The sequence below is a fragment of the Nocardioides sediminis genome, from assembly GCF_003047295.1.
Classification (GTDB): domain Bacteria; phylum Actinomycetota; class Actinomycetes; order Propionibacteriales; family Nocardioidaceae; genus Nocardioides; species Nocardioides sediminis.
The window spans coordinates 168163-224105 of record NZ_PZYZ01000008.1 but is presented as its reverse complement, the minus strand read 5'-3'; the positions used below and the strand labels follow the sequence as shown (position 1 = coordinate 224105).

General features: G+C 70.4%; 57 protein-coding genes and 1 riboswitch (2 of these 58 only partly in view). Of the genes, 27 read left to right on the top strand and 30 right to left on the bottom strand.

Annotated features, from left to right (window positions below; translation table 11 throughout):
* Positions 1–104, bottom strand: the 5' end (the start) of a protein-coding gene (locus tag DAI17_RS18320) for a sulfurtransferase TusA family protein (protein WP_107774652.1). 157 nt of this gene lie to the left of the window's left edge; the window shows 104 of its 261 coding nt (coding positions 1–104); the start codon lies at positions 102–104; the stop codon falls past the left edge of the window.
* The gene (locus DAI17_RS18315; RefSeq protein WP_107774651.1) at positions 101–1255 is read right to left on the bottom strand and encodes a cysteine desulfurase family protein; all 1155 of its coding nucleotides are present in this window, start codon (positions 1253–1255) and stop codon (positions 101–103) included. Before DAI17_RS18315 ends, DAI17_RS18320 begins: the two co-directional genes overlap by 4 nt.
* Positions 1256–1412: 157 nt before the next feature.
* Here DAI17_RS18315 and ctaC point away from each other — a divergent pair, with 157 nt between their 5' ends.
* The 5 genes from ctaC (at position 1413) to DAI17_RS21100 (ending at position 6075) form a co-directional block, all read left to right on the top strand.
* The gene (ctaC, locus tag DAI17_RS18310; protein ID WP_234412592.1) at positions 1413–2270 is read left to right on the top strand and encodes an aa3-type cytochrome oxidase subunit II; all 858 of its coding nucleotides are present in this window, start codon (positions 1413–1415) and stop codon (positions 2268–2270) included.
* Positions 2267–4036 carry an aa3-type cytochrome oxidase subunit I gene (ctaD, locus tag DAI17_RS18305; RefSeq protein WP_107774649.1) on the top strand — a complete coding sequence of 590 codons (1770 nt, stop codon included), beginning with the start codon at positions 2267–2269 and terminating at the stop codon, positions 4034–4036. Before ctaC ends, ctaD begins: the two co-directional genes overlap by 4 nt.
* On the top strand, positions 4033–4431 hold the full coding sequence (locus DAI17_RS18300; RefSeq protein ID WP_107774648.1) for a cytochrome c oxidase subunit 4: 399 nt from the start codon (positions 4033–4035) through the stop codon (positions 4429–4431). The genes ctaD and DAI17_RS18300 overlap by 4 nt, the downstream gene beginning before the upstream one ends.
* A 72-nt stretch (positions 4432–4503) precedes the next feature.
* On the top strand, positions 4504–5715 hold the full coding sequence (locus DAI17_RS18295) for a L,D-transpeptidase (protein ID WP_107774647.1): 1212 nt from the start codon (positions 4504–4506) through the stop codon (positions 5713–5715).
* 84 nt (positions 5716–5799) lie between these two features.
* On the top strand, positions 5800–6075 hold the full coding sequence (locus DAI17_RS21100) for a hypothetical protein (RefSeq protein ID WP_159081632.1): 276 nt from the start codon (positions 5800–5802) through the stop codon (positions 6073–6075).
* Positions 6076–6121: 46 nt separating this feature from the next.
* Here DAI17_RS21100 and qcrB read toward each other — a convergent pair whose 3' ends face one another.
* Genes qcrB through ctaE form a run of 4 tightly spaced genes read right to left on the bottom strand, consistent with a single transcriptional unit; the run spans position 6122 to position 10490 of the window.
* On the bottom strand, positions 6122–7876 hold the full coding sequence (gene qcrB, locus DAI17_RS18290; RefSeq protein ID WP_107774646.1) for a cytochrome bc1 complex cytochrome b subunit: 1755 nt from the start codon (positions 7874–7876) through the stop codon (positions 6122–6124).
* Complete coding sequence (qcrA, locus tag DAI17_RS18285) at positions 7873–8940, bottom strand: cytochrome bc1 complex Rieske iron-sulfur subunit (RefSeq protein WP_107774645.1); 1068 nt, start codon at positions 8938–8940, stop codon at positions 7873–7875. The genes qcrB and qcrA overlap by 4 nt, the downstream gene beginning before the upstream one ends.
* Entirely contained in the window at positions 8937–9812 is an 876-nt protein-coding gene (gene qcrC / locus DAI17_RS18280; protein WP_107774644.1) for a cytochrome bc1 complex diheme cytochrome c subunit, read from the bottom strand. The genes qcrA and qcrC overlap by 4 nt, the downstream gene beginning before the upstream one ends.
* Positions 9813–9842: 30 nt before the next feature.
* On the bottom strand, positions 9843–10490 hold the full coding sequence (gene ctaE / locus DAI17_RS18275) for an aa3-type cytochrome oxidase subunit III (protein WP_107774643.1): 648 nt from the start codon (positions 10488–10490) through the stop codon (positions 9843–9845).
* 65 nt (positions 10491–10555) lie between these two features.
* On the opposite strand from ctaE, the gene DAI17_RS18270 reads away from it, so the two are divergent.
* Genes DAI17_RS18270 through trpD form a run of 3 tightly spaced genes read left to right on the top strand, consistent with a single transcriptional unit; the run spans position 10556 to position 12990 of the window.
* On the top strand, positions 10556–11494 hold the full coding sequence (locus DAI17_RS18270) for a cytochrome c oxidase assembly protein (RefSeq protein WP_234412589.1): 939 nt from the start codon (positions 10556–10558) through the stop codon (positions 11492–11494).
* A gap of 10 nt (positions 11495–11504) precedes the next feature.
* A complete protein-coding gene (locus tag DAI17_RS18265) occupies positions 11505–11924 on the top strand; it encodes an Rv3143 family two-component system response regulator (protein ID WP_107774694.1) in 420 nt (139 codons plus the stop codon).
* A 19-nt stretch (positions 11925–11943) separates the two neighbouring features.
* On the top strand, positions 11944–12990 hold the full coding sequence (trpD, locus tag DAI17_RS18260; RefSeq protein WP_107774693.1) for an anthranilate phosphoribosyltransferase: 1047 nt from the start codon (positions 11944–11946) through the stop codon (positions 12988–12990).
* 173 nt (positions 12991–13163) lie between these two features.
* Here the strand turns inward: trpD and DAI17_RS18255 are convergent, their stop codons facing one another.
* Complete coding sequence (locus DAI17_RS18255; protein ID WP_107774641.1) at positions 13164–13790, bottom strand: GNAT family N-acetyltransferase; 627 nt, start codon at positions 13788–13790, stop codon at positions 13164–13166.
* A gap of 45 nt (positions 13791–13835) precedes the next feature.
* The gene (locus DAI17_RS18250; RefSeq protein WP_159081631.1) at positions 13836–17834 is read right to left on the bottom strand and encodes an Ig-like domain repeat protein; all 3999 of its coding nucleotides are present in this window, start codon (positions 17832–17834) and stop codon (positions 13836–13838) included.
* Positions 17835–18060: 226 nt separating this feature from the next.
* Between DAI17_RS18250 and DAI17_RS18245 the strand changes: the two genes are divergently transcribed.
* Complete coding sequence (locus DAI17_RS18245; RefSeq protein WP_107774639.1) at positions 18061–18339, top strand: Lrp/AsnC family transcriptional regulator; 279 nt, start codon at positions 18061–18063, stop codon at positions 18337–18339.
* Between the two features lie 5 nt (positions 18340–18344).
* On the opposite strand, the gene DAI17_RS18240 is transcribed toward DAI17_RS18245, so the two are convergent.
* The gene (locus tag DAI17_RS18240) at positions 18345–20123 is read right to left on the bottom strand and encodes a DEDD exonuclease domain-containing protein (RefSeq protein ID WP_107774638.1); all 1779 of its coding nucleotides are present in this window, start codon (positions 20121–20123) and stop codon (positions 18345–18347) included.
* A 110-nt stretch (positions 20124–20233) separates the two neighbouring features.
* On the opposite strand from DAI17_RS18240, the gene DAI17_RS18235 reads away from it, so the two are divergent.
* From DAI17_RS18235 to DAI17_RS18215, 4 genes are all read left to right on the top strand, one after another.
* Positions 20234–20491: a hypothetical protein gene (locus DAI17_RS18235; RefSeq protein ID WP_107774637.1), complete on the top strand. Its 258-nt coding sequence runs from the start codon at positions 20234–20236 to the stop codon at positions 20489–20491.
* Positions 20492–20563: 72 nt separating this feature from the next.
* On the top strand, positions 20564–20770 hold the full coding sequence (locus DAI17_RS18230) for a hypothetical protein (protein WP_107774636.1): 207 nt from the start codon (positions 20564–20566) through the stop codon (positions 20768–20770).
* A gap of 136 nt (positions 20771–20906) precedes the next feature.
* Positions 20907–21069, top strand: a riboswitch (cyclic di-AMP (ydaO/yuaA leader).
* Between the two features lie 10 nt (positions 21070–21079).
* Positions 21080–22087: a C40 family peptidase gene (locus DAI17_RS18225; RefSeq protein WP_107774635.1), complete on the top strand. Its 1008-nt coding sequence runs from the start codon at positions 21080–21082 to the stop codon at positions 22085–22087.
* A gap of 37 nt (positions 22088–22124) precedes the next feature.
* Entirely contained in the window at positions 22125–23342 is a 1218-nt protein-coding gene (locus tag DAI17_RS18215) for a hypothetical protein (RefSeq protein WP_159081630.1), read from the top strand.
* A gap of 314 nt (positions 23343–23656) precedes the next feature.
* Here DAI17_RS18215 and DAI17_RS21375 read toward each other — a convergent pair whose 3' ends face one another.
* The 10 genes from DAI17_RS21375 to DAI17_RS18165 all read right to left on the bottom strand — a co-directional run bounded on the left by DAI17_RS21375 (position 23657) and on the right by DAI17_RS18165 (position 34922).
* On the bottom strand, positions 23657–23887 hold the full coding sequence (locus DAI17_RS21375) for a Flp family type IVb pilin (RefSeq protein WP_199905197.1): 231 nt from the start codon (positions 23885–23887) through the stop codon (positions 23657–23659).
* Positions 23884–24060, bottom strand: a complete 177-nt coding sequence (locus tag DAI17_RS18205) for a Flp family type IVb pilin (protein WP_199905196.1) — start codon at positions 24058–24060, stop codon at positions 23884–23886. Before DAI17_RS18205 ends, DAI17_RS21375 begins: the two co-directional genes overlap by 4 nt.
* A 274-nt stretch (positions 24061–24334) precedes the next feature.
* Positions 24335–24982, bottom strand: a complete 648-nt coding sequence (locus DAI17_RS18200; protein ID WP_107774632.1) for a response regulator transcription factor — start codon at positions 24980–24982, stop codon at positions 24335–24337.
* Complete coding sequence (locus tag DAI17_RS18195; protein ID WP_159081629.1) at positions 24957–26534, bottom strand: sensor histidine kinase; 1578 nt, start codon at positions 26532–26534, stop codon at positions 24957–24959. Before DAI17_RS18195 ends, DAI17_RS18200 begins: the two co-directional genes overlap by 26 nt.
* Positions 26534–27394 (bottom strand): type II secretion system F family protein, encoded by an 861-nt coding sequence (locus DAI17_RS18190; RefSeq protein ID WP_159081628.1) that lies wholly within the window; start codon positions 27392–27394, stop codon positions 26534–26536. Before DAI17_RS18190 ends, DAI17_RS18195 begins: the two co-directional genes overlap by 1 nt.
* 80 nt (positions 27395–27474) lie before the next feature.
* On the bottom strand, positions 27475–29391 hold the full coding sequence (locus DAI17_RS18185) for a type II secretion system F family protein (RefSeq protein WP_107774629.1): 1917 nt from the start codon (positions 29389–29391) through the stop codon (positions 27475–27477).
* Entirely contained in the window at positions 29388–30881 is a 1494-nt protein-coding gene (locus tag DAI17_RS18180; protein ID WP_107774628.1) for a CpaF family protein, read from the bottom strand. The genes DAI17_RS18185 and DAI17_RS18180 overlap by 4 nt, the downstream gene beginning before the upstream one ends.
* A 1-nt stretch (position 30882) precedes the next feature.
* Positions 30883–32103, bottom strand: coding sequence for an AAA family ATPase (locus DAI17_RS18175; RefSeq protein ID WP_107774627.1), 1221 nt, complete (start codon positions 32101–32103; stop codon positions 30883–30885).
* The gene (gene cpaB / locus DAI17_RS18170) at positions 32100–32873 is read right to left on the bottom strand and encodes a Flp pilus assembly protein CpaB (protein ID WP_107774626.1); all 774 of its coding nucleotides are present in this window, start codon (positions 32871–32873) and stop codon (positions 32100–32102) included. The genes DAI17_RS18175 and cpaB overlap by 4 nt, the downstream gene beginning before the upstream one ends.
* A 252-nt stretch (positions 32874–33125) precedes the next feature.
* Positions 33126–34922, bottom strand: coding sequence for an AMP-dependent synthetase/ligase (locus tag DAI17_RS18165; protein WP_107774625.1), 1797 nt, complete (start codon positions 34920–34922; stop codon positions 33126–33128).
* A 99-nt stretch (positions 34923–35021) separates the two neighbouring features.
* Between DAI17_RS18165 and DAI17_RS18160 the strand changes: the two genes are divergently transcribed.
* From DAI17_RS18160 to DAI17_RS18150, 4 genes are read left to right on the top strand one after another with little or no spacing between them, the layout of a single operon-like run.
* The gene (locus DAI17_RS18160) at positions 35022–35465 is read left to right on the top strand and encodes an SRPBCC family protein (RefSeq protein ID WP_107774624.1); all 444 of its coding nucleotides are present in this window, start codon (positions 35022–35024) and stop codon (positions 35463–35465) included.
* 26 nt (positions 35466–35491) lie between these two features.
* Positions 35492–36661 carry an ArsA family ATPase gene (locus DAI17_RS18155; RefSeq protein WP_107774623.1) on the top strand — a complete coding sequence of 390 codons (1170 nt, stop codon included), beginning with the start codon at positions 35492–35494 and terminating at the stop codon, positions 36659–36661.
* Positions 36658–37122, top strand: a complete 465-nt coding sequence (locus DAI17_RS21095) for a hypothetical protein (RefSeq protein WP_159081627.1) — start codon at positions 36658–36660, stop codon at positions 37120–37122. The genes DAI17_RS18155 and DAI17_RS21095 overlap by 4 nt, the downstream gene beginning before the upstream one ends.
* A complete protein-coding gene (locus DAI17_RS18150) occupies positions 37119–38069 on the top strand; it encodes an ROK family glucokinase (RefSeq protein ID WP_234412588.1) in 951 nt (316 codons plus the stop codon). Before DAI17_RS21095 ends, DAI17_RS18150 begins: the two co-directional genes overlap by 4 nt.
* Before the next feature lie 8 nt (positions 38070–38077).
* Here DAI17_RS18150 and DAI17_RS18145 read toward each other — a convergent pair whose 3' ends face one another.
* Entirely contained in the window at positions 38078–39274 is a 1197-nt protein-coding gene (locus DAI17_RS18145; RefSeq protein WP_159081626.1) for a TadE/TadG family type IV pilus assembly protein, read from the bottom strand.
* A gap of 14 nt (positions 39275–39288) precedes the next feature.
* Positions 39289–39735: a TadE/TadG family type IV pilus assembly protein gene (locus tag DAI17_RS18140; RefSeq protein ID WP_107774621.1), complete on the bottom strand. Its 447-nt coding sequence runs from the start codon at positions 39733–39735 to the stop codon at positions 39289–39291.
* A 174-nt stretch (positions 39736–39909) separates the two neighbouring features.
* Between DAI17_RS18140 and DAI17_RS18135 the strand changes: the two genes are divergently transcribed.
* Positions 39910–40875, top strand: a complete 966-nt coding sequence (locus tag DAI17_RS18135) for an ROK family protein (protein ID WP_234412587.1) — start codon at positions 39910–39912, stop codon at positions 40873–40875.
* Here the strand turns inward: DAI17_RS18135 and DAI17_RS18130 are convergent.
* The 3 genes from DAI17_RS18130 to DAI17_RS18120 are packed head-to-tail and all read right to left on the bottom strand — an operon-like array spanning position 40860 to position 43362.
* Complete coding sequence (locus tag DAI17_RS18130; RefSeq protein WP_107774619.1) at positions 40860–42086, bottom strand: ornithine cyclodeaminase, nickel-pincer nucleotide-dependent; 1227 nt, start codon at positions 42084–42086, stop codon at positions 40860–40862. The two genes, DAI17_RS18135 and DAI17_RS18130, sit on opposite strands and share 16 nt — an antisense overlap.
* Before the next feature lie 29 nt (positions 42087–42115).
* Positions 42116–42544 carry a hypothetical protein gene (locus tag DAI17_RS18125; protein ID WP_107774618.1) on the bottom strand — a complete coding sequence of 143 codons (429 nt, stop codon included), beginning with the start codon at positions 42542–42544 and terminating at the stop codon, positions 42116–42118.
* Positions 42541–43362, bottom strand: a complete 822-nt coding sequence (locus DAI17_RS18120; protein WP_234412586.1) for an alpha/beta hydrolase — start codon at positions 43360–43362, stop codon at positions 42541–42543. Before DAI17_RS18120 ends, DAI17_RS18125 begins: the two co-directional genes overlap by 4 nt.
* A 62-nt stretch (positions 43363–43424) precedes the next feature.
* Here DAI17_RS18120 and DAI17_RS18115 point away from each other — a divergent pair, with 62 nt between their 5' ends.
* Genes DAI17_RS18115 through DAI17_RS18105 form a run of 3 tightly spaced genes read left to right on the top strand, consistent with a single transcriptional unit; the run spans position 43425 to position 45873 of the window.
* Positions 43425–44201, top strand: coding sequence for a lysophospholipid acyltransferase family protein (locus DAI17_RS18115; RefSeq protein ID WP_107774617.1), 777 nt, complete (start codon positions 43425–43427; stop codon positions 44199–44201).
* Positions 44198–45358: a MacS family sensor histidine kinase gene (macS, locus tag DAI17_RS18110; protein WP_199905208.1), complete on the top strand. Its 1161-nt coding sequence runs from the start codon at positions 44198–44200 to the stop codon at positions 45356–45358. Before DAI17_RS18115 ends, macS begins: the two co-directional genes overlap by 4 nt.
* Complete coding sequence (locus DAI17_RS18105) at positions 45355–45873, top strand: flavin reductase family protein (RefSeq protein WP_107774615.1); 519 nt, start codon at positions 45355–45357, stop codon at positions 45871–45873. The genes macS and DAI17_RS18105 overlap by 4 nt, the downstream gene beginning before the upstream one ends.
* A gap of 13 nt (positions 45874–45886) precedes the next feature.
* On the opposite strand, the gene DAI17_RS18100 is transcribed toward DAI17_RS18105, so the two are convergent.
* Genes DAI17_RS18100 through DAI17_RS18090 form a run of 3 tightly spaced genes read right to left on the bottom strand, consistent with a single transcriptional unit; the run spans position 45887 to position 47963 of the window.
* Positions 45887–46573 (bottom strand): hypothetical protein, encoded by a 687-nt coding sequence (locus DAI17_RS18100; protein WP_107774614.1) that lies wholly within the window; start codon positions 46571–46573, stop codon positions 45887–45889.
* Positions 46570–47196 (bottom strand): class F sortase, encoded by a 627-nt coding sequence (locus DAI17_RS18095; RefSeq protein ID WP_107774613.1) that lies wholly within the window; start codon positions 47194–47196, stop codon positions 46570–46572. The genes DAI17_RS18100 and DAI17_RS18095 overlap by 4 nt, the downstream gene beginning before the upstream one ends.
* Positions 47193–47963: a DUF4397 domain-containing protein gene (locus tag DAI17_RS18090; RefSeq protein WP_159081625.1), complete on the bottom strand. Its 771-nt coding sequence runs from the start codon at positions 47961–47963 to the stop codon at positions 47193–47195. Before DAI17_RS18090 ends, DAI17_RS18095 begins: the two co-directional genes overlap by 4 nt.
* 127 nt (positions 47964–48090) lie before the next feature.
* Between DAI17_RS18090 and DAI17_RS18085 the strand changes: the two genes are divergently transcribed.
* The 3 genes from DAI17_RS18085 to DAI17_RS18075 are packed head-to-tail and all read left to right on the top strand — an operon-like array spanning position 48091 to position 50091.
* Positions 48091–48744, top strand: a complete 654-nt coding sequence (locus DAI17_RS18085) for a response regulator (protein WP_199905195.1) — start codon at positions 48091–48093, stop codon at positions 48742–48744.
* Entirely contained in the window at positions 48728–49204 is a 477-nt protein-coding gene (locus tag DAI17_RS18080) for a GNAT family N-acetyltransferase (RefSeq protein ID WP_107774610.1), read from the top strand. The genes DAI17_RS18085 and DAI17_RS18080 overlap by 17 nt, the downstream gene beginning before the upstream one ends.
* The gene (locus DAI17_RS18075; RefSeq protein WP_107774609.1) at positions 49201–50091 is read left to right on the top strand and encodes a hypothetical protein; all 891 of its coding nucleotides are present in this window, start codon (positions 49201–49203) and stop codon (positions 50089–50091) included. The genes DAI17_RS18080 and DAI17_RS18075 overlap by 4 nt, the downstream gene beginning before the upstream one ends.
* Here the strand turns inward: DAI17_RS18075 and glpK are convergent.
* Positions 50081–51553, bottom strand: coding sequence for a glycerol kinase GlpK (gene glpK / locus DAI17_RS18070; RefSeq protein WP_107774608.1), 1473 nt, complete (start codon positions 51551–51553; stop codon positions 50081–50083). The two genes, DAI17_RS18075 and glpK, sit on opposite strands and share 11 nt — an antisense overlap.
* A gap of 109 nt (positions 51554–51662) precedes the next feature.
* Here glpK and DAI17_RS18065 point away from each other — a divergent pair, with 109 nt between their 5' ends.
* Positions 51663–52421, top strand: a complete 759-nt coding sequence (locus DAI17_RS18065; protein WP_107774607.1) for a class I SAM-dependent methyltransferase — start codon at positions 51663–51665, stop codon at positions 52419–52421.
* A 12-nt stretch (positions 52422–52433) separates the two neighbouring features.
* Here DAI17_RS18065 and DAI17_RS18060 read toward each other — a convergent pair whose 3' ends face one another.
* Positions 52434–53246, bottom strand: a complete 813-nt coding sequence (locus DAI17_RS18060; RefSeq protein ID WP_107774606.1) for a DUF1028 domain-containing protein — start codon at positions 53244–53246, stop codon at positions 52434–52436.
* A 55-nt stretch (positions 53247–53301) separates the two neighbouring features.
* Here DAI17_RS18060 and DAI17_RS18055 point away from each other — a divergent pair, with 55 nt between their 5' ends.
* The gene (locus DAI17_RS18055; protein ID WP_199905194.1) at positions 53302–54114 is read left to right on the top strand and encodes an HAD-IIA family hydrolase; all 813 of its coding nucleotides are present in this window, start codon (positions 53302–53304) and stop codon (positions 54112–54114) included.
* A 45-nt stretch (positions 54115–54159) separates the two neighbouring features.
* Positions 54160–55188 (top strand): 6-phosphofructokinase, encoded by a 1029-nt coding sequence (locus DAI17_RS18050; RefSeq protein ID WP_107774605.1) that lies wholly within the window; start codon positions 54160–54162, stop codon positions 55186–55188.
* A 15-nt stretch (positions 55189–55203) separates the two neighbouring features.
* Here the strand turns inward: DAI17_RS18050 and DAI17_RS18045 are convergent, their stop codons facing one another.
* Positions 55204–55943, bottom strand: partial view of a hypothetical protein gene (locus DAI17_RS18045; protein WP_107774604.1) — the 3' portion only. It continues 268 nt past the right edge of the window; only the last 740 of its 1008 coding nucleotides appear in the window; the start codon falls outside the window, past its right edge; it ends in the stop codon at positions 55204–55206.

Below are 55943 nucleotides of genomic sequence, written 5' to 3'. Positions count from 1 at the left end.
GGCTCGACGTCGGCCAGGTGCCGGGCCAGCTCGATGATCGGCATCGGGCAGCGCAGGTCGCGGCAGTCGAGCTCCAGGTCCACCGAGGTCCCGCGGCCGCTCACAGGCCCACCCGGGCCCGGAGCTCCCGCACCACGTCCGGGAGTGCGTCGCAGAAGGCGTCGACCTGGGCACGCGTGGCGTCCCGCTGCAGGGAGAGCCGCACGTTGCCGTGGGTGAGCACGCCCATGGCCTCCAGCACGTGGCTCGGCGCCAGCGTGGAGGAGGTGCAGGCCGACCCGCTGGCGATCCCGAAGCCGCGACGGTCGAGCTCGTGCACGAGCGCCTCGCCGTCGAGGTAGAGGCAGGAGAAGGTCACGAGGTGGGGGAGCCGGACGTCGGGGTCGCCGACCACCTCCACGTCCGGGACCTCGGCGGCGACCCTGCGGCGTACGACGTCGACGAGCGCGTGGTGGCGCGGGTTGACCTCGTCGCGCTCGGCCACCACCGCCTGCAGGGCCGCGGCGGCGGCCAGCGCCGCGGGCACGTTCTCGAAGCCGGCGGTGCGCTCGTCGACCCGGTCGTCGCCGGGGAAGGGGTTGCGCCAGCGGGCGCCCTTGCGGACCAGCAGCACGCCGACCCCCGCCGGGCCGCCCCACTTGTGGGCCGAGCCGGCCGCCACCGCCCACCCGTCGGGGAGGGGGAGCCTGCCCATCGAGGCGCAGGCGTCGGTGAACAGGGGTACGCCGTCCGACAGCTCGAGGGCGCCGACGTCCTGCAGCGTGCCGACCTCGTGGTTGGCGGTCTGGAGCGCGACGACGGCGACGTCGTGGCCCGTCGCGGCCCCGACGACGTCGTGGGCGTCGGCCCGTCCCTGGCCGTCGACCGGGACGGACAGCCCTCGGGCTCCCCACTCGACGGCGTGCAGCACCGCCGAGTGCTCGACGGCGGAGTGCACCACCAGGTCGCCGCGGCGGGAGCCGCGCACCAGGCCCAGGAGGCCGCGGTGGACCGCGTCGGTGCCGCTGGAGGTGAAGGTGACCTCGTCGGGGCGTACGCCGAGGGCGGCGGCCGTGGCCTCGCGGGCGTTGTCGAGGAGCAGGCGGGCGTTGCGCGCGTTGCCGTGCAGCCGCCGCGGGTCGGCGTACCCCCGGTCCAGGGCCGCCAGGAGCACCTCGCGCGCAGCCGGGTGCAGCGTGGTGGAGGACGCCGCGTCGAGGTCGACGGGCCGGTCGCCGGCCGGCCCACCGGGGCCGGCGGTGGACGCGTTGCTCACGCACCGAACCTAGACCATGGCGACGGAGGGGCAGGTGTGCGCGTCGACACCCCACCCGCCCCACCCATGTGCACGGATTGGCGATAGGGTTCGTCCAGTCGAGACTGACCGAAAGAGAGGCTCGTTCGTGGGTCTGCAACTTCCCAAGCGTGCAGCCGTGCCCGTGCGTCGGGTCGCGTCCGGTGTGCTCGTGGTCGCCACGCTGATGTTCCTCAGCGCGTGCGGCGGCGACGCCGCCGACGCCGACCAGATCGCCCGGCTGGCGATGCCGGAGCCGATCACCGAGACCGGCACCGCGACCTACGACCTCTGGCGCTGGTCGTGGCTCGCCGCCATGGTCACCGGCGTCATCGTCTGGGGCCTCATCCTCTGGGTGGTCGTGCGCTACCGCCGCCGCAACGACGACGAGATCCCCGTGCAGACGCGCTACAACCTGCCGCTCGAGATCTTCTACACGATCGCCCCGATCATGATGGTGATCGTCTTCTTCTACTGGACCGTCAAGGTGCAGGACGAGGCGATCGCGCTCGAGCCCGAGCCCGACACCGTCATCGACGTGGTCGGCCAGCAGTGGTCGTGGACCTTCAACTACACCGAGCAGGGCGAGGGCGGCGCGACGCCGTACACCTCCGGCACCGCGTCCCAGATCCCCACGCTGGTGCTCCCCGTCGACCGGTCGGTCCAGTTCAACCTCCACTCGCCGGACGTGATCCACAACTTCGGCGTCCCCGCGTTCCTGATGAAGATGGACGTCATCCCGGGCCGGGTCAACAAGTTCCAGGTCACCCCGACCACCGAGGGTGACTACATGGGCAAGTGCTTCGAGCTCTGCGGCACCTACCACTCGCGGATGCTCTTCAACGTCAAGGTGGTCAGCCAGGCCGACTACGACGCCTACCTTGCCGACCTGGCCGACCAGGGCTGGGTCGCCGACGAGCCCCTCCTGGGCGGTTCGGACGCCACCACGCAGGCCGGCCTCGACGAGGACGACGACCAGGAAGGGAGCCAGGAGTGACCGCCACCGCGACCCCCGGCACCGCCACCACCACGCCCGGCCCCAAGCGGACACTCGGCCAGCAGCTGGTCCGGATCATGACCACGACCGATCACAAGCTGATCGGCAAGATGTACCTGATCACCTCGTTCGCGTGGTTCATGATCGGCGGCCTGATGGCCATGCTGATCCGCTCGGAGCTCGCGTTCCCGGGCCAGCAGGTCGTCAACGACGAGCTCTACAACCAGCTCTTCACGATGCACGGCACGATCATGCTGCTGCTGTTCGCGACGCCGCTGTTCTTCGGCTTCGCCAACGTGATCATGCCGCTGCAGATCGGTGCGCCCGACGTGGCGTTCCCGCGCCTCAACATGTTCAGCTACTGGCTGTTCCTCTTCGGCGGCCTGATCGCCGCCTCCGGCTTCCTGACCCCGTCGGGTGCCGCGAGCTTCGGCTGGTTCGCCTACACGCCGCTCTCCGACGGCGTCCGCTCGCCGGGCGTCGGTGGCGACCTGTGGATCATGGGCCTGTGGATGGCCGGTCTCGGCACCATCCTCGGTGCGGTCAACTTCATCACCACCATCATCTGCATGCGCGCCCCCGGCATGACGATGTTCCGGATGCCCATCTTCGTGTGGAACGCCCTGATCACGTCGCTGCTCGTGCTGATCGCCTTCCCGATCCTGGCCGGTGCGCTGCTCTCGCTCGAGGCCGACCGCCTCCTCGGGGCGCACGTGTTCGACCCGTCCCACGGCGGACCGATCCTGTGGCAGCACCTGTTCTGGTTCTTCGGCCACCCGGAGGTCTACATCATCGCGCTGCCGTTCTTCGGCATCGTGTCGGAGATCCTGCCGGTCTTCAGCCGCAAGCCGCTGTTCGGCTACGTCGGCCTGGTCGGCGCCACGCTCGGCATCGCGATCCTCTCGGTCGCCGTCTGGGCGCACCACATGTTCGTCACCGGCGCGGTGGACCTGCCGTTCTTCTCCGGCATGACCTTCCTGATCGCGGTGCCCACCGGAGTGAAGTTCTTCAACTGGATCGGCACGATGTGGGGCGGATCCCTGTCCTTCGACACCCCGATGCTGTGGTCGATCGGCTTCCTCACCACCTTCCTCTTCGGTGGCCTCACGGGCGTCATCCTGGCCAGCCCGCCGCTGGACTTCCACGTGTCCGACTCCTACTTCGTGGTGGCGCACTTCCACTACGTGGTCTTCGGCACCGTGGTGTTCGCGATGTTCGCCGGCTTCTACTTCTGGTGGCCCAAGATGACCGGCCGGATGCTCGACGAGCGGCTCGGCAAGGCGCACTTCTGGCTGCTGTTCGTCGGCTTCCACACCACCTTCCTCGTCCAGCACTGGCTGGGTGTCGAGGGCATGCCGCGCCGCTACGCCGACTACCTCCCCGAGGACGGCTTCACCACCCTCAACCAGGTGTCGACCATCGGCGCCTTCCTGCTGGGTGCCTCGACGCTGCCGTTCCTCTACAACGTCTACGTCTCGGCCCGCGGGCCGAAGGTCGAGGTGGACGACCCGTGGGGCTGGGGCCGCTCGCTCGAGTGGGCCACCAGCAGCCCGCCGCCGCGCCACAACTTCCACACCCTCCCGCGGATCCGCTCGGAGTCCCCGGCCTTCGACCTGCACCACCCCGAGATCGCGATGCTCGAGCTCGCCGAGAACGAGGCCGAGCGCCGCGGTGAGCCGGCGGACGCCCCCGAGGTGGACGGCCGCGAGGAGATGCTGCGCCAGCGCGTCAGCGACGACGACACCACCGAAGGAGACGCCCGGTGAAGGCTGAGTCCTGGATCTTCATCATCACCACGATCTTCTTCGTGCTGGTGACGCCGGCCTACTGGTTCATCACCGGTGACTGGACGGGCACGTCCGCGCTGACGATGACCACGCTGCTGACGCTGATGGTCGCCCTCTACCTCGGCTTCCACGCGGCCCGGATGGACCCGCGTCCCGAGGACCGCAAGGACGGCGAGATCGCCGACGGCGCCGGCGAGCTGGGCTTCTTCCCGCCCTACTCGTGGTGGCCGCTGTGGACCGCGCTGACCCTGGCGGTCTGTGTCTACGGCATCGCGATGGGCGCCTGGTGGCTCTTCATCATCGGCGGGGCGGCGGGAGCCATCACCCTGTGCGGCTTCGTCTTCGAGTACTACCGCGGCGAGCACGCTCACTGATTCTCCCCGTCCGGGCGGGCGCGGTTACTCTGGAGAAGACCTGGCACCACGTCTCTGGGGGAAAGCACGCGCATGCCTGCTCAGGCCCGATCCACCACGCCGTCCGTACGTCGCCTCGGCACCGCGCTGTCCGCGGTGCTGCTGAGCGGGTCCCTGGCGGCCTGCAGCGCCACTTCCGGCGAGCCCGAGGCGGCGCCGGGGGAGCGGTCCACCACGGTGGCCGAGAAGGCCGTCCCGGTGCGCTTCGACCTCGACGCCCGCGACCGCTCCTCGGTCCCCATCGGTGAGCCCGTGGAGCTGACGGTCGAGGACGGCGACCTCGAGGACGTGGTGGTCGCGGCCGCCGACGGCACCCGGCTCGAGGGCCGGGTCAAGGGCGGCTCGTGGCAGTCCACGGGGCGGCTGGAGCCGGGCACCGACTACGTCGCTCGTGCCCGCGCCACCCGGTCCGACGGCGAGACCGTCAACCGGTCCGTGCGCTTCCACACCCAGGACCTGACCCTGGACGAGCAGACCTACGCCTCCGTCGCCCCGCTCGCGGGCGAGACCGTCGGGGTGGGCATGCCGGTCGTGGTGAGCTTCGACCTGCCCGTGACCGACAAGGCCGCCTTCGAGCGGCACATGAAGGTCACCAGCACGCCCGCCCAGCCCGGCTCGTGGCACTGGATCAGTGACACCGAGGTGCACTTCCGCCCGCGCACCTACTGGCAGGCCGGCACCGAGGTGTCGGTGGACATCGACGTCAACTCGATCCCCGCCGGCAACGGCATCTACGGCCAGGAGAGCCGCACCGTCGACTTCCAGGTCGGTGACGCGCACGTCTACAAGGTCAACGCGGCCACGCACCAGATGCAGGTCTTCTCCAACGGCACGCTGCTGCGGACCATCCCGGTGACGACGGGCAAGCCCGGCTTCACCACCCGGTCGGGCACCAAGGTCATCATGGAGAAGTTCGCGGAGAAGCGGATGAACTCCGAGACCGTCGGCATCGCCAGCGACGACCCGGAGGCCTACGACATCGACGACGTGCAGTGGGCCATGCGGCTCACGCACTCCGGCGAGTTCATCCACGCCGCGCCGTGGTCGGTCGGCTCCCAGGGCAGCGCCAACGTCTCGCACGGCTGCACCGGCCTCTCCACCGCCGACGCCGGGTGGCTCTACGCCATGACGCGTCGTGGCGACGTCGTGGAGTACACCGGCACCGACCGCTGGATGACCCTCACCAACGGGTACGGCGACTGGAACGCCTCCTTCGCCGACTACAAGGCCGGCTCCGCGCTGTAGGGCGGGAACCTCGTCGAGGTGGCTGTCCGCAACTGAGTACGCGCCTCCATGTCGGGAACGACAGGCTCCGGACACCCTGGGAGCATGACGTCGACCACGCCCTCGGATCCTTCTCCCGGCATTGGCAAGTGCGCTGCCCCACGGCCGGTACGCGAGGTCGGCGCCGCCGTCCTCGGGAGCGTCGCGGGAGTGCTCTGCGGAGTCACGACACTGCTCTTCGGCGTCCAGGCCGACGTCGTCGGGGTCGTGTTCTACCGCCCCGAGGACTACCCGTACGAGGGTGCCTGGTACATCCTGAGCGTGCTGGTCGGAGTGGTTGCGGGGTTCGGGTCCTGGTGGGTGCTGCGCCCCCCGAAATGACGAGTGCCCCGGACCCAGTCGGGTCCGGGGCACCTGTCGTGGTGCGTCAGTGGCCGCCGCGGAGCGGGGCCTCCTCGACCGTGTGGTCGCTGTGGCCGTCGAACTGGTGGCCGTCGGCCGGGTGGTCGAGCCCCGCCTCGAGCGCGTGCTCGTGCTCGGCGTGGTGGTGCGCCTCCTCGATCTCGGCCGCGGTGGGCTTCTGCACGTTGTGCTCGTACATCTTCGCCGAGAGCTTGGCGCGCAGCGCCTGGACCCGGGAGCCCGGCGCCGTGACGCCGTTGCTGTCGGTGTCCCCGTCGACCGTGTAGATCTCGTCGCGGTCCCGGGCGGTGAGGGTGTACGCCGCGGTGTCGCTGATCGGCAGGTGGCGCTCGGAGTAGCCGCCGTCGGGAGACCGCATGATGACGCCGGTCTCGTAGCCGTGCAGCAGCTTCTCGTTGTCGTGACGCTGCAGCGAGATGCACCAGCGACGGGTGACGATGAACGCGATGAGCGGGCCCAGGAAGATCATCACCCGCATGAAGTAGGTGATCTGGTTGATGCTCAGGTCGAGCTTGATCGCGATCAGGTCGTTGCCGCCGGCCGCCCAGGCGAGGCCGTAGAAGGTCATCAGGGAGACCATGACCGCCGTGCGGGTCGGCGCGTTGCGCGGACGCTGGAGCAAGTGGTGGTCACGCTTGTCGCCGGTGATCCAGCCCTCGATGAAGGGCAGCAGCATCAGGATGACGAGCATCAGCGGCGGCACGATGAGGATCGGGATCATGACGTTCCACGAGATCGTGTAGCCGAAGATCACCGACTCCCAGCCGGGCATGATGCGCAGCAGGCCGTCGGGCCAGCCCATGTACCAGTCGGGCTGCGACCCGGCCGTGACCTTGGTCGGGTCGTAGGGGCCGAACTTCCACACCGGGTTGATCGTCAGGAGGCCACCCATGATGGCGGTGACGCCGAAGACGATGAAGAAGAACCCGCCGGCCTTGGCGGCGTACACGGGGAGCATCGGGAAGCCGACCACGTTGTCGTTGGTGCGGCCGGGGCCGGGCCACTGCGTGTGCTTGTGGTAGACGAGCAGCAGCATGTGCGCGGCGATGAGGCCGAGGAGCAGGCCGGGGATCAGCAGCACGTGGACGATGTAGAGCCGCGGGATGATCGAGTCCCCGGGGAACTCGCCGCCGAAGAGGAAGAACGACATGTAGCTGCCCACGACCGGGGTGGCCTTGAGGAAGCCGTCGGCGGCCCGGACGCCGGTGCCCGAGAGCAGGTCGTCGGGGAGCGAGTAGCCGGTGAAGCCCTCGAGCGTGCCCAGGAGCAGCAGCAGGCAGCCGATGACCCAGTTGAGCTCGCGCGGCTTCCGGTAGGCGCCGGTGAAGGCGACGCGGAGCAGGTGCACCATCATCGAGGCGATGAAGAGCATCGCCGCCCAGTGGTGCATCTGGCGCATCAGGAGGCCGCCGCGGACGTCGAAGGAGATGTTGAGCGTCGACGCCATCGCCTCGGACATGGTGATGCCGCGGAGCTGGTCGTAGGAGCCCTCGTAGTGGATCTCGCCCATGCTCGGGTTGAACCACAGGGTCAGGAAGACGCCGGTGAGGAGCAGGACCACGAAGCTCCACAGCGCGATCTCGCCCAGCATGAAGGACCAGTGATCGGGGAAGACCTTGCGCAGGTTCTTGCGCATCGCCCCGGCCAGGCCCAGGCGGTCGTCGGCCCACGTGGCGACCCCGCCGATCTTCGACGGCTTGCTCGCAGTGGCAGCGGTCGTGCCGTTGGTGCTGGCGACCTTGCTTGTGTCGAGGCTCATTGCTTCTCACGCTCCCAGTAGCTGGCCCCGATGGGCTCAGTGAAGTCGCTCTGTGCGATCAGGTAGCCCTCCTCGTCGACTGCCAGGGGCAGCTGGGGGAGGGGACGGTGAGCGGGTCCGAAGACGACCTTGGCCGAGTCGGCCAGGTCGAACGTGGACTGGTGGCACGGGCAGAGCACGTGGTGCGTGGTCCGCTCGTACAGCGAGATCGGGCAGCCCACGTGGGTGCAGATCTTGGAGTAGCAGAGGATCCCGTTGACCGACCAGTTCTCCCGGCCCTCGCCGGGGGTGATGTCCTGGGGCTCCATCTTGACGACGATGATCGCGCCCTTGGCCTTCTGGACCTGGAGCGGAATGCCCTCGATCTCGGGGTAGCCGTTCTCCTCGGTCGGGAAGAGCGCCTCGGGGGCTGCGTTGACCAGGTCGCCGATCTCGAGCTCGGAGGCCCTGATCGGGGTACCGACGACGTCGCGAACCAGGCGCATGCCCTGCTTCCAGATGGTGTGCTGGAGGCCCAGGCCCTCCTCGGCGTTGGCGATCTCGGCGTTGGTGGGGCCGAGGTCGCGCAGCAGCACGACGGCCGGCAGGCCCGTCATCGCCACGGCGCCGAGCAGCGTGTTGCGCACCAGCGGGCGACGGCCGATGCCGGACTCCTCGGTGCCGATCGAGAGCGCCTCGAGCGTGGCCGCGCGGTCCTCGTCGCTGGACGCGGCGGGGTGGCGCATCTCGATGATCTCGTGGTCACCCATGAGCTTGCGCGCCCACTGGATGATGCCGAGGCCGATCAGGAGCAGGGCGCCGCCGAGGCTGAGTCCGAGCGCGACCGTGGAGGCGCCGAGCCCTGCGAAGGTGTCGAAGTTGTCACCGATCTCCAAGGTGAAGTAGGCGACCACGAAGAGGACCGCGCACACCATCGAGAGCCCGAAGAACGCGGCGACCTGGCGCTCGGCACGCTTCTCCGCACGCTCGTCGACGTCCGTGGGACGCCAGTGGTGGGCGGGCAGGCCGGGGTTGGGAATGGGCTCCTCCACCACGGCCGGAGTGTTGTGGTGCGAGTCGCTCACGCCTCGGCCCCTTCCTTGATCTTCGAGCTGCGCGTGCTGTGGGCAGCGATCCAGACGGCGAAGCCGACCAGGCCGCCGATTCCGACGATCCAGGCGAACAGGCCCTCCGAGACAGGGCCCAGGCCGCCGAGGCCGAAGCCGCCGTACTCAGGGGTCTCCTCGAGACTACCCAGGTAGGCAATGACGTCGCGCTTCTCCTCGGGGGAGAGGTTGCCGTTGCTGAAGGTCGGCATGGTCTGCGGGCCGGTGAGCATGGCCTCGTAGATGTACTTGGGCTCGACGCCGTGCAGGGTGGGGGCATAGCCACCGCGCGGCATGGCGCCGCCGGCACCGTTGAAGTTGTGGCAGGCCGTGCAGTTGGTGAGGAAGATCTGGCCGCCGCGGGAGATGGCCTCCTCGCGCTCCTCCTCCGACAGCCCGTCGATCGAGTAGTCCTCGGGGCTGGGGATGGCGGGGCCGGGGGCCAGCGAGGCGACGTACGCCGCGAGCGCAGCGATCTCCTCCTCGTTGTAGACCGGCTTCTTGCGCGGGGCCTGCTGGCCCGGGTTGGCCATCGGCATGCGGCCGGTGCCGACCTGGAAGTCGACGGCGGCGGCGCCGACGCCGACGAGCGACGGGCCGACCTGGTAGCCGTCGCGGGCGGTCGAGATGCCCTCGCCGTTCTGGCCGTGGCAGAACGAGCAGCCCACGAGGAAGAGCTCGCGGCCCTGGGCGATGAGCTCCTCGTCGCTGGTGCTCTCGGCCTGGGCGGGCGAGAAGGCGGTGTAGAGGCCGCCGGTGAGCACGAGGCCGAGGAGGAGCACGACGAGTCCGGCGAGGGGGCCGCGGCGGTGCCGGGAGATCCGACCTGCGGAGCGGTTCAACAAGCGCACAGTGAGTCCTAGCTGTCCGGGTCGGGGGGCTTACTTGATGAGGTAGATCGTGGCGAACAGCCCGATCCAGACGACATCGACGAAGTGCCAGTAGTAGGACACGACGATGGCGCTCACGGCCTGCTCGTGGGTGAACCGGCGCGCGATGTAGGTGCGACCGAGGACGAGGAGGAACGCGATGAGGCCGCCGGTGACGTGGATGCCGTGGAAGCCGGTGGTGAGGTAGAACATCGTGCCGTAGGCCGAGGACGGGATGGTCACGCCCTCGTGGATCAGCTCGGCGTACTCCAGCGCCTGGCCGCCGATGAAGATCGCGCCCATGACGTAGGTCAGGATGAACCACTCGCGCAGGCCCCAGCCGCTGACCTTGAACACCGACCCGCTGCGGCCGACCTGGCCGCGCTCGGCGGCGAAGACGCCCAGCTGGCAGGTGAGCGAGGAGAGCACCAGGATCACGGTGTTGACCGTCGCGAACGGGACGTTGAGGAGCGCGGTCTCCTGGGCCCACAGCTCCGGGCTCACCGCGCGGATCGTGAAGTAGGCCGCGAAGAGTGCCGCGAAGAACATCAGCTCGCTGGAGAGCCAGATGATCGTGCCCACGCTGACCATGCTCGGACGGTCGTGGTGCCCGTGCAGCCGGGATGCCGGAATCGCTGTTGCTGTCGCCACGGGCGCCATTATGTCGGTAGCCGGCGCCGAGGGCACCCCGACCCCCTCACTATCGCCGTCATATTGTTCACATCGTGACAACGACGGCCTGGACGACCGATGAGGTCCTCCCGAGATTCACCATCGGGAGGGTCTTCACCGACTGGGGGATCGATCCCGTCCCGTTCATCCTGGCCGTCTGGGTGGCGGGCGCCTACCTGGTCGGCGTGGCCCTGCTGAGGCGGCGCGGGGACCGTTGGCCGGTCGGCCGGACGGTGTCGTTCGTGGTGCTGGGCATGGGGTCGTTCGTCTTCGCCACCGCCTCCGGACTGGCGCGCTACGACACGACCCTGCTGAGCGTGCACATGGTCCAGCACATGGTGCTGTCGATGGTGGTGCCGCTGTCGCTCGCGCTGGGGGCGCCGATCACGCTGGCCCTGCGGACGCTGCCGGCCGGTCCACGCCGCTGGCTGCTGGTCGTCCTGCACTCCCGGGTCGCCCGGGTGCTGTCCTTCCCGCCGCTGACGTTCGCGCTGTACGTCGTCTCGCCGTGGGCGCTCTACTACACGTCCTGGTACGACGCGTCGCTGTCCTCGACGTACGTGCACGAGATGATGCACATCCACCTCGTGGCCGTCGGTGCTCTCTTCTTCTGGCCCCTGATGGGGATCGACCCGCTGCCGGGCCGGGTGGGCTACCCGTTCCGGGTGCTGCTCACCGTGCTGACGCTGCCGTTCCACGCCTTCCTCGGCGTCACGATCATGGGGCAGACGACGTTGATCGGGGAGTCGCACTACCTCGCGCTGCGTGAGGGGCCGATGGGCGCGTGGCTGCCGCCGGCGATCGACGACCAGCACGTCGCCGGCGGCATCCTGTGGGCCTCCGGTGACCTCATCGGGCTGGTGTTCTTCGGGGTGCTGTTCGTCCAGTGGGTCCGGTCGTCGATGAAGGAGGCCGCCCGGGAGGACCGGCGGCTCGACCTCATGGAGGCGCGCGCCGCCCGCAGTGCCGCGTCGTCCGAACGGCCCGGGTAGCATCCGGCACGTGAGCCAGACCACGTCAGAGCGCAAGCCGCTCAAGGTCCTCGTCTACAGCGACGACGTCGACACCCGGCAGCAGGTCATCCTCGCGCTGGGCCGCCGCCCGCACCCCGACCTGCCCGAGCTGGAGTACGTCGAGGTCGCGACCGAGCCGGTCGTCATCCAGAACATGGACGCCGGCGGCATCGCCCTGGCGATCCTCGACGGCGAAGCCGTCCCGGCCGGAGGCATGGGGATCGCCAAGCAGCTCAAGGACGAGATCTACAACTGCCCGCCGGTGCTGGTGCTGATCGGTCGCCCGCAGGACGCGTGGCTGGCCACGTGGTCGCGCGCCGAGGCGGCCGTGCCGCACCCGATCGACCCGGTGCAGCTCGCCGAGGCGGTCGTCTCACTGCTGCGCCCCCGCGTGCCCGCCACGAGCTGACGCCACCATCATGGTGGGCATGTCCGTGTCCTCTGCTGAGCCGCTCACCTGGCCCGACGTCCTGACCACCCTGGTGGCGGGCACCGACCTGACGGTCGAGCAGGCGCGCTGGGCGATGGACCAGGTCTTCGCCGGCGAGGCGACCCCCGCGCAGGTCGCTGGCTTCGTCGTCGCGCTGCGCGCCAAGGGCGAGACGGTCGAGGAGGTCTCGGGCATCGCCGACGCCATGCTGGCCGCCGCCAACCCGATCTCGGTGCCGGGACGGCTGCTCGACATCGTCGGCACCGGGGGAGACCGCTCGATGTCGGTCAACATCTCCACGATGTCGGCGATCGTCGCCGCGGGCGCTGGCGCGACGGTGGTCAAGCACGGCAACCGGTCGGCGTCCTCCAAGTCCGGCTCCGCCGACGTGCTCGAGGCGCTGGGCATCCGGCTCGACCTTCCGGTCGCCAGGGTGGCGGAGATCGCGAGCGAGGCGGGCATCACCTTTCTGTTCTCGGCGGCCTTCCACCCGGCCATGAGGCACGCCGCCGTCCCGCGCCGCGAGCTCGGGATCGCCACGACCTTCAACATCCTCGGTCCGCTCACCAACCCGGCCCGACCCGACGCCCAGGCCATCGGCTGCGCCGACGCCCGGATGGCCCCGGTCATGGCCGGCGTTCTCGCCGGCCGCGGGGTCGACGCGTGGGTCTTCCGGGGTGACGACGGGCTCGACGAGCTCACCACGACGACGACGTCCACGCTGTGGGCCGTCCACGGTGGCCAGGTCTCTGTCTCGACCGTGGACCCGGCGTCGTACGGGCTGGCGCCGGCGACGACAGAGGACCTGCGCGGCGGCGACGCGGCCCACAACGCCGAGGTCGCGCGGAGGTTGCTGGCGGGGGACAAGGGACCCGTGCGGGACGCGGTGCTGCTCAACGCCGGCGCAGCGCTCGCGGTGTACGACGCCCCGGGGTTGCCGGTGGGCGAGGCGCTGGGCGCCGGGATCGAGCGGGCCGCCGCCGCGATCGACTCGGGCGATGCGCAGGCCGCCCTGGACCGCTGGGTGGAGGCGTCCTCGCACTGAGTCAGCGGTAGAGGCCGCCTGCGATGGCGTAGGCGTTGACCACGATCAGCACGGCGAAGATCGACGCGATCCAGCGGTTGTCGTTGAGCCACTTGATCCGGAACACGGGCCGCACCTCCTGGAGGTCAGGATGGCGGCCTGCCCGGGAGCGTCGAATCCCGCACGTTGGGGAACTACAGCGCGAGCACCCAGGCGTCCCCGGACGGCGTGAACCCGACGCGGTCGTAGTAGGGGTTCACCATGGTGGGCGAGGTGACGACGCGGCGGTAGCCGTGGTCGGCCAGCATCCCGCTCCGGCGCCAGACGAACTCGCCGGGGGAGAAGTCACGGAAGCGCGGCGTGACGTAGTCGAGCAGGACGTGGGCGGTGTCGCCGTCTGCGTGCAGCAGGACCACGCCGACGGTCTCGTCGCCCTTCTGGACCAGGAAGGCGTCCTGGTCCGGAGCCGACGGATCGTGCACGAACTCGGGGTTGTACCGCAGGATGTCCGCGCCGTGGACGCGCAGGACGTGCCGGAAGTACTCGTCGTCCGGTCGGACCTCGAGCACCTCGAAGGCCGCCACGTCGTGGCGGTCGCCGAGAAGCCGCACGATGAACCAGATGTTGATCGCACAGAGCACGATGTTCATGCCGACCATCGGCCAGACGCCGACAAAGGCGTTGAAGGCGACCAGGATGATGCACGCCGCGAGGTTGAGCACCCGGAAGCGCAGCACCCTCGACTGGAGCAGCGAGTACACGAGGAGTGCACTGCCGCCCCAGCCGAGGATGTCGAGCCAGTGGTCTTCGAGCCAGGTCACCCGCGGAGGTTACTGCTCGCCGCGGGCGACCGGGGATTCACCGCCTCAGCGGACGACGTACAGCTTGATCCGCTTGGACTTGGAGCCCGCCGTGGACCCGTTCCCGAGGTAGACGGCCTTGATCTTGTGCTTGCCCTTCTTGAGCTTGGGCAGCTTCCATCCGATCTTGCCGTCCCGCGTGCTCACCAGGGTCAGAGTCTTGAGCTTCTTGGCACCGTCGAAGATCTTGATGCTGCCGGTGGGTCCCTTGACTCCCGGCACGGCGACCGTGATGCCGATCTTGACGCGCTTGCCCACCTTGACCCGGGTCTTGGAGAGCGTTGCTGCTGTCGTGGACTTCATCTTGGGAACACTCACCGCCGGTGCCGAGGCCGAGCCGTCGGTGAAGCCCGCCTTCGACGCGAGCACGGTCACGGCCACGTTCTTGCCGGCGTCCTCCGGGGTGAGCCGGTAGCTGGTACCTGTGGCGCCAGGGATCGGAGCCCCGGTCCTGAGCCACTGGTAGGCCAAGGACGGCGACGGTTGCGACCAGGTTCCGACGGAGGCACGAAGCGTGCTCCCGACAGCCGGAGTCCCGGTGATCGCGGGCTGCGTCACCGCTTGCAGGGCGCCGCCGGCGGTCGCGCCGATGATGTTGCTGATAGTGACGCCGTCGCTGAAGCCGGGCTTCTTGGCGGTCACACGCAGCGAGATCGGCTTCTGGTAGTCCGCCGTGGTCAGCACGTAGGTGGGCTGGGTGGCGCCGGAGATCGTGCTCCCGTCGCGAAGCCACTGATACGTCTCGGTGACGCCGGCTTGGTTCCAGGCAGGCGCGACGCTGGTCAGCGTCTGACCGACGCCCGTGCCGCCCAGGGCCTGGATGACCGGGGCTTGGATCGCGCTGAGCCCAGCATCAACGGAGAAGGTCGCTGAGCTGGCCCCGATCACGTTGTTCCCGGAGTCCTTCGCGGTGACGGTCCACACGTAGGTGCCGGTAGCCACGTTGACCATGGCCGCGTAGGCGGAGGCAGGTGTCGTGGCGTTGATGCTGGTGCCCGAGCCGCTGGCTGAACGGACGGTGAGGTCGTACGTGGTCGCACCCTGCTTCGGGTTCCACTGGAGGACCGGTGCGTTCGGGGCCTGGGACCCACCGTCACCCGGAGCGATGAGCTCGACCCCGCCAGTGCCTACGACGAAGCGACCCGGCGAGGACCAGGGGCCCTTGTTCCCGTCGGCGTCCGTGCGACGCACCCGCCAGACGTAGGGCTGCGAGCTGGCGGGAAGCGGGGTGTTGTGGGCGTACGCCGGGGTCTTCACCCCGGTCTTCGAGATGACCCGGTTGGCGGTGGACATGGTGGCGTCGTTGTTCTTGTACACCTCGATGTCGTAGGAGCTGGCGAAGGCCTGCGCCTGCCACCGGAACGGCGTCGTACCGGTGACGACCTGCTGGTCGACGGGCAACGTCAGCGTCACCTGGGGACTCTGCTTGGTGAAGGTCTTCACCTCCGACCACGTGAGGCCGTTGTCGTCGGAGTCCACCGCCTGCACGCGCCAGTGAAGGGTGCCCTCGGGGTAGAGGCGGTCGAACGCCGTGTAGGTCGTCTGGTCGACCAGACGGTCGTCGATCAGCGTGCCGGCGAACGAGAGGTCGTCGTCTACCTGGATGCGGTACTGCTTGGCCGCCTGGGGGCGGAGCTCCAGGGTCTTGGGCCACGTCGCCTGCCGGTTGGTGTACCAGTAGTCGTCCCAGCTGAAGGTGAGCTCCGTGCCGGCGGGATCGGTGGACTGGAGCCCGGTGACGGCGGGAGACTGCTTGACGAAGCTCTGCTGGGCCTGACCTGTCGTCGACACCGGGTCGGGACCACAGTTGAGCACGGTGCGGCACGGCCGGACGTACCAGTGATAGGCCTGTCCGGCCTGGTTGTCCGCGTAGGTGTGGGCCCGATTGTCGAGCGCCGGGGCGTACATGCTGTTCGTGGTCGCAGGGATGGCGTTGCTGGGCTCCAGGAGGTTGGTGAAGCTGGAGTCCTCGCTCACGTACACCATGTAGAAGGCGGCGCGCGGGTCGGCCTTCCACTTCAGGACCGGGGTTGTCGGCACGACGCACTCGTCGCCGGGCGCGCACGGCGTCTTCGTCCCGGCGAAGTTCGCGTCCAGCTCGCGTCCGTCGATGGCCAGGGCCTGGCCGCTCGACGCGACGAGCGGCTGGACCGTGAAGCGCCCCTCGGGGCCGGTGCCGATCGGCAGGTTGTCCTCGTCGTAGGCGGTGACGCGCCAGTCGTACTGCCCGGGAAGGAGGATCTTCTTGGACGTCTCGGTCATGGCCGGGTAGGGCACGGGCTGGCCGAACAGGTCGCCGGAGCCGTGGCCGAACCACACCTGGCCATCCTCCATGGCCGGTCCGATGTGGACGGTGTAGTGGTCGGCCCCGGGCATCGGTGCCCACGTCAGCGACGGGGCGTCCTGGATGCCGGGTGTCGACGCCGTGGGCGTCAGCGGGGTGAGGGCCGGTTGGCCGCTCGACGGGATGTTGCCGCTGACGTTGAAGCTGTTCGTGTAGGTGACCGACCGGCCGCCCTCGGTCGTGTTGGCCGTGATCTGCCAGCGGTGAGGGTTGTTGGCGGGGTCGAGCCGGGTGGTGCCGTCGGGGGTGTAGGACGTCGACGAGGTCTTGGCCGAGTCGGCAGTCGTCCCGTTGGCCCGCAGGATCTTGATGTCGTAGGTCTCGGCACCCGTTACAGGGGCCCACTTCAGGGTCGGCACGTCGACGGTGGCTCCGCCGGTGGGCGTCATGCTGGTGATGCTGACCGGTTGGTAGAAGAAGGCCTGGGCCTCCGTGAAGATGCCCTGGATGCCCGGGATGTCGCCGCTCTTGGTGAAGGGGCGGTCCAGCGCTCGCACGCGCCAGTAGTTGATCTCGCCCGCCACCGGCTCGCAGTCCTCGTTCTGGCGGGTGGTGGAAAGCTGTCCGGTCGTGTTGATGGCGAACATCCCGGGCGTGTACGTCGTCCCGGCCGTCCGGCACGACTCGAACGTGCCGACGGAGAAGTTCTCCTGGGTGCCGACCTGGACCTCGTACTCGGAGGCATGGCGAACGGATTCCCACTGGAAGTAGAGCGGCGCGGGGACCGTCTCGATGCCGGCCTCGGCCGGGAACACCGGGGTCGGGACGTTGGGCCACGTGCGGTTGAAGCTCGACCGGGCCGCGGTCCACGGGGTCGCCTGGCCCGCCTGGTCGACGGCGCGTACCCGCCAGAAGTACTGGTTGTTGTTGTAGGTGACTGTCGGTGAGTATCGGGTGCCCAGGATGCCGCGCTTGTCCTCGACCAGGGAGCCGCCCACGGTGAAGTCGGTGTTGGTCGCGACCTGCACGTCGTAGGTCTTCGCGCCGGGCACGGGGGCCCAGTCGAGGACGACGTCCTGCAGCTCGAGGTTCGCGTCGTCCCGCGGCGAGATCCGGGTCGGCGTGTCAATGGGCTTGATGATGAAGGACGAGGTCGCGCTCGGGAGGGACGTCAGTCCGCCGCCCTTGCTCGCCGTGACTCGCCAGAACCAGTCGCCGTCCCCCAGCGGGTCCGGGACGACGAGGGAGGTGGTCTGCGTGCTGTAGGAGAAGGCGCCCACGAAGTCGTCATCGCCATCGACCTCGACGGTGTAGGAGACCGCGCCCGGGGACGCCGTCCAGGACAGGAGAGGCGGGTTCTGCGGCTGGGCGAGGGTCGCGCCGTTGGTCGGTGCGACAGGGACCGGGACCGACACCGCGGCGGTGCCGAAGGTGCTGGTGGACCAGGCCGATCGCTCGTTGTCGGAGTTGACGGACCGCACCCGCCAGTGGGTGGTCCCGTTCTTGAGGTTGACGGTCGGCACGTAGGTGCTGTTGACCGTCGTGGCGTTCACCTCGGGACTCATGAACGCGAGGTCGTCATCGACCTGGACCTCGTACTTGGTCGCCGTGGGCACGTGCACCCACGACATCAAGGTCGTTGCGTCGTTGGGCTGGGCGACGGACAGGCCGGCCGGGCTCTCGGGAGGAGCGGCCGAGGCGAAGGGGACGGTGGCGGTCATCGTCGTAAGCAGACCGAGGGCCACCACGATCCCCGCTCGGTTCCGAGCGTCCGACCATCCAAGACTGCGAATCATCCGGGCTTTCCCCCTCGTACGGCGCTACACAGACAGCGGTCACGCTAGGTATGCGGGTCGTGGGTGGGGCAGGAATCGCAATACGTGACCCGAAATGACTAGTCAGGTGTGACCGATCGGTCAGACCGGTGGCCGGCGCTACGGTGTGCACATGATCACCGCCATCGTGTTCGTGAAGGCCGACGTCGCTCGCATCCCTGAGGTGGGCGAAGCGATCGCCGCCCTCGAGGGCGTCAGCGAGGTCTACTCCGTCACCGGTCAGATCGACCTGATCGCCCTGGTGCGCGTCAGCAAGCACGAGGACGTGGCCGCCGTAGTGGCCGACTCGCTCAACAAGGTCGACGGTGTGACCGCGACCGAGACCCACATCGCCTTCCGCACGTTCTCCCGGCACGACCTCGAGTCCGCCTTCTCGCTCGGGCTCGACTGACGGGCTCAGCGAGCGGGTCGGTGCACCGTCGAGGGCAGGCGCTGCTCGTCGAACGGCACGAGCGAGAGGCGTGACTGGTTGACCGCGTCGTAGAGCGAAAGGTGTCGGGTGGCTCCGCCCACCGGGCAGATCCACTCGCCGTCGACGTCGACGAGCCGGATCCCGGGCGACTCGAGCCAGCGGAGCACCTTCTCGGTCTCCTCGGCGGTCGCGGCCGGCACGGGTCCTGGCGCGTTGCGGACGGTCTCGGCGCTGGCGCGCAGCTCGTCGACGTAGCGGTGCGCGTCCGCGCCCGGGGGGATCACCCCGGCTGCAGCGAGCCGGCCGTGCCGGACGATGTGCACGCTCCAGCGGCCGTCGTCCTCGCGTCGGGCGGCGACCACCTCAGGGCAGCGGGTCAGTGCCGAGAGTCGTTGCGTGCGGGCCGCGGCTCGCACGAAGGTGGCGAGCCGGTCGCGATGGACACCGGCCTCCTCGAAGCGCTCGAGCTCGGCGAGGGAGGACATGCGCCGGTTGATCACCTCGACAACCTCGTCGGGACGGTGCAGCAGGGTGTCGCGCAGCTGCCGGACGACGGCGGCGTACGTCGTGGCGTCGACGCTGCCGTCGCACGGGGACAGGCACCGGCCCATCTCGGCGAGCACGCACGGCGACCGGGAGGGCTCGCGCGCGAGCTTGTCGGAGCACTGCCGGACGGGGAAGGTCTCGTGGAGCGCGGCCAGGCATTTCTCGGCCGTCTTCTTCGACGAGAACGGGCCCAGGTAGTCGGCCTCGTCGTCGAGCACCCGCCGCACGAGGGAGAGGCGCGGCCACGCCTCGCGGGTGAGCTTGACGAAGTGGACCTTCTCCGGGAAGCGGGAGCGTCGGTTGTACTTCGGCTTGTGCTCGGCGATCAGCCGAAGCTCGCGGACCTCGGCCTCCAGCGGTGTCGCGCAGGGGATGCCGGTGACCGACTCCGCCAGTCCGACCATCTCGCCGATGCGGGTGCGGGTCTCCGAGGCGGTGAAGTAGGAGCGGACGCGGCTGCGAAGGTCCTTGGACGTGCCGACGTAGAGCACCCGCTTGCGCTCGTCCTTGAAGAGGTAGACCCCCGGGAGGTGGGGGAGATTCTCGGCGAGGTGACGCTTGCGGCGCTGGGTCTGCGACACCCGGGAGGTGAAGGTGGCGAGCTCCTCGAGGGTGTGCACGCCCTGCCCGCCCAGGCGCTCCATGAGCCCGTGGAGGACGTCGACGGTCGCCCTGGCGTCGGACAGCGCGCGGTGGTTGGGCGTGGTCGAGGCGTTGAAGAGCTGGGCGAGGGAGGAGAGCTTGCAGTTGGGCGCGTCGTCGCGGGTCACCACACGGCGGGCCAGCTTGGCCGTGTCGAGGACCTCGAACCCGGGCCAGGGGTGACCGTGCTCGCTCGCGAAGTGCTTGAGGAAGCCGACGTCGAAGGGCGCGTTGTGCGCGACGAGCACACATCCGGCGGCGAACTCCAGGAAGGCCGGCAGGGCGGACTCGATCGACGGGGCATCGCTCACCATCGAGTTGGTGATGCCGGTGAGCACGGCGATGAACGGCGGGATCTCCGAGCGCGGGTTGACCAGGGTCTGGAACTCGCCGAGAACCTCACCACCGCGGACCTTGACCGCACCGATCTCGGTGATCATCGACCCGGCGGCAGCGGACCCGCCGGTGGTCTCGAGGTCGACGACGCAGAACGTGACGTCGCGCAGCGGCCGTCCCAGCTCGTCGAAGCTGCGCTGGGCCTCCCATCGAGGGGTGGTCGTGGCGGCACTGCTCATGGTGCGGACGCTAGATCGCGGCACCGACAACGGACGGGAGGACGCGCCCCGCGCGTCGGTCACTACGCTGCTGCGGACCGATCTCGACCGTCCGACCCGATGGAGGCACCGTGCCCGCACAGATTCCCGACGCTACGCACCGCTGGCGATGCGGGGGCTGCGGCAACCTGACGCGCTTCGACGTCACCCGCACCCGGCGTACGACGGAGTTCTGGCACTTCGACCTCGCCGGCGACCACGTGGTGGAGGAGGAGACCGTGCGCGGCGAGGACGTCGAGTCCGTGTCGTGTCGCTGGTGCGGACGAGACGACGCGATCGAGGTCGTGGCCCGCAACGAGGCCGGCGTGGACCCGCACCAGCACGGCTGATGAGCACGCGCGACACGCGGTCCGACTCGCCGTCGGACCGCGTTGTCGGTGGCGCCTGTCAGCGTGCGCGCCATGACGACACGCATCGACTGTGACTCCTGTGTGGTCCGCGGCCTGGCCTGCCACGACTGCGTGGTGACCGTGCTGCTGGGTCCCCCTCCCGAGCTGACGCTGGACGACGACGAGCGCGAGGCCCTCGACGTGCTCGCCCAGAGCGGCCTGGTGCCGCCGTTGCGCCTGGTCGAGCCCGTGCCGGGACCGGTGGTCGAGTCGGCCTGAGGTGTGACCGGCGTCACTCCCGCGACACGTTTCATCTCTGTGGACCAGGGATTGGTCGACGCTGGTGGCCGGGTCTAGAGTGTCCGCTGGTGTGCGTGGCAGTGGACCACTCGGGTTCATGCGCACACCGCGTCGAATCCACACACCGCCGGTGCGAGCCGGGGGTGGCAGGAGCCGGGGAACCACTTCCCCACCTGGGGTGAATCGGCCTCGAGGCAGCCACGGCTGTGGAGGGGTCGTAGGGCATGTCGTTGCCCGAACCCGTCAGCTCACCCGGTAGACGTGACGACAACGGAGGACCCCCGCCTCGTGACGCACGACCGGAAGCGACTCGGCAGCGCCCTGCTCGGAATCACGGCGATCGCCGCCATCGGATTCGTCCCCGCCTCCCCGGCCAACGCCGATCCCGACATCTCCGATGTCGAGGAGCGCGTCGACCGTCTCTACCACGAGGCCGAGCAGGCGCAGGAGCGCTACAACGACGCCAAGCTCGACCTCACGGCACTGCGTGACGAGCTCAAGTCCCTGCGCGCCGACGAGCGTCGTCAGGACGTCCGTCTCGAGGCCGTGCGCGAGCAGGTCACCGACTCGGTCCGCCGCCAGTACGAGGGGGAGAGCATCTCCACCGTCGGGCAGGTCGTCGTCGCCGACGACCCGGCCGCGTTCCTCGGCCAGCTGACCACGATGTCGTCCTTCAGCCAGCTGCAGGACACCCTCTTCGCCGACTACTCGACCGAGGTCGAGGCCCTCACCTTGCGTGAGGAGGCCACCGCCGAGCGCGCCGCGGAGATCGCCGAGACGACGGAGCAGCTCGCCGAGGAGAAGGAGGCCGTCGAGTCCAAGCTCGCCGAGGCCAAGGACCTCCTCGCCAGCCTCGAGGAGGAGGAGCGCGAGCGCCTCGAGTCCGCCTCCCGTTCGGCGACGTCCCGCTCGACCACCACCCGCATGCCGGCCTCCGTCCCCGCCTCGGGCCGCGCCGCCGCCGCCGTGAGCTATGCCATGGCGCAGGTCGGCGACGCCTACGTCTACGGCGCGACCGGCGACAACGCCTTCGACTGCTCCGGCCTCACCATGCGCGCGTGGGGTGCGGCCGGCGTTGGCCTCCCGCACTCGTCGAGCGCCCAGTACGGCTCGGGCGCCCGCGTCGCCGCGAGCGCCCTGCAGCCCGGCGACCTCGTCTTCTACTACAGCCCGATCAGCCACGTCGGCATGTACATCGGCAACGGGATGATCGTGCACGCGGCCAACCCGAGCACCGGCGTCCAGGTGACCGGCCTCTACTCGATGCCGTACGTCGGCGCGGTCCGCCCTGGCTGATCGCCCGACCTTGAGGACCGGTCGCCCACGTTGGTGGGTGGCCGGTCTTTCGTCGTTCGTGGGGCTGGTGGTCGTCCTCGCGCTGGTCGTGGGCTCGGGCGATGAGACGCACCGTGCCACTCCCGGCGCACCAGCCGCCGGTGGCCCTCGCCCGGGGGCTGCGGCCGCGACGCTCCACCTGCTGGAGGAGGCCGTCGAGTCGCGCGACGCCGACGCGGCGCGGGCCCTTGCGCCGGCGGACGACCCGGTCGCGGTCGACCTGCTCGGCGCGGTGGCGGGCAACGCCGAGGCCCTCGACGTCGTCGAATTCTCGGCGCGCTACGTCGACGAGACGGGCGCCGTCGCGCCGGACGGCTCCTGGACCGCGGAGGTGGCGATGACCTGGGGCTTCGCGGGCTTCGACCGGGAGCCGGCGAGCACGGAGGTAGCGGTGACCTTCGTCGCTGACGGCGACGACACTGCTATTCGACGGTTCGGTGGGGCCGACGGCCTCGAGCCGTTGTGGCTGCAGGGGCCGCTGGAGGTACGACGCACGGAGCAGGCGCTCGTGATGGTGTCGGCATCGAGGCCGGCTGCGGATCGCGAGGTCGCGACCTACGCGCGCCGCGTTGCTCGCGGCGCCGACGTCGTGCGCAGGGTGCTCCCTGGCTGGCGTCCGTCGGCGGTCGTCGAGGTGCCCGCGTCGGCGGCAGCGCTCGATGCGAGCCTCGGTGCCGTCGAGGGGACGTACGGCGGCATCGCGGCCGTGACCACAACTGCCGACGGGACGGAATCGCCGGACGCGCCCGTGCACGTCTTCGTCAACCCGGACGTCACGCGCGGACTCCGGGGCGCCGGGGCCCAGGTGGTGATGAGCCACGAGCTGGTGCACGTCGCGACGGACGCCGCGACCGGCGTCGTCGACCTGTGGCTGCTGGAGGGCTTCGCCGACTACGTGGCCCTGCGCGACGTGCGGCTACCGCTGACGACCACCGCCGGACGGGCCATCGACCTTGTCCGGCGCGACGGTGTGCCGCGCCGATTGCCGGGGACTACGGAGTTCGACACCCGTGCCGCCGACCTCGAGGCCGCCTATGAGCTCGCGTGGCTGGCCTGCGACACGCTGGCCAACGAGATCGGTGAGCGGGCGCTGGTCGACGTCTACCGGCGAGCTTCGGACGGGACCCCGGTGGCAGCCGCTCTGAAGCGCCACGACGTCACGGTCGACGCGTTGGTCAAGTGGTGGCGGGATCGGCTGGCGTCGTTGGCGTCGTGACGGGCTGGAGGGAGCGACGTACGGCCGCGACGGTCGCCGCCTCGGCGGGTCTGGCCTTCGTGGTCCTCACGATCGTGCTGGCGGTCCTGACCTTCGGAACCTTGCTGTCGAGCTTGGCGCAGTCCGGGATCAGCCAGCAGATCGAGTCGCGGGCGTACGTGGACGCGCTGAAGGCCACCGGGGACCCGGTGGCCTTCGTGGAGGTGCAGTGCACGTGGCGCTGCGATCGATTGCGGATCCCACTCCACCGGCGTGGTCACGACGGTGGTAGGGGAGTCATCCGACGATGCTCGAGCGCGTGGCGCTGGCCGGGTTCAGAGCCCGGCCATCGCTGGAGCGAAGAGTGCTGCCACCTCGTTGCCGAAGATGGCAACGGACCCGGCGATGAAGCCGGCGATCATCGTGCACATGATGGCGTACTCGGTCGAGGTTGCGCCGGCCTCTTCCCTTGAAGCTCGCATCGAGGTCTCGTCTCCGTCGTTGAAGTAGAACGCGAAGGCCGGCGCCGCAGATCGCGACGCCGGCCCCTGGTGATCGCGGATCACGGAAGAGCGTCGACGACTCCCTGGAACATGCCGTCAAGGCCGGTGCCGAGGGCGCCCACGGTAACGATGATGGCGACGGCGATCAGCGCGACCATCAGGCCGTACTCGACGGCGGTGGCGCCCTTCTCCTCGTCGCGACGAGCGGAGAGCATGAGGGTGAGGAACTGGATCATGATGTTTACCCCTGGTTCGAAGAAGTTGGGTCCGATTGTGTCGAGCCCCATGTGGACCCGTCATGAAGAATCTTCGTCGGATCGGCGCCTGGACGGATCGGGTGATCGGCCTTAGGTGGTTAGTTCCTTGTGACTAGATGCCCACCACCCCCTCGCCCGCCCCGGATGGCCCGGCAGGAAGGCAGACCTCCCCTTGAGCCATTGAGCGCTGAAACGATCGAACGTCCGGCCCCCAGTGAGGGCCGGACGTCGGCCGCGCGGGTGACGGGGAACGTCAGAAGCGTTGCGGGGCAAGGTGGTCGAGCAGGCCCATCCGCATGGCGGTCACCAGGGCTTGTGCCCGGTTGGCGGCGCCCAGCTTCTGATAGATGTGGGTGATGTGGGTCTTGGCCGTGGACTCGCTCATGTAGAGCCGTCCAGCGATCTCGCCGGTGCCGAGGCCATCGGCCAAGAGGCTGAGGACCTCCTCCTCGCGACCAGAAAGCCGTGGGGTCGCGGGTGCGGTGGCACGCCGCATCATGGCGGCGCTGAGGCCGGCGCACAGGAACGTCCGGGGAGCCACTGCGGCGTGCTTGGCGGCGCTGATGACCTCGGCGGCCCTGCTGTCCTTGCCGACGAAGCCCGAGGCACCGGCCTCCATGGCGGCGAAGATCTGGTCGTCGCCCGCGTGCATCGTGAGGACGACGACGCCCGCGGTGTCGCTGATTTGGCGGACCGACCGCACGATGTCGAGGCCATGCCCGTCGGGGAGCTGGAGGTCGGTGACGACGACGTCGGGCGCCAGCTCGCCGTACGCCTCGACGGCCTCGGCCACGTTGCCGGCCTGGCCGACGACCTCCATGTCCTGGTCGCGTTCGAATGCCCGAGCCAGCCCTTGCCGGATCAGCTCGTGGTCGTCAACGAGCAGGACTGTGGTGCTCATGTGAGCGCTTCCCTTCGGTCAGAGTGGGCTGCCGGGTTTGGAGCCTGACGACGGTGCCTCCGTCGTCACGGGGCGAGATGTCGAGGTCGGCGCCGATGGCGTCCGCTCGCTCCCTCATCGTCTGGAGGCCCCAGTGCCGGTCTTTGGGGAGCGCGTTGCCGATGCCGTCGTCCTCGATCTCGAGCCGGACGCATGATCCGTCTGACACCAGGGTGACCCAGAGGTTGCGGGCGCGTGCGTGGCGACGGACGTTGTTGATGCCCTCCTGTGCGACGCGCAGGAGCTCGGACTCCATGCGCGACGAAAGGACGGGTCCGGACTCGTCCAGCAGGAGGTGCACCCGGAGGTCGGTGCCGTGCGACACCTCGCGCACGTACTCGGCGAGGGCCCCCGACAGCCGGTGATCGGTCACCTGGTGGCGCAGGTCAAAGATGGAGAACCGCAGCTCGGTCACCACCCGACTGATCTCCGCTCGCAACGTGGCGGCCAACTCGCGGGTCTCTGGCTGGTCGGAAGCCGATTCGATCTCGTCGACGATGTAGCCCAGTGCGACGACCTCCTGTGCCACGCCGTCGTGCATCTCGCGCGCGATCCGGTTGCGCTCCTCTGCTGTTGCCATCAGGCGGACGTCGTCGAACAGCAAGGCCGTGTCCAGTCGCAGGACGAATTCGTCAGCCACAGTTCGGGCACGGGCGCGGAGCTCGTCGGTCCAGCCGGCGTCCCGCACCAAGACGGCGGAGCCTAGACGGTGCGCGCCCCCGTGCAACCAGACTGTCAGCACGGCCGGATCGGGAGAGGCATGCGAACCCGGTGCCGTGGGCATCAAGTCGTCGCCCGCGTGCGACGACAACAGCTCTGGTTGAGGGCTGGGACCGTGGATGAAGACGGCTGAGCGAGTTGCCCCGGTCTCGGTGCGGAGAGCAGTCTCGAGCTCGGCGGCCAGCTGCGCGCTGTCCAAGCCGACCGTGCCGCGGCTCGCCATGCCATGTAGCTGCGAAACGAGCTGGTTCGCAGCGGCAAACGGTGCTTGGCGTGTCTCCAGATCACGCATCGAGCGGGACTGCCAGCTGGCCAACAGTCCGACGCCGATCCCAGTGACGATCCACGGTGCCGCTTCCAGGATGCGCTCGCGCGTTGCGCCGCTGTCAGGCATCACAGTCAACGTGCATATCGTGGTGACACCGGTGACGAAGCCGGCATTGACCGTGGTTACCCACCCGTGCCGAACGCCAGCGACGATCGGCGGAATGGCCACGTAGAGGAGCAAGCTCGGCTGGAGAGGCCCGCTGGCCAGCAGGACGGCGACGAGGAACGCCTCGCCGACCGGGATCCACGGACGACTGTGTGCGGGAGCGTTCCACTCCAGCGCCGAGGACACCGCTGCGATTACGACGAGCGCGGCCAACAACGGCGCGGATTCGGTAGCGGACTCCTCGCCGAGCAGCGTGCCGACGACGAGGGCCAGCGCGAAGGCACGAGCCGCCGTCGTGACCCGCCAGGGGGTGAGCGAGGGAGCTTTAGCACCTCCCTCCGCGTGCGCCCGCGAGCGCATCACGTCTTGCTGAACATCTCGACGATCTGGATGCCTGCGGGCCCCAGGATTACGAGGAAGAGGGAGGGAAGAATGAAGAGCACCAGCGGGATCATCATCCTCACGGGCACCTGCTGCGCCTTCTCCTCAGCGCGCTGCCGTCGCTTGGTGCGCATCTCGTGGCTCTGGATCCGCAGTACACGTCCGATGGGAATGCCGAGGGCGTCCGCTTGCACCATCGCGAGACAGAAGGACTTGAGGTCTGCCAGAGACGTTCTCTCCGCCACGGCTCGCATCGCCTCGGGGCGTCCCACCCCGATCTGCATCTCCTGGAGCAGACGCGCAAACTCCTGGGCAAGCGGGCCACTCGTGTTGCGAGCGACCCGTGCCACCGCCGCGTCGAAGCCCAGACCTGCCTCGACCGAGACGGTGAGCAGGTCGATGGCGTCCGGAAGGGCGTTCCGCATGATCGTCTCGCGCTTCTGCCCGGCGTTGTAGAGCAGGATGTTGGGTAACACGTAACCGAACGCCGACAGCAGCGCGGTGGCTACCACGACGCGATAGAGGGGCCACCCGAAGCCGAGGAGGTAGAGGAAGCCAAGTAATCCAAGCACGGCTAGGCCGAGGACTTTGAGCCCGATGAGGCGATTGACGTCCCAGGCTGGCGGGTTGCCGGCGATGTCGAGCCGGTACTGAAGCTTCTGAGCCGTGTCGGCGCGCGCCAGCCGACGCCCGGTGTTGACGAGCCTGTCGCCGAGCGGCCCAAGGATGCGCTCGGCGAACGGTCGCTCCAGTTCGTCCTTCAAGCTGCTGGGTGCCGAGTCCAGAGCCTTGATGGCCGCCACTGACCGGGCCACGCCACGGCGCTCACTGGTCGCCACGCCGATAAGGGAAAGGGACAACGTGATTGCCGTGAATAGAAGCGCGGCACCGAGCAAGAGGAGTGTTGTGCTTGACATCGTCACACCTTCACCTTCGCCAGTCGGGACATCGCGAAGCCGCCGATCGCGAGAAGAACACAGGCCGCCGCGAGAAGTATGTATCCGAGCACGGTGGTGTAGAGGACCCGGACGTAATCGCGGTTGACGAAGTACATGTACAACAGGATCAGTGGTGGAAGACCTGTGAGGATGTAGCCGGAGAGACGACCTTCGGCGCTGAGCGCCTTCACCTGGCGACGCAGGTACTCACGTTCGCGCAGCGTCTCGGCCACGGTGTTGAGGATCTCAGCTAGGTTGCCGCCGACCTCACGCTGGATTCGTATCGCCATGACGACCCAACCGAAGTCTTCGCTGTCCATCCGGTGCCCCACTCCCTCGAGGGCATCCGTGATATCGATCCCCAGTCGCTGCTCGACGAGGGCACGGCGCAGCTCACCGGCCATCGGCTCGTGTCCTTCACGCACAACGCTGTCGACTGCCTGGGGGAGGGACAGACCCGCCTGGAGACCACCCGCCATGAGACCCAAGGTCTGTGCGAGCTGTGCATTGAACGCATTGAGACGACGCCGGTGCCGCCACTTCAGGTACAACCAGGGCAACAGCGCTCCGAGGAGAAGCAGCATGACAGCCATCGGTGGCCCGCTCATGACGAAACCCACCGCTGTGGAACCAACGGCAATCGCCGCGTGCAGCAGGATCCACTCCGAGGCCGTGAGTGCCGAGCCGGCCCCGTTCAAGCGCTGGGAGATCCTGGTCTCCAAGTCCTCGTTGACCACCTTGGACGTGATCGCGACCGCTGACTCCTTGAGGTCCGTCGAGCCGGACCTGGCTGCGCGCCGGGTTCCGCCGCCGCCGGGGGCGCTGTCGAAGTAGGCGTCGAGGCGCCGCTCTGCCGCCGACTTTCGGCCGGGCCGCGACAGTACGGTGACCAGCAGGCCGAGAAGGCCCAAGAAGAGGGAGAGCGCTCCGGCGAGCATCATCGGCCTGCTCACCAGAGCGGTGCCGTGGTCCACGACCTGCGGGAGGGACGTGCCGCCGGACTCCAAGGTGACAAACGCGGAGTCGACGTACGACGCATCGTCGCCCTGTGCGTTGACGGTGATGGTCGCCTCGCCCGTGACGTCGGCAGGGGACGGGAACGTCAGGAGCAGCTGCCGGCTCAGGGCGTCGGCCTGAGCGGTGAAGACCGAGGAGAGTGCGGCGGGGTCGGCCGGGATGACCGTACCGCCCGTGTCCTCGGACAGACGCCCGAGAACCGCTGCCTCCCGAGCCGTCCCGAGCGAAACGGTGTCGACGATCACGCCGTCCTGGAGAGCGTCGTTGATGGCCACGTTGAGAGTGGTGTCGCTGCTGGTGTCCGCACCGTCGGAGAGGACCAGCAGGGACCGTGATCCCTCGTCCCCGACCAGCTTCACGCCTGCTCGAACAGCATCGTAGACGCTGGTACCGCGTCGAAGCTCGACTGCGTCGAGGGCCGTTGCCAGCGACTCGTGGTCGGTGGTGGGATCGATGATCTGGACGACGTTCTGCGCGAAGGTCACGAGGCCGATGGACACGTCGTCGGGGGCGGTGTCCAGGTAGGTCCGGAACGCCTGGGTGGCCGCGTCGAACTTGCCGTCCTTGCCCATGCTGAGGCTGGCGTCCAGGACGATGACGCTCGTCCGCTCGACCCGGCCGCTGTCGGCCGACGTGACCTCGGCGTCGACGTCCCTGCCGTCGACCTCGACGGACACCCGCTCAGGATCAACGGTCCCGCTGTTCGGGATGCCGTCCACCGAGAGGACCACCGACACGCTGCCATCGGCGCTCTCCACGTGGTCGATGCTGATCTCGTCGGCGGCGTGCGCCGGCGAACCGCTCGACACGAGAGCGGCACAGACGACGAGACCGGCCGCGACGACCCGGGCGCGCCGTCGCGCGGAGTGGTAGGCCTTCATCGCAGCGAGCCTCCGGTGGCGAAGATCGCAGGGTCGACGTGGACGCCGTGGTCGTTGAGACGCTCGAGGAAGCGTGGCCGCAGTCCCATCGACTTGAGCCCGCCCTTGAACTTGCCGTTCTCGTCCATCCCCGCGGCGTAGTCGAAGAGGAAGACATCCTGCGTGGTGATGATGTCGCCCTCCATGCCGACGATCTCGGTGATCGCGGTGATCCGGCGGGTACCGTCCTTGAGACGGGTCTGCTGGATGATCAGGTCGACGGCGCTCGACACCTGCTCGCGGATGGCGCGAACGGGCAGGTCCATGCCCGCCATCAGCACCATGGTCTCGAGGCGAGCCAGGGCGTCGCGCGGCGTGTTGGCGTGCAGGGTCGAGATGGACCCGTCGTGGCCCGTGTTCATCGCCTGGAGCATGTCAAGCGCGGCGGCGTCACGGATCTCGCCGACGACGATCCGGTCGGGCCGCATGCGCAGCGAGTTCTTGACGAGGTCGCGGATCGTGACGGCGCCCTTGCCCTCGATGTTGGCGGGACGCGACTCGAGCCGGAGGACGTGATCCTGGTGCAGCCGGAGCTCCGCGGCGTCCTCGATGGTCACGATGCGCTCGTCGTGGGGGATGAACGACGACAGCACGTTGAGGGTCGTCGTCTTGCCGGCACCGGTGCCGCCGGAGACCAGGATGTTGAGTCGTCCCCGGACGCACGCCTCGAGCAGGTTGGCCGACGGACGGGTGAGGGTGTTGAAGCCGATCAGGTCTTCGACGGTGTAGGGATCCTCGGAGAACTTGCGGATGGTGAGCTTGGAGCCGTCCAGTGCGAGCGGCGGGATGATCGCGTTGACGCGGCTGCCGTCGGGGAGCCGCGCATCCACCATCGGGCTCGTCTCGTCGACGCGACGGCCGATCTTGCTCACGATCTTGTCGATCGTGCGCCTCAGGTGCGCCTCGTCGGCGAACGCCGCATCGGTCTTGACCAGCTTGCCGCTCTGCTCGATGTAGATGCTGTCGAAGGCGTTGACCATGACCTCGGACAGCTCCGGGTCGCGCAGGAGTGGCTCCAGCGGGCCGTAACCCAGGATGTCGTCGGCGATCTCCTGCGAGACGCGGGCTCGGTCGGCACTCGACATCGGCTGGTCGGTCTCGGCCAACGCGGTCTGCAGGGCGAAGTGCACCTGCTGCTCGAGCTCGGACTGGGTCATGTGGGCGTCGTAGAGCTTGGGGCCCAGCGTCTCCACGAGTCGTGCGTGGACGATGCGCTTCACGTCACCGAACGGGTCGCGGCCCGCGACCCGCTTGCCGGTCCCTGCGGAGGTGCGAGCGGTCAGGGAGGTGCCGCCCGGACCCCCACCCGCGGGGCTCTTCGGAGTCTCCGGCGACTCGGAGGCCCCCGGAGCTTCCGGAATAGCGGGGGTGTTGGACGGGGCCGAGGGCAGGTCCTCGAGGCCTCCGACGCGGGATCGCTGCACAGCTGCGAGACGGTCGGCGAGACTCATGTCATGCCCTCCTCAGGCGACGTCGGGCGCCTTTGCGGCCCGATGCAGATTCGGCTGGAGCGAACGTGGTGGCGAAGTCGACGATGGCCTTGCTGTTGGGGTGACCGGGGTAGGCCTTGACAAGCGCCTCGCCGCGGTTGACGGCGGCGAGCACCTCGCGGCTCGACACCAGGGTCGCGTCGGCCTTGAGACCGAGGGTGGACTCGAACTCGCCCACGGTCAGGCCGACCTTGCCGTCGGCCCGGTTGAGCACGAACTTCCAGCTGCCCCGGCCGAAGTTGAGCAGGTCCAGTGTCCCGGTCGCCAGCTTAAGTGCCTTGAGGGCCGGGATGTCCAACGTGCCGACCAGGACGATGGAGTCGGTCCGGTCTAGCGCGGTGAGGGCGTTGTCGTCGAAGACCCCGGAGGTGTCCACCACGACGAAGTCGAACATCCCCTTGAGGGTCTCGATCATGAGGCCGACATCGGTGGCGGCGGCGTGGTCCGGCGAGTCGAGCCGGACGGGTGCGGCCATCAGCGACAGCCGCTCCGAGGCCTTCGTCAGGATGGTGGACAGGGCCTCCGCATCGATCTGGCCGCCGAAGGCGACGAGGTCGTTGATGGTGCGGGTGGGGCTGAGCTGGAGCATGATCGCCACGTCGCCGCTGTTGACGTCGAGGTCGACCAGGCAGACGCGGTGGCCGAGGTCGCTCAGTGCGACGCCGAGGTTGGTGGCCACGAGACTCTTGCCGACTCCGCCCTTGGTGGAGAAGACGGTGATCACCTTGCCCTGCGGAGCATCGGCAGCGGCTTGCGCGGCGGCTTGCGCCGCCGCGACCTCGGCCTTGGCGGCCTCGGCGGCCGCCCGGGCCTCGTCCTCGAGCGTCTGCGAGATCTCCTTGGCCACGCTGCGGGCCCGGTGGACGGCCGTCGTCAGACCGGCGAGGTCACGGGCCTCGACGACCTCCCGCATCCCGCTGCGCAGCGCGACGGAGAGCGTTTCGCTGTCCACACCATGGCGCAGGAGGATGACACCGAGGTCGGGCCGGCTGCTCCGGGCTCCTTGGGCGAACTGCGTCGCCTCTTCGATGGGGACGGAGGGACCGAGCACGACCGCGAACTCGTGCGGGCTGCTGTCGAGGTGGGACTTCAGCTCGTCCATGCTGGTCGTGGCCGTGGAGCCGTGCAGCATCGCGTTCATGATGCCCAGCTGCCCGACGTCGGGCTCCAGGATGGTGGTCACTGGATGCCCTTGAAGGCTCCGGGCATGATGTCGGCGGCCCGAACGCCGGCGCCGTCGGCCACCTGCGAGTCGCCATTGAGGAGGGCGAACGAGATGTCGCCGTTGCGCGAGGCGAAGATGAGCTTCTCCGCCTGCTTCTGGTCCACGGCGACGGTGAGAATGGTGCGCGCGACCTGCTCGGTCTCTTCGCCGTCCTCGCTCTTGGTCGTCTTGGCGGCGATGCTGGTGGTGCCGACCCCCACGACCTCCACCTTGGGCAGGAGGAGCCCCGTGTACTGCGGGAGCTTCTGCTCCTTACCGTCCGGCCTGTAGAGCACCGGGTCGGCGGAGACGAAGATCGCCACCTCGGACCCCGGGTTGACGAAGCCGGCCACCCGCTCGGGGTCGGTCAGCTCGACCGAGACGGCCAGCTTGTCGTCGGGGATGACGAGGGTGCCGGCGTCGCCGAGGTTGCCGAACTTCTTGGCCAGGATCTGCTCGCCGGGGTAGATCGTGCCGATCGCCACCAGGTCGGAGATGGAGCTCGTGGAGGAGAGGGCGCCCTCGACGAGGTCCGCGCGGCGGACCTCGGTCTTCGCGAACTTGCCTGCTTCCTGGGCTGCAGCGACGTCCTCGCCGGCGTCGATGACGTCGGTGGCCTGGAGCACCTCGACGAGCTCCTGGTCCGCCGTCGCCCGGGCGTCGATGCCCTGGACGTAGAGGACAATGAGCGAGGTGCCGACCAGGGCGATGAGGACGGCGACGATGAGGAGCAGTGAACGACGGGCCATGAGGCGATCCTTCGCAGAGCAGTGACCGGGAGTTCTGGGAGTGCTCAGGTGTGGTGCCCTGTGGGAAAGGCCCAGATCCCGTCCCGATGCGCGAATCTAGGCACAGGGCGACCGGGGCGTGGGCTAAACCGAACAAACCGCCCAGAGGTGGCCCGGACACCACCCGATGTGACTACTCCGTGGCCGTGTCGAGTAGTCCCTGCGAATCTGATCCATGCACGTGGTATGGAGCAGCTGTATGGAGGACCCGTCTCAGGAGAGGTAGAGGGCTTCGACGTCCTCGCGGAACTCCCTCATCACGACGTTGCGCTTGAGCTTGAGGCTCGGGGTCAGGTGCCCGCCCTCCTCGGTCCACTCATCCGTGAGGATCGTGAACTTGCGGATGGCCTCGGCCTTGGAGACCGCCTTGTTGGCGTCCTCGACCGCCGCCTCGATCGCCGCGTTGAGGTCGGGGTCGTCGACGAGCTGCTCGAGGCTGCCGGACTTGCCGTGGGTCTCGGCCCAGGCGGGGAAGGACTCCCGGTCGATGGTGACGAGGGCGGCGATGAACGGCTGGCCGTCGCCGACGACCATGCACTGGTCGATGAGGAGGTGCGCTCGGAGTCGGTCCTCCAGGACCGCGGGCGCGACGTTCTTGCCGCCGGCCGTCACCAGGATCTCCTTCTTGCGCCCGGTGATGCGCACGAAGCCCTCGTCGTCGACCTCGCCGACGTCGCCGGTGTGGAACCAGCCGTCGCGGGTGAGCGCCTCGGCGGTGGCCTCCTCGTTGTGCCAGTAGCCCGCGAAGACCTGCCCGCCGCGGAAGAGCAGCTCGCCGTCGTCGGCCACCCGCACCGACGTGCCCGGGATGGGACGACCGACGGTGCCGACCTTCTGCGCGTCCGGCAGGTTGACGGTGACGGCCGCGGTCGTCTCGGTCAGGCCGTAACCCTCGAGGACGGTCACCCCGATGCCGCGGTAGAAGTGGCCTAGCCGGTCGCCGAGCGGGGCGCCGCCGGAGACGGCGTACTGGCAGTGACCGCCGAGGGCGGTGCGCAGCTTGCCGTAGACGAGCCGGTCGAAGAGGGCGTGCTGGGCCTTGACGCGCAACGGCACCCGGCCGGCGTCCTGCGCGCGCGACCACGCGATGGCGGTCTCCGCTGCGTGGTCGAAGATCCGGCCGCGACCGTCGGCGGTGGCGCGCTGGGAGGCGGTGTTGAACACCTTCTCGAAGACCCGCGGGACGGCCAGGATGAACGTCGGCTGGAAGACGTCGAGATCGGCCAGCAGGTTCTTGATGTCCGCGCTGTGGCCGAGGCGGACCCGCTTCTTGATCGCGCCGACCTGGATGATCCGCGCGAAGACGTGCGCGAGCGGGAGGAACAGCAGGGTCGAGGCGCCCTCGGTCTCGAACAGCCGGTCGAGCTCCTCGACCGCGACACCGAGCTCGAACATGAAGTTGCCGTGGGTGAGCATGCAGCCCTTGGGGCGGCCGGTCGTACCGCTGGTGTAGATCAGGGTGGCCAGGTCGAGGGGGGTGGCCGACGTGCGCCGCTCCTCGAGGGCTTTGTCGGAGATGTCCTGCCCCAGACGTCGCAGCACGTCCACGGCGTTGTCGTTGATCGACCAGACGTGGTTGAGGTCGTCGCCCGCGCCGGCCTGCCGCGCTTCGGCGATCCGGGCGAGGTGCTCCTTGCCCTCGGCGACGACCGCTCGCGCGCCCGAGTCGGCCAGGATCCAGCGGACCTGCTCGGCCGAGGAGGTCTCGTAAACCGGAACCGTCACCGCACCCGCGAACCAGATGGCGTAGTCGAACAGCGTCCACTCGTAGCGGGTCTTGGAGATGAGCGCGACCCGGTCACCTGACTCGATGCCGGCGGCCATCAGGCCCTTGGCCACGGCGCTGACCTCGGTGAGGAACTCCGCAGCCGTGACGTCGGTCCACACGTCGTCGACCTTGCGGCTGAACACCACGGTGTCGCCGGCCTCGCGGGCGTTGGCGACGACGTCGTCGGTCAGGTTGCCCGTGGCGGGGATCTCGGTGTTCAGGGGCGTGGAGAACTCACGCACGTCGGCCTCCTCAAGCGCGGTCGTGCGGGCAGGTTATCGCTGGCCCTCGGGACGGGTCGGCGCGGTCCCGGCGGAGCGCCGATCCGATAGGGTCGCGGCATGGCCGAGCAGACCACTTCGTCGATCGTCGTCGATGCCCCTCCGGCGAACGTGATGGCGGTGATCGCCGACTTCGAGTCCTACCCGTCGTGGGCCAAGGGCGTGAGGACCGCGAGCGTGGTCGAGCCCGACCCGCTCGGCGGTGACCGGGCCGAGCAGGTCTACTTCGAGCTCGACGTCTCGCCGATCAAGGACGAGTACACCCTCGCCTACGACTGGGACGGCGACCGCGAGGTCACCTGGACCCTGGTCGAGGGCAAGATGCTCAAGGCGCTCGACGGCGCCTACGAGCTCCGCGACCTCGGCAACGGCTCGACCGAGGTGACCTACCGCCTCGCGCTGGACGTGTCGATCCCGCTGATCGGCATGCTGAAGCGCAAGGGCGAGAAGATCCTCATCGACACGGCCCTCAAGGGGCTGAAGAAGCGCGTCGAGACGCGCTGAGCGCGCCTCCGCCTCGAACCACCACGGTGCGCATCCTCCTCTTCACCGGCAAGGGCGGCGTCGGCAAGTCCACGGTCGCGGCCGGTACGGCGGCCCTCGCCGCCGCAACCGGCCAGCGGACCCTCGTGCTGTCCACCGACGCGGCCCACTCGCTCGCCGACGCCTTCGGGGTCCGGATCGGCGCCGAGCCGACGCAGGTCGCCCCCGGCCTCCACGTGCAGCAGGTCGATGCGCAGCTGCGCTTCGAGCAGTCGTGGGCGGAGATCCAGGGCTACCTCCTCAGCGTCCTCGACGTCGCCGGCGTCGACCCGGTGGCCGCCGAGGAGCTAGCCGTCATCCCTGGCGCCGAGGAGGTCCTCGCCCTGCTCGAGCTGCGACTGCACGCGCTGTCGGGGGAGTGGGACGTCATCGTCGTCGACTGCGCACCGACTGCCGAGACGCTGCGGCTGCTGGCGCTGCCGGAAGCGCTGGGCTGGTACATGGAGCGGGTCTTCCCCGTCCAGCGCCGCATCGTCAAGGCGCTGCGACCGGTCCTGACCCGCGCGGCCGGGGCCCCGATGCCCCGGGACACCATCTTCGACGCGCTCCAGCGGCTCCACGACGAGCTCGACGAGGTGCACGCGTTGCTCACCGGCCCGGAGTCGAGCGTCCGGGTGGTGCTCACCCCCGAGTCGGTCGTGCTCGCGGAAGCGCGCCGGTCGCTGACGATGCTGTCGCTCTTCGGCTACCGGGTGGACGGCGTCGTCGTCAACCGGATCTTCCCCGATGCTGACGCCGACGAGTGGCGTGCCGGGTGGGTCCGCGCCCAGGCAGCCGTACTCGACGAGGTGGCCGAGTCCTTCGCAGGGATGCCGCTGTGGCGCTCGCTCTACAGGGGCGTCGAGCCCGTCGGGGTCGACGCCCTGCGCAGCCTCGCAGCCGAGGTGTACGACGAGAGCGACCCGCTCGCCGTACCGTCCGGCAAGGGGCCGTTCTCGGTCAGTCGCACGTCCACCGGTCCGCTCCTCGGACTGACCCTGCCGCACGTGACGCGCGACGAGGTCGACCTCGCCCGACACGGCGACGAGCTGGTCGTCTCGGTCGGGTCGTATCGTCGGCTCCTGACCCTGCCGCCGGGACTGGCCCGGCACCGGGTCGCCGGCGCCCGCGTGCAGGACGGTGTGCTGCAGGTGAGGTTCGAGGAGGAGACGGCGTGACAGGGCAGGACGGAGACCGCTCGGGCGGAGACTCGGGTGGGCCCGAGGTGGGCTCGCTCGCCGAGGAGACCGCCAAGCTGCTCGGTGCGCTGTCCGGGTGGGCCCGCGAGCACGGTGCCGAGGCCGGCCACGGAGCCAGCGGGCTCGCCGACCACCTCGTGGACCAGGTGTCCGCGGCTGCCCATCAGCTCGACGAGCACCTCGCGACCGGCTCGGCCGAGTGCACGGTGTGCCCGATCTGCCGGACCGTGCACACCGTCCGCCAGCTGAGCCCGGAGGTCAGGGCGCACCTCGCCGTGGCAGCGTCCTCGCTGGTGCAGGCCGCCGCCGGGGTCCTGGCGACGGTCGTGCCCGACACCGACACCGACCGTCCCGCCGGGAAGCAGGGCGGCACCGGGCGTCGTACCGAACCTGTGGAGAAGATCGTCCTCGACGAGGACTGGCCCGAGGAGGACTCGTGAGCACCAACGGACTGGCCTGCGGCATCGATGTGGGCGGCACCAAGATCGCCGGAGGTGTCGTCGACACCGAGGGCAAGATCCTGGAGGAGCTCAAGGTCGAGTCCCCGGCCGAGGACGTGGAGGCCATCGAGCGGGCCATCGCCGGGCTGGTCAACGAGCTGAGCTCCCGCCACGACGTCACGTGCGTGGGCGTCGGCGCGGCCGGCTATGTCTCCAGCTCGCGGTCCACCGTCTACTTCGCGCCCAACCTGGCCTGGCGCGACATCGACCTCAAGGCCGAGCTCGAGCAGCACATCGACCTCCCGGTCGTGATCGAGAACGACGCCAACGCCGCGGCGTGGGGCGAGTTCACCTTCGGCGCCGGCAAGGACGTCGACGACTTCCTGCTGGTCACCGTAGGCACGGGCGTCGGGGGCGGCATCGTCCTCGACGGCAAGCTGCACCGGGGCGCCTTCGGTGTCGCGGCGGAGATCGGCCACATGCGCGTGGTCCCCGGGGGCGTCATGTGCGGCTGCGGCAACCGTGGCTGCCTGGAGTCCTACGGCTCCGGTACGGCGCTGGTGCGCGCCACTCGCGAGGCGGCGGAGGGGCGCTCGCTGCTGGCTCGCGACCTCATTGATCGGGCCGGGGGAGACCCCGCCGCGATCGACGGCCCGCTCATCACGGCTGCCGCCCAGGACGGCGACCCCTTTGCGATCGACCAGCTCGCCGACCTCGGCACCTGGCTCGGCGAGGGCATCGCATCGCTCGCGGCCGTGCTCGACCCCGCGAAGGTCGCCATCGGCGGCGGCGTCAGTGAAGCGGGTGACCTGCTGATCGAGCCCATCCGGGCCGCCTTCAAGCGTCAGCTCACCGGCCGGGGACACCGGCCGGTGGCGGACATCGTGCTGGCCGAGCTGGGCAACAAGGCCGGGCTCATCGGGGCGGCGGACCTCGCCCGCCGCTGAGGAGGTCCTCAGCCCGTCATCCGCACCTGACGGAGGCCGGTGTCGCACGGGTCGCCGATGTCGCACACATCTCGGGTGCTGCCCGAGACGTTGGTCTGCAGCACCGTGACCAGCAAGTAGTTGCGGTGGGCGCCACCCGAAGTGGCGTTGAAACCGCTCGGGTTGTTGGCGCAGTCGCCGGTCATCTTGGAATGACTGCCCTTAGCTCCATTGCCTAGGTGGTAGCCGCACAGGCGAACGGAGATGATCCGAAAGACCGGGTAGATGGTGTTCCCGCCAGGGTCTGGGCTGACCGCGCCGGGGTTACAGGTAGGTGTACCGCAGAAGACCGGGAGGAAGAACTGCTCCTCGCTGTCAACAAGAGCCTTCAGCGCATCCAGAGAGCCGTCGTCGCGGAGGTTGCCTGTATCAGCTCCCAGACAGGACGCGGGGTCGGCTGCGGTGGTGGGGCAGTGGCCCAGGAGGTGAGAGCGGATATTGGGGTCGCTCGGGTCCGGTTGGTCGGGCACGATCGAGACTGGATTCTCGCACCCGTTGCTGATCTCGTCAGCGATGGGGCCGTTTTGCCCGGGGCAGTCCAAGGTCCACCAGTTGCCGGGATTGTGGGTGTCCGGGCAGTCGCTCTTGGTGCCCTTGTCGGGACCACCTCCGGCCGGCCCTTCGAACTTCATCACCGGTGTCGGGAAAGACGTGAGGGTGAGCAGGTCTCGTGAGCAGAGAGCGAGCGGGCGCAGGCCTCCGCCGACCGCGCCGGCCGCGTCCACCACTGCGGTGGCTTCGCGCGATACCTCGTAGTCCTCAGTCGTGTCCCCGCCCGAGGCGGCACCACCGAACAGGTTCGGGCTGGTGGTGCTCACCTCCGCTCGGACCTCCAGTCCGTTGTCCGTGCACTCGGTTTCGACCCGTCCTCCCACCAAGGTGCCCTCACCGGTCATCGTGGTGTCGTTCTGGACCTCGGCCTTGAGCAGGGCCTCAGCGTCAGCGGCAGCTTGACCAGCGGTCCGCAACCCCTCGCAGCCGAGGCCGCTCGTCGGCTGTTGGGTGTAGACGACCGCCGCGCCGAGAGCTGCGGCGTCGGCTGCTGTCTGTGCCTGGCGCTTGTTGGCGTACGCCATGCCGAAGTCCACGGCAAACACGGACAAGCCGACAAGGAAGAGCGCCAGGAATGCCACGATGATCGCGACGGCGCCCCTCTCATCCCTCACTGTCGCACGGTGCATCATGAGAACTCGCACCTCATCACTCCTTCGGCTCTGAGGGTGGGCGCGGGAGCCGCGAAGAAGGGGAACGGCACCAGCCACTCACCGGTCCTCTCGACCGTGACGGTCACGTCCTGGTCCGGATCGGATCCAGCACAGGGCGTGGGACCACTGGGACAGGCCGGGTCGATCACGACGGTGGGGACGTCTGCTGCCATTCCGAGAGTTGCAGCGCCTTCCTCCGCATCTGCCTCGATGTCGGCACAAGCCGAATTCGGTCCATCGACGACAGCGTTGCGCGCGGCTTCCCGTGCGATGTTGGAGATCGAGATCTGTTGCGCGAACAGAGCGCCGAAGTTGATGATCCCGAACAGGATCAGGATGAGGACCGGCATGACGAGAGCGAGCTCGACTGCCGCCGCCCCGCGTTCTTCGCGCCCCGCGCGGCGCCGTACGAGCTTCTTCATCCCAACCCCTCGATAGCCATGTCCCGGCCAAGATCAGACCGAGCGTAGGGAGCGTCGGTGCCTCCGGGCAGGGTCCTCGTCCGAAATGACCCGGGTGGCCACGGCAACTAGTCACATCGGGCCATGGCGCGGGGCCGAGAGGTCTGGACACCACGCATACGACAGGATCGGGGGGTGACAACTGCTGTGGAGCCCGTCTGGATCGGCGTCGACGTCGGTGGCACCAAGGTGCTGGCCGGGGTGGTCGACGACCACGGCCACGTCGTACGCACGGCTCGACGCGCGACCCCCGGCCGCCGGTTGGACGCCATCCACGTCGAGGACGCCCTGGTTGCCGCGGTGATCGAGGTGGCGGCAGGCGCGCCGATCGCCGGAGTGGGCGTCGCCGCCGCGGGGTTCGTCGACTCCGAGGGAGGGCGCGTCATGTTCGCCCCGCACCTGCCCTGGCAGGGCGAGGACGTCCGCGACCGGCTCGCCAAGCGGTGGGGCGTGCCGGTGACCCTCGACAACGACGCCAACGGTGCCGCCGTCGCCGAGTGGACGTACGGCGCGGCGCGCGGCACGCGGTCGGCGATCGTCGTGACCATGGGCACCGGCATCGGTGGCGGGATCATCATCGACGACCACCTCGTCCGGGGCGCCAACGGGATGGCGGGGGAGTTCGGCCACATGCAGGTCGTCCCCGGCGGCCAGCCGTGCGAGTGCGGCGGGCGGGGGTGCTGGGAGCAGTACTCGTCCGGCAACGCGCTGGTCCGCTTCGCCCGCGCGCGGATGGGCGAGCAGCCCAGCGTGCTGGAGGAGGTCACCGGCGGCAACCCGGACGCGCTCACCGGTCCGATGGTCACCGCGGCCGCCGAGGACGGCGACCTGGTGGCACGCCAGGCCTTCGCGACCGTCGGCGACTGGCTCGGCGTCGGCGTGGCCAACCTGGTGGCGGCCTTCGACCCCGAGGTCGTCGTCATCGGCGGCGGCGTCTCCGCCGCCGGCGACCGGCTGCTCGAGCCGGCCCGCACCGCGCTGGTGCGCTCTCTGGTGGGCGCGGCCCACCGCGAGGTCCCGGCCCTCGTGGCCGCGCAGCTCGGGCCCGAGGCCGGCTTGGTCGGAGCGGCCGAGCTGGCCCGCCGTCAGGCGCGGCGGTAGTCCGGGACCAGCTCGATCGCGAGCTGCTCGAGGAAGAGCCCGACGTCGGTGACGATGCCCTTGGCCTGGCTCGACCCGCGGTCGGCCAGCTTGGTCACGGTGGCCGGGTTGATGTCGACGCACACCAGCGGGATGGACGCGGGGAGGATGTTGCCGGTCGCCACCGAGTGCAGCATGGTCGCCACCATCAGGCAGAAGCCGACGTCGGTGAGCTCGGCCCGCATCGCCCGCTGGCCCTCGATGACGTCGGTGTGCACGTCGGGCAGCGGGCCGTCGTCGCGCACCGACCCGACGAGGACGAACCTCTTCTCGTGCTTGACGAGCGCGTGCATGATCCCGCCGGTCAGCACGCCGGACTCCACCGCGGCGCGGATGGAGCCCTCCTTGCGGATCGTGTTGAGCGCCCGGATGTGGTGCTCGTGGCCGTGCTCGACGCCGTGGCCCATGGACAGGTCCACGCCGAGGCTGGTGCCGTAGAGCGACGACTCGATGTCGTGGGTGGCGAGCGCGTTGCCGGCGAACAGCACGTCGACGAAGCCGGCGTTGACCATGGCCACCATGGCCGGCGCGGCACCCGTGTGGACGACGCCCGGTCCGCCGACCCACAGCACCTTCTTGCCGGCCGCCTTGGCGTCGCGCATGCCGTCGGCGACCTGCCGGACGAGCACCGCCTGGGGCTTCTCCGAGGAGACGTCGGACTCCATGAACCCGAAGCTGTCGCCGCTCTTCTCCACGTCGGGCGCGGTGACCCGGATGCCGGAGGCACCGATGACGACCTGCATGCCGACCCTCACGTCCGACATCGGCAGCGTGTAGACGCGCTCCCCGTCCACGACCAGGCCGCAGTCCATCTCCGGGTTCTCCACGTCGTACCAGCGCCCCGCGATCCGCACGCGCGTCGCGAGGTTGGTGGTGGAGTAGAAGCCATCGGGGAAGACGCCGTCCATGTCGGCCTCGGCCAGCGTCGCCTCGCCGGGGTCGGTCTGGTTGACGCCGCGCGTCTGCAGGCGCATGAGCAGGCGCTGGAGCGCGTCGTCGTCCTCGGCGGTCACGGTGATGGTCGCGCGGCTCGTGTCCGACGCCTCGTGGCCCACGTCGATGTGCTTGATGACCCAGTCGCCGCCGTACTGGCGGATGTCGTCCAGGACGCGCGACAGGATGCCGCTGTCCATCAGGTGGCCGGTGACTTCGACGTTCTCGGTGACACTCACGCGGGCGACGATAGCGCCCGCCCTGTGGCTCAGATCCGCGAGCCGTCGTCCCACGGTTCGCGGGGGTGCCGAGGCATCGTCGCGACGAGGTAGAGGAAGCCGCCGACGAACCACGCGAGCAGCAGGTAGTCGAGCAGGGAGGGCAGGTCGAGGGACGCGACGAGGGACACCAGGATCACGATCGGTACGCCGAACACGCCGGCCCACGCGAGGGCGCGACGAGGTGCCGGGCGGGGCAGCGGGGGAGGCGGGGGCGGCACGAAGCGCTCCTCGTCCACGGGCTCGACGACCCGGGGCTCGGGCTCCTCGTCCCGCCACTCGGTCGGCCGCTCGATGGGCCCCTCGACCACGGCGGCCGGCGGCTCGTCCAGCTCGGGACGGTCGCCGTAGTTGTCGACGATGTCGCGCCAGGCCGCGTCCTCGCGGGTCCGCCGCTCGTCGTCACCGCCTGCGCTCACGGAGCCACGGTAACCCTTGCGATGAACTCCGCGGACTCCTCGAAGATCGTCTCGGCGTCGTTGTCGAGGGTGGCCACGTGGTAGCTCTCGGTGAGCATCCGCTCGGTGAAGTCCCGCGAGGAGACGTTACTGCGGATGATCTCCAGCGAGGAGGGGTCCACCACCCGGTCGACGGTGGACTTGAAGAGCAGCAGGGGTGCGGTGATGCGCGGCAGGTGGCCGCGCAGGGGCTTCCATCCCTCGCGCATCATCGAGTCGGCCGCCCTGAGCGGCGTGCGGGAGTAGCCGAGCTCCTCGACGCCGGGCTTCTTGATGTCGTTGGCGATGCCGGGCACCGAGGGGACCACGCGCTTGAGGACGGGCAGCGCCTTCACGTCCAGCCGGGTGCTGTTGACGGCCGGGTTGACCAGGACGATGCCGGCCACGGCGTCCGGATGGTCGGCCGCGAGGCGCAGCACCAGGGAGCCACCCATCGACAGCCCGCACACGACGACCGCATCGTTCTCGGTCCGCAGCTTCGCGAACGCCCCCGACGTCGCGGCGTACCAGTCCTGCCAGCCGACGGTGTTGCAGTCCTCCCACGACGTGCCGTGGCCGGGGAGCAGCGGAACCTCGACGGCGTACCCCCGCTCCGCGAGCGCGCGGCCCCACGGCTTCATGGAGTAGGGCGAGCCGGTGAAGCCGTGCTGGAGCAGCACGCCGACGCGCCGTCCGCCGGTGAGCTCGGGTCGGGCCGGGACCGACAGCGGCCGGGCCACCTCGGGGTCGACGGGCTCGACGGGTGCGGCGTCGCCGCCTCGGTTCAGGGGATTCCTCACGGGGGGAAGTGTGCCCCACGAGGGGGACCCCGAGGAGGGACTTTCGGGGCTAGGCTCACCCCGTGCTGTATTGGTTCCTGAAGTCGATCGCGCTCGGTCCGATCCTCCGCGTGGTGTTCCGCCCCAAGGCCTACGGCGTGGACAACGTGCCCGCGGAGGGCGCCGCGATCCTGGCGAGCAACCACCTCTCCTACGCCGACTGGCTCTTCATGCCGTTGACGCTGAGCCGGCGCGTCACCTTCGTGGCCAAGGCGGAGTACTTCACCACCCCGGGCATCAAGGGCTGGTTCCAGAAGAAGTTCTTCTCCGGCGCCGGCCAGGTGCCCATCGACCGCTCGGGCGCCAACGCCGCCGAGGGGGCGATGAAGTCCGCGAAGAAGATCCTCGACCAGGGCGAGCTGTTCGGCATCTACCCCGAGGGCACCCGCTCCCACGACGGCAAGCTCTACCGCGGCAAGACGGGCGTCGCCCGCCTCGCCCTCGAGACCGGCGCCCCCGTGGTCCCGTGCGCGGTCGTCGGCACCGACGTGGTCGCCCCCACCGGCAAGGTCTTCGGCCAGTGGACCCGGCCGGTCGTGCGCTTCGGCCCGCCCCTCGACTTCTCGCGCTACGAGGGCATGGAGAACGACCGCTACATCCTGCGCTCGATCACCGACGAGATCATGTACGAGATCATGCGGCTCTCCGAGCAGGAGTACGTCGACATGTACGCCAGCAAGGCCAAGGAGCTCGCCAAGGAGCAGGCCAAGGACGAGGCCAAGGCCGCCGCTCGCGAGCTGGCCGCCAAGGACGCTGCCAACGACGCCGCCAAGGACACCGCCCACAGGCAGGCGTCCTGACCGCCAGCACGACGCCCGACGACGGACGGGCCGCGGTCGCCGTCGAGGACCAGCTGCACCGGGCGCTCGCGCTGGTGCGCGTCGTGGTGACGGTCAACATGGTCGTCCTCAACCTGTGGCGGCGCGACAACTACGACGACCCGGCGCTCGGCGCCGCGGTCGTGGGCGTGGCGGTCGTGTGGACGGGCATCGCGCTCTGGGCGTACGCCGACGCGCGACGTCGTACGCCGCTGCTGCTGGGCGTCGACCTGGCCATCGCGGTGGGCGCCATCGCCCTCACGCCGCTCGCCAAGGGCCCGGACTTCAACGCCACCATTCCCGGCTTCTGGGTGATGGGGGCGCTGCTGGCCTGGGCGATCCACTGGCACTGGAAGGGCGGGCTCGCCGCGGCGGTGCTGGTCTCCGCGGCGGACCTGGGCATCCGGCTCTCCGTCGACCAGACGATCGACCAGGGCAACTACGGCAACGTCTTCCTGCTGATGATCGGCGGTCCGATCGTCGGCTACATGTGCGAGTCGCTCCAGCGGATGGCGGTCGAGCGCGACGCCGCCCAGCGGGCGGCCGCCGCGGCCGAGGAGCGCACCCGCCTGGCGCGGGCGGTCCACGACGGCGTGCTGCAGGTCCTCTCGCTCGTGCAGCGGCGCGCGGGTGAGGCCGGCGGTGACCTCGCCGAGCTCGGTCGGCTCGCCGGCGAGCAGGAGCGCAGCCTGAGGTCGCTGATCCGCCAGCAGGACACGGTGACCGCGCCGGCCGGCTCGACGCTGGACCTCGCCGGCGAGCTCGAGCGCCTCGGGACCTCGCACGCCGGCCGCGTCGACGTCGCCACCCCGGGGACCCCGGTGCCGGTGCCGGAGCACGTGGCCCGGGAGGTCGTGGCCGCCGTGTCGGCCTGCCTGGACAACGTGCGCGCCCACGTCGCCGACGAGGCCCCGGCCTGGGTCCTGCTCGACGCGGTGCCAGGAGCCGTGGTCGTCTCGGTGCGCGACGACGGGCCGGGCATCCCGGCGGGCCGGCTCGAGGAGGCGGCGGGGGATGGGCGGCTCGGCGTGGAGCAGTCCATCCGGGGCAGGCTCGCCGACCTCGGCGGCAGCGCCCGGGTCGAGACCGGCTCCTGGGGTACCGAGTGGGAGCTGACCGTGCCGATGGGGGAGACGTGACCATCCACTCCGACCACCCCTTCGCCGACCCCGAGGGAGCGCGCGACGCCTTCCGCCGGTTGCGTGCCCGGCTGTCGGCCCGCGTGGGGCTCTGGACCACCGGCGCCGGCCGCGAGCGCGCCGGGCTGACCGTCTCCTCCATGCTCGTCGTCGGCGGGGAGCCGCCGCTCGTCGTCGGCATGCTCGACCCCGACTCCTCGCTCGGCGAGGCGCTCGACGTCGGTGACCGGGTCGTCGTGCACCTGCTGGAGTGGGAGCACCGCGACCTCGCCGAGCAGTTCGCCGGCCTGATGCCCGCGCCCGGCGGGGCCTTCTCCGCCGCGACGTGGGAGCAGACCGACGCGGGACCCCGGCTCGCCTCGGCGGGCACCTGGGCGGCCTGCACCGTCACCGACGTCCGGCTGCTGGGCTGGTCCCTGGAGGTCGTCTGCTCCCTCGACGAGGTGGTCGTCGGCAGCGACGACGAGCCGCTGGTGCACCGCCGGGGGCGCTACGTGCGTCCGACCCCGGACTGAGTCACTCGACGCCTCACCCGACGGTGACCTGCGCGAGGACCCGGTCGCGCACGCTCCCGTCCTCCAGGTCGACGCTCCAGCCCCCGTCCGCGTCGGGCGCTCCACACGGTTGGGGTTCGGCCGGCTCATCGGGCGTGGCGCAGGCCAGGGACAGCACCTCGGGAGCAGAGACCTCGTGCGTGGCGCGCTCCGCCGCGGCGCGCGAGGAGACCTCCAGCGACGACATGGAGACCAGCGCGCGCCCGGGGGCCGACGTGCTACGCACGAGCGCGCCCCCGAGCCGGTAGGTGACCAGGACCGAGTCGGCGGCGAGGAAGGAGTAGGTGCCCCGCCCGTCGGTGATCCGCTCGGGTCCGATCGCCTCGTGGCCGTCGGCGACGACCCGCACGTCGCGGGCCACGACCCCGTCGGGGCCGGCGGGCACGGAGAGGTCGAGGGTGAGCAGCACGGAGGAGGCCTCGATCCAGTGCGTCACCTCCAGCTCGCCCGACGGCAGCACGGTGGTCCGGACGTACGTCGCGTCGTCCTCCAGCGGCTCCGGGGGCGGTTCCATCGCGACCGAGCCCGCGAGCGACGCCGACGTCGTGTCGTCGGGCTCGGACCGTAGCCCCAGCAGGACGAGCGCCACGGCGACGCCGAGCAGCAGGGCGAGGCCGACGAGCCCTACCCGTGAGGCCCAGGTGCCGTGCCGGTCGATCATCGGGTGACCGACCGCGTGGGAGCGATGACCGGTCGTGCCGTGACGACCGCGAGGTTCTGGTAGCCACCGCGATCCGCGACGTAGGGCGGCGCGCACGTCACCAGCACGAGGCGGCGGGGACCCGCAGCGGCGAAGAGGCCGGTGCGCCGGGTCAGCGGGCCTTGCGGCACCAGCCGCAACGAGCGCACCTCGAAGTCCTGGGTCAGCCCGGCGGAGTCGAGCCGCAGCCGCTCACCGCCACGCAGCCCGAGCAGCTCGGCGAACGGGCCGAGCCCCTGCGCGCGCGAGTCCACGTGCGCGGCGAGGAGGGTGGACCCGAAGGGGTCACCGACACGCGACCCGCCGGTCCACCACCCGGCGGCGCGGGTGTCGGCGGGGACGTCGAGCAGGCCGGTGCGGGTCGTCCCGGCCCGCCGGACCGGTACGACGGCGCCGCTCGGCAGCCGCACCGCCACCGGCCGCTGGGGCCGGACCACCGAGGACGCCCGTCGGGCGGGCGCCGCGGGGGACGGGGTGGCCGTGGTCACGACGGTCGGTCGGTCCGGGTCCCGGCCCTGCTCGTGCGGGGCCGAGCAGCCGGTCAGCACGAGCAGCGCGACCACCACGACCGCCCGCCCCCTCATCTGCCTGTTGGGTCGTGCAGCAGGAACGGGGTGACGGGGAGCGCCCCCGCCAGCCCCGCCGAGCCCGTCCGGATGGTCGTCGGCTGCACGGACCCGTCCGCCGCCAGGGGAGCGGTGTGCGCGATGACGTTCATCGAGCCGTCGCGGGGGTTTCCGTAGGCGTAGATCATCGACAGCGTCCGGGCCTCGAGCGGCACGTCGAGCGGTCCGAGGATCGGGTCGGACGTGCGTCCGGTCGGGAGCAGCGCCACCCGGTGGGTGCCGGCGGGGACGTCCGCCTCGGCGAACTCCCCGTTGGCGATGTTGGTGAAGACCGTCTGCCCGTCGACCCGCACGTCGGCCGGCGCCACGGTGGCGGTGTGGGCGAGCACCACGCGGGCCTTGCCCGGGCCGATCGGCTCGGTCGGGGCGTCGTACGAGTGGACGACGGGGTCGCCGCCGACGGCGGCCGGCAGGTGCAGCACCACGTCGGTGCTGGTCCCCGACTCCACCTCGAGCGTGGAGGCGACGTCCGTGCCGTCGCCGCTGAACGTCACCTCGTGGCTGCCGGGGGCCAGGTCGAACGGGCCGAGGACGTCGCCGACCGCGGCTCCCGTGGCCACGGAGCGGCCGTCAACGGCGACGTCGACCGTCGCACCCGGCACCGCCTGGATGACCATCACCTGCGCAGGTGCGGCCGGTGCGGTCACCGCGCCACCGGGCGGACCGAGCGAGAGGACGAGCGCGGCCGACGAGGCGGCCAGGACAAACGACAGTGCACGTCTCATCACAGAGCCCCCGGCAGGTGACGGCCCGCGTCCCGAGCCCCGGCCCACACGACACCACCGCCCCTGCGGCCCGGCAACCCCACGATGAGGTAAACGGCGACCCCCGGGCGGCGGTAGGTTCGCGCCCATGACGAGGGTGATGGTGGTCGACGACCACCCGATGTGGCGCGACGCGGTGGAGCGGGACCTGGTGGCGGCCGGGTTCGAGGTGGTGGCGGTCGCCGCGGACGGTCACCAGGCCCTGGCCCGGTTCCCCGCCGCCCGTCCCGAGGTGGTGGTGCTCGACCTGCAGATCCCCGGCCCCCACGGGGTGGAGGTCACCGCCCAGGTCCTGCAGCACGACCCGTCGGCGCGGGTGCTCATCCTCTCGGCCTCGGGCGAGCAGTCCGACGTGCTGGAGGCGGTCAAGGCCGGCGCCACCGGCTACCTCGTCAAGAGCGCGTCGCGCGAGGAGCTGCTCGACGCCGTACGCCGTGTGGCCGCCGGCGACACCGTCTTCACGCCCGGCCTGGCGGGCCTGGTCCTCGGAGAGTTCCGCCGGATGGCCGAGGGCCCGCCGGACGACGACCCGCGCAGCGAGCTGACCGAGCGGGAGACCGAGATCCTCAAGATGGTCGCCAAGGGGATGTCCTACAAGCAGATCGCCGAACGCCTCGTCATCTCCCACCGCACGGTGCAGAACCACGTGCACAACACGCTGCGCAAGCTGCAGATGAACAACCGCGTCCAGCTGACCCGCTGGGCCATCGCGCACGGGCTCGACGATGACGACGACGACTGACCGGGCCTGGCGCGCGGCCGGCCCGGGCGACGCGGGGCCGCTGCGCGACCTGGAGCGGGCGGCCAACCTCGTCGGCCTCGCCCACGTGTTCCCGGCCGAGAGGTTCCCGTTCCCCGACGATGCCGTGCTGGCCCGCTGGACCCTGGTGCTCGACGACCCGGAGGTGGTGGTCGAGGTCGTCGACGGGGACGGCGGGCTGCTCGCCTTCGCGGCGTACGACCGCGACAGCCTGCGCCACCTCGCCGTCCACCCCGACGCGTGGGGGACCGGGCTCGCCCGGGCCGGCGTCGCCCGGGCCGTGGCGCACGGCGCCCACCGGCTGTGGGTGCTCGACGACAACCACCGGGCCCGTCGCCTCTACGAGACGCTCGGCTGGCGGGCGACCGGCGTCGAGCAGGAGTGTCCGTGGGTGCCGCACCCGACGGAGCTGGAGTACGCGCTCCTAGGATCGCGGGTGTGACCGACCCGCTCCTCGAGCTCGCCGACGGGCTCTACGCGCTGCCGTTGGGCGACTTCACCCCGGCGCGGGACGCGCTGGTCAAGGAGCACAAGGCCGACAAGGAGCTGGCGTCGCGCATCAAGACGCTGCGGAAGCCGTCCCTGGCCGCCTGGGTCGTCAACCTGCTCGTACGCCGCGACGCGGCGCAGGTGGACCAGGTCCTGCAGGTGGGCACCGCCCTCCGCGAGGCCCAGGCCAACCTCGACGGCGAGGAGCTGCGCGCGCTGACCCGCCAGCGTCGCCAGCTGACCGCCGCCGTCACCACGCAGGCGCGGGGGCTGGCCCGCGAGGAGGGCGTCAAGGTCACCCCCGCCGTCGCCGACCAGGTCGAGGCGACGCTGACCGCCGCGATGGTCGACGAGGGTGCGGCCCGGGCCGTGCGCAGCGGCCTGCTCGTCGCCGCGCTGGTGGCCACCGGCGTCGGCGAGGTCGACGTCGCCCCCGCCCTCGCGGTGCCCGAGGCGCTGGGCTTCGAGGCCGCGCCGCGCGAGGCGCAGCCGGCCCCGCGGCCCGAGCTGCGCGTCGTACCGGACCCGGAGGCCGACACCAAGGCCCTGCGGGCCGCCGAGGAGCGGCTGGCGACCGCGCGCCGGGAGCACGAGGCCGCCCGGGAGGCCGCCGCCGCGTCGGCCGCCGAGGTGGAGCAGCTGCAGGCGCGCTCCCTCCAGCTGCAGTCCGAGGTCGACGAGCTGCGCGGCCGGATCGCGCAGCTCGAGGCGGACATGGAGGAGAACGACGACGAGCTCGCCGACGCCGAGGACGTGCGGGCCGAGGCGGACGATGCGGCGGCAGCGACCACGCGGGCGCTCGCCGAGGCGGAGGCCGAGGTCGAGCGCCTCAGTCGGTAGCCCAGCCCTTGCAGCGTTCGACGGCGTCGCGCCACCGGGCGTGGGCCGCGTCGGAAGCCGTCCGGTCGGCGGTCGGCTCGAACCGGCGGTCCAGGGCCCAGGTCTCCCGCAGGTCGTCGGTGGACCCCCACACCCCGGTCCCGAGGCCGGCGAGGAAGGCCGCGCCCAGCGCCGTCGTCTCCACGATCTCCGGACGTTCGACGGGCAGCCCCACCTGGTCGGCCTGCAGCTGGCACAGCAGGTCGTTGGCCGCGGCGCCGCCGTCGACGCGCAGCGACGCGACCTGCGGCATCGTCTCGAGCACGTCGCGGACCTCGAAGGCGATCGCCTCCAGCGTCGCCCGCACGACGTGGGCGCGCGTGGTGCCCCGGGTCATGCCGATCAGCAGTCCTCGGGCACGGGGGTCCCAGTCCGGGGCGCCGAGGCCGGTGAGCGCCGGCACGAAGACGACGCCGTCGGTGTCGTCGACGGTGGCCGCGATGGCGGCGGTCTCGGCGGCCGACCCGACGATCTGCAACCCGTCGCGCAGCCACTGCACGGCCGCGCCGGTCACGAAGATGGCGCCCTCGAGGGCGTAGGTGAGCTCGCCCTCGGGGGAGCGCCACGCGGCCGTGGACAGCAGGCCGGCGTCCGACCGCTCCAGCGTGGTGCCGGTGTTGGCCAGGATGAACGACCCGGTCCCGTAGGTGCACTTGGAGTCGCCGACCTCGAAGCAGGTCTGGCCGAAGAGCGCCGACTGCTGGTCCCCGGCGATGCCGGCGATGGGCAGCTCCAGGCCGAGGAAGGACCGGGGGTCGGTCGGGGCGACCTCGCCCCAGCTGGGGACCAGGTCGGGCAGCGCCTCCCGCGGCACGCCGAAGAGGCCGCACAGCTCGTCGGACCACTCGCCCGTCCCGAGGTCCATCAGCAGGGTGCGGCTGGCGTTGGACACGTCGGTGACGTGCCAGGTGCCGCGCGTCATCCGGGCGACCAGGTAGGAGTCGACGGTGCCGACGGCGTACCGGCCGGACTCGACCAGCGCCCACGTGTGCGGCTCGTTCTCGGCGAGCCACGCCAGCTTGGTGCCGGAGAAGTAGGGGTCGAGGCGCAGGCCGGTCAGCTCGGCCACCCGGTCCTCGTGGCCGGCGGCCCGCAGCCGCTCGCACACCTCGGCCGTGCGCCGGTCCTGCCACACGATCGCGCGGCGCGGGGATCCGAGGGTCTCGCGGTCCCACAGCACGACGGTCTCGCGCTGGTTGGTGATGCCGACGGCGGTGAGCTCGGCGGCGTCGACCTTGGCCAGCACCGCCCGGGTGGCCTCGAGGGTCGCCTGCCAGATCTCCTCCGGCGCGTGCTCGACCCAGCCGGCTCGCGGGAAGTGCTGGGCGAACTCCTGGCTGGCCGAGGCGACGATCCGGCCCCGGGGGCTCACGACCACGGCGGTGACACCGGTCGTGCCGGCGTCGATGGCAAGGACGGACATCGGCTTCCTCGAGGGTGCGGCGGAGGGCGAGGAGCCCAACCTAGTGCGCGCCGGCGCTACCGCGTCTGAGTAGCATCCCTGCAACTTCCGCCTCGACGAAGGAACCTCCATGAGCCATCCCGAGCAGCTCGGCTTCTTCTCGGCCGTCGCCAGCGCGAACCGAGACGTGGTCGCGGGCAGCCGCGTGATCGAGATCGGGGCGTACGCGGTCAACGGGACGATGCGCAGCTACTTCTCCACGGCCGCCGACTACGTCGGGGTCGACCTCGTCGAAGGACCGGGTGTCGACGTCGTCGGCTTCGGCCACGAGATCGACCACGAGGACGGTTCGTACGACGTCGCCACGTCCGGCGAGTGCTTCGAGCACGACCCGCACTGGCGCCAGACCTTCGCCAACATGGTGCGCCTGACCCGCCCGGGCGGGCTGGTGGCCTTCACGTGCGCCTCCAGCGGTCGCCCCGAGCACGGCACCCGGCGTACGCGGGTGGCCGACAGCCCGGGGACCCAGTTCGAGGGGCTGGACTACTACCGCAACCTGACCGAGGCGGACTTCGCCGACCTCGACCTCGCCGGCGACTTCTCGGCCCACCGCTTCTGGCGCAACCCGACGTCCTTCGACCTCTACTTCGCGGGCGTCCGAGCCGGGACGACCGAGGGTCGACCGACAGCGGTGCTGCCCGACGAGGCCGACGTGGCGAGGCTCTCGGGACTCATGTCGCTGCCCCACCGTGCGTTGCGGCTCCCGCTCCGGGGCGTCCGGAGGTTCGTGACGGACGAGGGGCGCTACCAGGACGTGATCCTCCCGTACTGGCAGGGACTGCTGCACGTCCAGAGGCGCCTGGGTGGGGTGGGTGGCCGGGCCGAGTAACGGGCCCGGACCTCAGGAGTCGCGCAGGATCGCCAGCACGCGCCGGTCGATCCACGACCCGTCGTCGGCGACCCGCATCTCGTAGTTCTCGCTGCCGACCCACGAGCGCAGGTCGGGGTGGCCCTGCTGCTGCACCAGTCGCGCGACCTCCTCCTCGAGCTCGGGGGTCATGGCGACCTTCTCGTCCTCGGTCGACGCCGTCAGGTAGAGGTCGTTGAGGTCGAGCAGCCGGGCCAGCTCCTCGACGGGAGCCTGGTGGTCGTCGACCCGTAGGTCGACGGCGACGTCGTCGCCCGCGCCGTACCCCGCGTCCTCACGGACCACGAGGAGCGCCGCTGCCTGCCGCCCGCGCTTGTCCCCGCCGGCCTCGTCGCCGGCCCGCAAGGCGTCGAGGAGCCGCCGCTCGAGGGGCTGCCCGGCCGACCCCTGCCAGGACAGCTCCATCGCCTCGACGACCTCGGGACCGGTGAGGATGTTGCCCTGGATGGCGTAGCCGGGACCCGACACGCCACCGGCCCAGTCGAAGCACTCCCTCCCGGTGTAGGTGGCGGAGCCACCCTCCGAGTCGACGATGCCCGCCTGGCGGTGCTCGCGCTTGTCGTCCTCCTCGACCAGCCGCGTCATGGCGACCTCGGCGGTGGCGCCGTCGTCGAGGTGGGCGAGCGCGAGGAACTTCCACGCCACGTTGGCCTCGGCCTGGGTCGCGATGGCGCCCACCCGGGCGACCGCGGCGGGGACGGCCGAGCCGACCGCGAGGAACTTGGAGGCGACGGCCACGCCCCACGACTCGCCGTCGTCGGAGCGGGCCACGATCGAGAAGGTCATGGGCCCGACCCTAGTGGGGCGACGGAGCGCGACGACCGGACGACACAATGGCGCCATGACGACCCACGCGCCGATCGAGGACCGCCCCGTCGAGACCTGGCTGACCGACATGGACGGCGTCCTGGTCCACGAGGAGCACGCGATCCCCGGCGCCGCCGACTTCGTGGACGCGCTCAAGGCCTCGGGACGCCGCTTCCTGGTGCTCACCAACAACTCGATCTTCACCCCGCGCGACCTGCGCGCCCGGCTGCTCGGCAGCGGGATCGACGTCCCCGAGGACGCGATCTGGACCTCCGCCCTGGCCACCGCGCAGTTCCTCGCCGACCAGCGACCGGAGGGTACGGCGTACGTCGTGGGGGAGGCGGGCCTGACGACCGCGATGCACGACATCGGCTACGTGATGACCGACCGGGACCCCGACTACGTGGTGCTGGGGGAGACCCGTACCTACTCGTTCGAGGCGATCACCCGGGCGATCCGCCTCATCGAGGCCGGCGCCCGCTTCATCGCCACCAACCCCGACGTCAGCGGACCCAGCCAGCAGGGCACGCTGCCGGCGACGGGGTCGGTCGCGGCCCTGATCAGCACGGCGACGGGGCGGGCGCCCTACTACGTCGGCAAGCCCAACCCGCTGATGATGCGCAACGCGCTCAACCGCATCGACGCCCACTCCGAGACCACGGTGATGGTGGGCGACCGGATGGACACCGACATCGTGTCGGGGCTCGAGGCCGGCCTGCGCACCATCCTGGTCACGACCGGGTCGACCCGACCGGACCAGGTCGAGACGTTCCCCTACCGGCCCAGCCAGGTGGTGGACTCGGTCGCCGACCTCGTCGCGATGGTGGCGCCGCCCACCGTGGAGTGACTACGCTCACTGCGTCTTTGATCGATCCAACCTGAGGAGACCACCATGCGCGTCGGAGTGCTCACCGGAGGTGGGGACTGCCCCGGCCTCAACGCCGTCATCCGGGCCGTCGTCCGCAAGGGCGTGCGCGGCCACGGGTTCGAGTTCGTGGGCTACCGCGACGGGTGGAAGGGGCCGCTCGAGGGCCTGACGATGGAGCTCGGGATCGAGCAGTGCCGCGGCATCCTGCCCCGTGGCGGCACGATCCTCGGCTCGAGCCGGACCAATCCGTTCAAGGTCGACGGCGGCGTCGAGCAGATCAAGGCCAACCTCGAGCGCGACGGGGTCGACGCGCTGGTGGCGATCGGCGGCGAGGACACCCTCGGGGTCGCCACCAAGCTCGCCGATCTCGGCGTGGACGTGGTGGGCGTGCCCAAGACGATCGACAACGACCTCTCCGGCACCGACTTCACGTTCGGCTTCGACACCGCGGTCAACATCGCCACCGAGGCCATCGACCGGCTGCACACCACCGCCGAGTCGCACCACCGGGTGCTCGTGGTCGAGGTGATGGGCCGTCACGCCGGCTGGATCGCCCTGCACTCCGGCATCGCCGGAGGCGCGAGCATGGTCCTCATCCCGGAGCAGCCCTTCGACATCGAGGACGTGTGCGCGCGGGTCACGACCCGCTTCGAGAGCAGGTACGCCCCGATCATCGTCGTCTCCGAGGGCGCGGTCCCGCTTGAGGGCGGTGACATGACGTTGGTGAGCGGCGAGAAGGACGCGTTCGGCCACGTGCGCCTGGGCGGCATCGGCGACCGGCTCGCCGGGGAGATCGAGCAGCGCACCGGCGCGGAGGCCCGCGCCGTCGTCCTCGGCCACATCCAGCGCGGTGGCACCCCGACCGCCTTCGACCGGTGGTTGGCCACCCGGTTCGGCCTCCAGGCCATCGACGCCGTCGCCGACGGCGACTTCGGCACGATGATGGCGCTCAAGGGCACCCGGATCGAGCGGCTGCCGCTCATCGAGGGCACCGGCGAGCTCAAGCTGGTCAGCGACGAGGAGTACGCCGAGGCGCAGGTCTTTTTCGGCTGAGGAGGCGAGGGACGTTCACCGGCGGGCGTCGAGCAGGGCTCGGGCTGCCAGGTAGTTCCGGTCAGACCTCAACGACCGCCGCTCCGCGTCGATGTGACGCACGAGCGCGGCGGCGGAGTCGAGGTACCCCCACTCTGCACACAGGCGCGCGTGCAGCGCCCGTTCCGCCGGGGGATCGATCCCTCCGGGATCGGCGGTCGCCCACGCTGCGAGCGCGGCACGGTCGCGGGTGGCTGCCAGCCAGGGCAGCGCAACGCCCTCGACGTACGCCGCCACCTGCCCGTCCACGGGCTCGACCCATTCCTGGAGCCACGACGTGCAGTCTCCGGGGGCGATGCTCTCCGGCCGCGCCGGCCGCCGGGAGCCGGGGTGGGCGGCCTCGGGGACGTACACCCCGACGATGACGTGGACCAGCCGGTTCATCTGCCTGCCGTCGGCCGAGACTCCGAGCCCGGGCAGGATCGCGGCGCTCTGCGCGAACCCGTCGCCTCCGGCCCGGGCGAAGTAGCGTCGCTGGCGGGCGTCGCCGTCGCGGCGCACGAAACCGGCGGCGACGAGCAGCGGTGCCGCGACGTCGGCCAGCGCATCCACCCGCTCGTCGGTGATCTCGTCCGCGTCGGGGACCGGTGGGCGTGGACGGAGGTTGGCCTCGACCACGGCGCGCACCACGGCCGCCCGCACGTCCTCCAGCGCCAGTCGGCTGCGGACGTGGAACACCTCCCGGTCCTCGTGCATCACCTTGTCTATCCCGGGCT

What these genes read in the sequence shown, in the direction of transcription:
- DAI17_RS18295 (WP_107774647.1), top strand. Translation starts at nt 4,504, where the DNA reads ATGCCTGCTCAGGCCCGATCCACCACGCCGTCCGTACGTCGCCTCGGC.
- DAI17_RS21100 (WP_159081632.1), top strand. Translation starts at nt 5,800, where the DNA reads ATGACGTCGACCACGCCCTCGGATCCTTCTCCCGGCATTGGCAAGTGC.
- qcrB (WP_107774646.1), bottom strand. Translation starts at nt 7,876, where the DNA reads ATGAGCCTCGACACAAGCAAGGTCGCCAGCACCAACGGCACGACCGCT.
- ctaE (WP_107774643.1), bottom strand. Translation starts at nt 10,490, where the DNA reads ATGGCGCCCGTGGCGACAGCAACAGCGATTCCGGCATCCCGGCTGCAC.
- trpD (WP_107774693.1), top strand. Translation starts at nt 11,944, where the DNA reads ATGTCCGTGTCCTCTGCTGAGCCGCTCACCTGGCCCGACGTCCTGACC.
- DAI17_RS18250 (WP_159081631.1), bottom strand. Translation starts at nt 17,834, where the DNA reads ATGACCGCCACCGTCCCCTTCGCCTCGGCCGCTCCTCCCGAGAGCCCG.
- DAI17_RS18245 (WP_107774639.1), top strand. Translation starts at nt 18,061, where the DNA reads ATGATCACCGCCATCGTGTTCGTGAAGGCCGACGTCGCTCGCATCCCT.
- DAI17_RS18240 (WP_107774638.1), bottom strand. Translation starts at nt 20,123, where the DNA reads ATGAGCAGTGCCGCCACGACCACCCCTCGATGGGAGGCCCAGCGCAGC.
- DAI17_RS18230 (WP_107774636.1), top strand. Translation starts at nt 20,564, where the DNA reads ATGACGACACGCATCGACTGTGACTCCTGTGTGGTCCGCGGCCTGGCC.
- DAI17_RS18205 (WP_199905196.1), bottom strand. Translation starts at nt 24,060, where the DNA reads ATGATCCAGTTCCTCACCCTCATGCTCTCCGCTCGTCGCGACGAGGAG.
- DAI17_RS18200 (WP_107774632.1), bottom strand. Translation starts at nt 24,982, where the DNA reads ATGAGCACCACAGTCCTGCTCGTTGACGACCACGAGCTGATCCGGCAA.
- DAI17_RS18195 (WP_159081629.1), bottom strand. Translation starts at nt 26,534, where the DNA reads ATGCGCTCGCGGGCGCACGCGGAGGGAGGTGCTAAAGCTCCCTCGCTC.
- DAI17_RS18185 (WP_107774629.1), bottom strand. Translation starts at nt 29,391, where the DNA reads ATGAAGGCCTACCACTCCGCGCGACGGCGCGCCCGGGTCGTCGCGGCC.
- DAI17_RS18180 (WP_107774628.1), bottom strand. Translation starts at nt 30,881, where the DNA reads ATGAGTCTCGCCGACCGTCTCGCAGCTGTGCAGCGATCCCGCGTCGGA.
- cpaB (WP_107774626.1), bottom strand. Translation starts at nt 32,873, where the DNA reads ATGGCCCGTCGTTCACTGCTCCTCATCGTCGCCGTCCTCATCGCCCTG.
- DAI17_RS18160 (WP_107774624.1), top strand. Translation starts at nt 35,022, where the DNA reads ATGGCCGAGCAGACCACTTCGTCGATCGTCGTCGATGCCCCTCCGGCG.
- DAI17_RS18140 (WP_107774621.1), bottom strand. Translation starts at nt 39,735, where the DNA reads ATGAAGAAGCTCGTACGGCGCCGCGCGGGGCGCGAAGAACGCGGGGCG.
- DAI17_RS18100 (WP_107774614.1), bottom strand. Translation starts at nt 46,573, where the DNA reads ATGATCGACCGGCACGGCACCTGGGCCTCACGGGTAGGGCTCGTCGGC.
- DAI17_RS18095 (WP_107774613.1), bottom strand. Translation starts at nt 47,196, where the DNA reads ATGAGGGGGCGGGCGGTCGTGGTGGTCGCGCTGCTCGTGCTGACCGGC.
- DAI17_RS18090 (WP_159081625.1), bottom strand. Translation starts at nt 47,963, where the DNA reads ATGAGACGTGCACTGTCGTTTGTCCTGGCCGCCTCGTCGGCCGCGCTC.
- DAI17_RS18085 (WP_199905195.1), top strand. Translation starts at nt 48,091, where the DNA reads ATGACGAGGGTGATGGTGGTCGACGACCACCCGATGTGGCGCGACGCG.
- DAI17_RS18080 (WP_107774610.1), top strand. Translation starts at nt 48,728, where the DNA reads ATGACGACGACGACTGACCGGGCCTGGCGCGCGGCCGGCCCGGGCGAC.
- glpK (WP_107774608.1), bottom strand. Translation starts at nt 51,553, where the DNA reads ATGTCCGTCCTTGCCATCGACGCCGGCACGACCGGTGTCACCGCCGTG.
- DAI17_RS18065 (WP_107774607.1), top strand. Translation starts at nt 51,663, where the DNA reads ATGAGCCATCCCGAGCAGCTCGGCTTCTTCTCGGCCGTCGCCAGCGCG.
- DAI17_RS18060 (WP_107774606.1), bottom strand. Translation starts at nt 53,246, where the DNA reads ATGACCTTCTCGATCGTGGCCCGCTCCGACGACGGCGAGTCGTGGGGC.
- DAI17_RS18055 (WP_199905194.1), top strand. Translation starts at nt 53,302, where the DNA reads ATGACGACCCACGCGCCGATCGAGGACCGCCCCGTCGAGACCTGGCTG.
- DAI17_RS18050 (WP_107774605.1), top strand. Translation starts at nt 54,160, where the DNA reads ATGCGCGTCGGAGTGCTCACCGGAGGTGGGGACTGCCCCGGCCTCAAC.